We start from the raw sequence: 55,928 nt of genomic DNA, 5'->3' as shown, positions 1-55,928 counted from the left end.
CGGCGTCGGTGCGCACGGCCCGGCCCCAGGCGCGGCCCGCCTCGGTGAGGGCGGCCTTGAGGGCGTCGGGCCCGTCGGCCTCGACGAGCCGCGCGAGTTCGGGGCCCTCGCCCTGTCCTCCCTCGGCCAGGGGCTCGTCGAGGACGCCCGCGACGACGGCGGTGAAGAGGGCTTCCTTGCTGCCGAAGTGGTTGTAGACGGTCACCTTGGAGACGCCGGCCTCGGCGGCGATGGCGTCCATGCCGACGCCGAAGCCCTCGCGGAGGAAGAGATCGCGGGCGGCCCGTACGACGGCCTGCCGCTTGCGGGCGGCGCGGGCGCCGGTGGGGGCGGGCTTGGCGGGCGAGGCGGGCTGGGCGGGCGTGGCCGGCCGGCCGGGCTGGGCGTCCATGGCCTCACCCTAGCAACGGAACTGTACTCTTGAGTTCAACTGTACTGTGCCGTACAGTTCAGTTATGTCCACCCACACCGCCGTACCCTCCCCCTCCCCTGCCCACCCGGCCCCCGACCCGCGCCGCTGGAAGGCCCTCGCGCTGATCTGCGCGGCCCAGTTCATGCTGGTCCTCGACGTGACGGTCGTGAACGTCGCCCTGCCCGCGCTCGCCGCCGACCTCGGCCTCGGACGCACCACCCTGACCTGGGTCGTCACCGCGTACACCCTCTGCTTCGGCGGCCTGATGCTCCTCGGCGGACGCCTCGCCGACGCCCTCGGCGCCCGGCGCGTCCTCCTCACCGGACTGGCCCTCTTCACCGCCGCGTCCCTGGCCTGCGGCCTCGCACCGAACGCCGGCGTCCTGCTCGGCGGCCGCATCGCCCAGGGCATCGGCGCCGCGCTCCTCTCCCCGGCGGCACTCGCCCTGGTCACCACGGTGTTCCACGGCCCCGAGAGGACCAAGGCGCTCGGCGCCTGGGCGGCCGTCGGCGGCACGGGCTCGGCGGTGGGCGTCCTGCTCGGCGGCGCCCTCACCGCGGGCCCCGGGTGGCCGTGGATCTTCTACGTGAACGTCCCCGTGGGCCTGGCGGTCCTGGTAACCCTCCCGAGGTTCGTACCGAGGACGGCGACGGCGAAGCGCGGAGCGTCCGGCCTGGACATCCCGGGCGCCCTCCTCGTCACGACGGCGACGGGCGCACTCGTCTACGGCCTGGTCCGGGCGGGCGACTCCGGCTGGACGTCGCCGGCGACCCTCGTCCCCCTCCTCGGCGCCCTCGCACTCTACGGAGCCTTCGCGGCCGCCGAACGGAAGGCCCGCACCCCCCTGATGGACCCGCGGATGCTCACCCGGCGACCGGTCGTCGCGGGCTCACTCCTGATGCTGGTCGCGACGGCGCTGCTGATCTCGTTCTTCTTCCTGGGATCGATGCGGCTCCAGCACGTCCACGGCCTGGACGCCCTCCGCACCGGACTCCTCTTCCTCCCGGTGGCCCTCACCACGGCGATCGGCGCCCATCTGGGCTCCCGCCTGGTGACCACGGCCGGCCCGCGCGTCTGCGCGACGGGCGGTCTGGCGGTCGCGGCCCTGGGCTGCCTGCCGTTGATGCTCCTCAGCCCCGAGTCCGGCCCCTGGACCACCCTCCTCCCGTCCCTCGCGACGGCGGCGTTCGGTCTCGGCGCGGTCTTCGTCACCGCGACGACGACGGCCCTGGGCCTGATCGGCCCGCACGAGGCGGGCCTGGCCTCCGGCATCGTGAACACCTTCCACGAGCTGGGCGGCTCCATCGGCGTGGCGATCGTCTCCACCCTCGCCCTCACGGCCACGGCCCCCACCCCGGCCGGCCTCACGACCGCCTACACCTTCTGCACCCTCACCGCGGCGGCCGCGGCCCTGGCGTCCCCCTTCCTGATCCCCCGGGGCCGCCCCCACCTGACGGGCGGCCCGCACGGGGCGCACTGAGCCCCGCCCCCGACCGATCGCACGGGCCGCACGAGCCGATGAAGCCGAGGTCAGAGCGGTGTCAACACCATCAAGATCTCGTCGCGATCGTCCCCGGGGGCCAGCCGCAGGGCGTCGGGCCAGCGGCCGATCTCCCGCCAGCCGAGACGGCCGTAGAAGGTCTCCAGGCCGACGCCGCCGCGGGCGGCCAGACGGAGCTGTTCCAGCCCCATCCCGTCGCGGGCGATCTCCCGTACGTGACGCATGAGAGCGGCCCCGATGCCGCGGCCCCGCAGTCCTGTCCGGGTCTGGACATGGTGGACCGTCCCCCAGTGGGCGACGAGCGCGAAGGGATCGCGGCGGACGTTCAGCCACCCGGCGAGGCCGCCGTCGACCGAAGCGATCACGAGGCGGCTCGTCGCGGGATCGAGGCCCGCGACGAGGCCGTCGAGCGCGGGGGCGGCCATGCTCGCGCCGATGGGCGGGAAGGGGAATCCGGCCGCCCCACCGGCGTTGGTCACCTCGATCCAGCAGTCGACGAGCTCTTGCCGGAGCTCCGGGGAGACGCCGTCCGGAGAGCTGATCTGCCGCAGTTCGACGGCTCCGTTGTCCACGCACGGGATCCTCCCACCCGACACTGACAGCCCACGCCGGGCACGACTCCCCGTGGAACGGAGCCGTGCGGCGGCGTTCGGCCTCGGCGCGGTCCAGGCCGCGCTCTGCGTCCGGTCAGGACGGCGCGTTCACTGGGCGCCGGCAGAGTCGGCGACGGGCCGTCCGCGAGGGGTCCGTCGCTGCTCGAACTGGCCCAGGTGCGTGACGACGGAGCCGTAGAAGCGGTCGACGGCTTCGTCGATGCTGCGAATGAAGCCGGACTCCGTGCTGCCTCGGCTGCTGCCCATGCCCTTGAAGAGGGACAGCCGGAATCCGGTGATGGTCGCGGCATCCTTGGGCAACAGGTCTCCGGGCTCGGGGCGGAGCCGCTCCAGAGTGCCGCGGGGGCCGCTCCGGCCCTCGATCAGGGTTTCCACGTGCAGGTCGGCGGGTGCGTCGTCGAGTACGCGCAGGAGCCGCTTCACGACGGACAAGGGATAGGAGCCGTCCGGGGCGGGGAGGTCGATCGACGTACGAATCTTCCCGGTCCGCAGGTCGGCGGTGATGGACAGGATGCTCTGCGCGCCGTCGACACGCAGCTCGGCGGAGAGCTTCCCCTCCTCGCACAGTCGGTCGGCCAGCTCTGTGCGCCGGGACTTCGGGTCGGAGCCGCGCTTGGCCCGCTGCACCGGCAGGGCCTTCTGCCCGAGCTCGCCGCCCAGGCGCAGACAGACCTGACGGATCAGGCGCTCCCAGCTTTCCACGACTTCCACCGCGCGGGGATCGCCCTGACACAGGGTCTCGCTGTCGATTCCGTTGCGTACGGGCACCCAGGACGGCCCCATGTTCTGGAAGCCCTGACAGCCGGAGTTCTCGTGCTGGAGGTAGTGGAGCAACTCCTGCAGGAGCCAGGCGTGCGCGGCGTTGCCCACGCCCTCGTGCCGGATCAGCATCTGCGCCTGGTGGGCGACCTCTGCCCACGAGAGGTGCCAGAGCGAGACCTTGTGCTTGCGCCTCCCGTCCGTCTTGACCTCGACGAGCGGACTGCCCTCCAGGGCCACGTCGTTGGACAGGGTGATGACGGCTTCGTACCCCCGCCTCGCGGCGATGTCCATGTAGTTCTGGACCTGCTCCGCCTTCAACGGGTTGCCGTTGGTCTTGGTCTCCACGAGCGCCGTCCAGAGCTTGCCGGCCCGCTCTGTCCGGATGACCCCGTCCGGGCGCTTCGGGCTGTCGCCGTGTGGGAGCGAGACCTCGGTGAAGGTCTGCATCCGTCCGGCGGGAGCCCCGAACCCGGCGGTGAGGCGGCGACCGAACTCCGGAACCTCCGCCATGACGGAGAGCAGGACCGAAGTCGCTCGCGCTTCGCGTTCCCGGTCGCTCTTGTAGGAGGGCACGGGGAAGAGCCGGGCGGACTTCCAGGAGTCGTTCTCCGCCAGGGACTTCTTCGCGGCCTTCGGGAGCGTGACCTTCTTCTTGGCTGTCCGTGTCCCGCGGCGCCGTGCGGGTGGGGGCGTCTCGCCGTGTGGGGCAGGGACGTCGACCGCGAGATGCGCGGAGGCGGTCGTCTGCTCGGGGATCCGGACGGCAGGTGTGGCCGACGGGCCGGTCGCCGCCGTGCCGAGAGAACCCTCCCCCGGGCGGCCGACTTCTTTGGAGGCGCGGGCCTCGGCGGTGTCCTCCCCGACGCCGTCCTCCCTGCCGCCGCCCTGGATCACAGCGGCTTCCGTGCCCTCGGGTTCCTCGTCGTCACCCTCGTCGACAGCGATGCCGAAGTCGGTGGCGAGACCGGCGAGACCGGTTTCGTATCCCTGCCCCACGGCTCGGAACTTCCACTCGCCGTTCCGCCGGTAGAGCTCGCCGAAGATGAAGGCCGTCTCGATCGTGGCGTCAGGGATGGAGAAGCCGAGAAGAGCCTCGCCCGAGCGGTCCGTGACGGTCATGCGCAGGTCGTCTAGATCGCCGAAGCAGGCACCGCCGTACTGGCTGGCAGCCACGACGACCGTGGCGACGTCCGAAGGGATGGCCGTGAGATCCAGGCTGATCCGGTCCTCGCTGCCGTTCTCCGTCGGGACCTTTCCCAGGAGCTGCACGCTGCCGTCCTCGGCAGCCGGATGATTGTAGAAGTAGAAGTCCGCTTCGCTGCGGACCTTGCCGTCACCGCCGACCAGTAGCACCGAGACGTCCGCGTCGCCGTCGCCGGAAGCGCTGCTCCAACTCAGACCGACGACGACTGATCCAGTGTCGTCGCTGAGAGCGGCCAGCCCGATGTTGGCTCCCTTGGACATCTCCTGCATAAGTCCCCCCGGACCCCTCGCGATGTGATGTACGCCTCAGGGGAACCGTAGCGTCCGTAAAGGGAGGGTGGGGAGGGAATGTGAAACCTGGACGAACGGTGTGGAGCGGTTGTCCGACAGCTCCGCGCGGTGAGCATTCGGCATGCCCACCGCGCGGAGCCTGTGCGGGCCATGGGGTCGAGTTCCGGAGGCCGGTCCGTAGCCGTGTGGCCGGGCGGGCGCGCGCCCCGCGCCGTAGCCGTCAGTCCTGGCGCGGGCCGACCTCGTCGACCGGGCGGATGACCACCGGGTAGGACGGGGCGCCGGCCGGCTGCGGGCAGCGGGCCACCTGGGCGGCGATGTCCGTCACGCGCTCCAGGGAGGCGCAGTCGAGGAGCCAGTAGCCGGCGATGACCTCCTTCGTCTCCGCGTAGGGGCCGTCCGTGACGACCGGCCTGCCGTCGCCGTCGACCGTCACGAAGCGGGTCGTGGACGGGGTGCCGAGGCCCTGGGCGTCGAGCATCTCGCCGTTCGCCGTCAGCTCCTTGTTGATGGCGTTCATGTGATCGAACATCGTCTGGATGTCCGCCTTGGTCCAGGCGGGGCTGTCGTCGGTCGGCCGGCCCACCATGGCCTCGTAGTCGGCCTGCGAGCCCTCCACCATCACCAGGTACTTCATGACGTCCTCCTCGCTCTCCGCGGGTCTCGGCGGCTCCCCTTCGGTTCTCTCCGCGGGTCCACCGCCTCTCGCAGAACAGTCGGAGCCGCACGCCGGTTCTCGACACCGCGCGGGCAGCGACTCGAAAAACGGGAGAAATCACCCGACCGCACCATGATTCCGGTGTGAACGCCTTCAGCTTCTCCGCCGCCTTCATCACCTTCTTCTCCGTCGTCGGCCCCCCGAAGGACCTCCTCGCCTTCGCGGGCCTGGCGCAGGTCCATCCCGTGCGCCAGCTGCGGACGATCGCCCTCATCTCCTCGGGCGCGGCCGTCCTCGTCGGCCTGGTCATCGGCAGCACCGCCCCGTGGCTGCTCGACGTCTTCCACATCAGCACCCCCGCGCTCCAGCTCGCCGGCGGCGTCATCTTCTTCATCTACGCCGTCGGTCTCGTCCTCGGTCTCCACCTCGGCTCCGACACCGGGCAGGAGGACGCCCCCGACCTGGTCAGCGGGGTGCGTGAGCTGCTCATGCCGTATGTCGTGAGCCCGCTCGCCGTGACCGCCGTCCTCATCGAGGCGGCCGCCCGCGACTCGTACAGCTGGCGTTCCACCGTCGTCGGCGCGTACGTGGCCGTCATCGCGCTCGACCTGGTCTGCGTCCTGCTCCTCGCCCCGATCCTGCGCCGGACCCACCACGCCACGATCGAACTCCTCGGCCGACTCCTGGGCCTGCTGCTCGCCGCCGTCGGCGTCGACCTGGTCCTGGACGGCCTCGCCGACCTGGGCGTTCCGGGCGTGTACCTACGTCACTGAGCCGCCGGGACCCGAGCCGGCACCGAGCTCGCGCTCCAGCGGCGTGCGGAACCGGGGCGTCACCCGTACGTCCCCCACCCAGCCCGCCAGCCGCTCCGCCTCCGCGCCGATCGCCCGCCCGGCCTCCGCGCCGACGTCCGTCAGGAGCCGGTGGACGATCTCGCCGTCCGGGCGCTGCGCCCAGCCGCCGACGATCCGGCCGTTCCACCACACCGTCGGACCGATGTTCCCGCTGCGGTCGTACAGCGCCGCCCGGTGCTCCGGGTCCAGATACCAGTCACGCCCCTGCCAGCCCATCGGCGTCGGATCGAGCGCGGGCAGCAGGGCCGCCCAGGGCTCCGGCTCCGTGCCCTCCGGCGGTACGGGTTCGAGGTCGTCCGGCAGGACGAAACCCGTCCCCTCGTCGAGGGTCACCGGCACCGCTCCCAGTGCGGTGAGCGCCCCGCGCACCTCCGTGACCTTCCACCCCGTCCACCACTTCAGATCCGCCTCGGTCGCCGGCCCGCAGGCCCCGAGCCACCGACGGATCAGCTCCGCCCGCGCCTCGGCCGGGTCGAGCGCGGGATGGGGTGCGGCGGGCGCCCAGCGGAAGCGGCTCGACGTCCACGACCCCTGCGGCCGGCCCCGTACGATCCGCCCCTCCATGCCCAGCACCCGCAGCACCCGGCTCGCGACGGACTGCACCCCTTCCTGACGGGTGCCCTTCCCGTACACATAGGTGGATCTCAAAGCCGGTACGGCATCGCCGAGTTCGGTTCCGGTCGCCTCGCCCCGTACGGCCAGCTCGGCGAGGACGAGCCGTTCGGTCTCCGCCAGCCATGCCGCGTCGAGGGCGCTGCCGGCTTCCAGGTGCCGCAGGAGCCCGGCGCGTTCGCGGGCGGCGGCCGGGGCGGTCGTCGAGGCCTGGACGGCGGGGGCGAGGCCGGCCGGGAAGACGAAGACCGTGTGCCGCATCCCGTGCATCCGCACCAGCGACCGGTCCTCGTACAGCGCCCGCTCGACCTCCCCGACGGGCCCGGCGCCCCCGGTCGCTCCGGCGTTCCCCGCCGTTCCGACGGGCCCGGCCGTCCCGGACAGCCGCGCCGCCACCGCGAGGAACACGCTCGCCGGATCCGTCCCGTGCAGCGCCACGAGCCGGTCCGCGACCTCCTCCGCCGACCCGGCCCGGGCGCCCCCGGCCAGCAGGTGCCGCACCCCGAGCCGGGCCCTGCGCTCGGCGCCGCCGATCGTCCTGGTCTCAGCCACGCGACCTCGCCCCACCCGTACGTCCTCGTCGCGCACCCGTGCGTCCTCGTCGTCTCACACTCATGCGGCCAAGCATGGCCTCAGGCGGGCACGGACACGAGGACGTCCGACCGGAGGGAGTCCGGGCCGAGAAGGTCCGACCGGAGGGAGTCCGGGCCGAGAACGTCCGACCGGACGGAGTCCGAGCCGAGAAAGTCCGTCACCGCCGTCACGAACTCGTCCTCCTTCTCGAAGAAGACGACATGCCCGGCGTCGATCTCCACGTACGTGCTGCCGCCGATCGCCGCGTGCAGCTCCCGGCTGTTCTCCACCGGGACGGTGACGTCCTGCGCGCACCCCACGACCAGCGTCCTCGCCGTGATCCGGGGCAGCAGTGCGCGGATGTCGACCTCCAGGTCGAGCGCCACGTGCCGCAGTGTGCCGGGGGTGGGCGGCATGTTCGGGATGAGCGCCTCGACGCCCTCGCGGCCGATCGTGTTGAGGAAGCCCCGGCTGAACCCGGTCATCGTCACGCTCCGCCCGAAGCCCGCCGGGTCGAACTCCCCGAGCCGCTGCCACAGCGTGAACAGGTTCCGCAGGTACTCGTCGCCGTCGGTGTACGCCCACCCCGCGACCAGGATCAGACGGGCGACCAGGTCGGGGCGGCGGGCGGCGACGGCCGCCGAGACCGGGGAACCCATGGAGAAGCCGAGCAGGTCGACGGGGCCGGTGCCCGCGTCCTCGATCACCGCGATCACCTGGTCGGCGAGCGCGTCGACGGTCAGCGGACCGCCGTCGTCGACGGTCCGGTCGGCGCCGGACAGGTCGAGCGTGACGACCGTACGGCCGGAGGTGAAGCGAGGCGCTGTCTGTCCCCAGTTGACGACGGCGCCACCGGACCCGGTGCCGTGGACGAGGAGGAGGGCGGGCCCGGAGCCCGAGCCCTCGACGTCGTAGCGGACGCGGGCGGTGCCGACGGTGACGGTGGCCATGATCTCTGCTCCCGGTGCTGGTGGGTGGGGTGTCGTGGGCCGACACCGAGGACTCTGCCGCCCACCGGGAACACGTGGGAGAGCCCTTCCGACCCTGGGATCGGCAGTCCCTGGATACGGCCTGGAGGAGCTGCCGGACCTCCGGCAGGATGACCGTATGACGATCGACCGCCGTGAACTCGCCGACTTCCTGCGCCGCTCCCGCGACCGGGTACGCCCGCAGGACGCGGGCCTCACGGCCGGCCCCCGGCGCCGTACGCCCGGACTGCGCCGCGAGGAGGTCGCCCAGCTCGCCGGCATGTCCGCCGACTACTACATCCGCCTGGAGCAGGCCCGCGGCCCGCAGCCCTCCCCGCAGATGCTCGCCGCGCTCGCCCGTGCGCTGCGGCTCGACACCGACGGGCGGGACCACCTCCACCTCCTGGCGGGCCATCGCCCGCCGGCGGGCCCCGTGGCCGGCGACCATGTCTCACCCGGCCTGCTCCACCTCCTCGACCAGCTGGAGACGACCCCCGCGCAGGTCCTGAGCGACCTCGGCGATGTCCTCGCGCAGAACACGATGGCCCGGGTGCTGCTGGGCGGGGTGTGCACGGTCTCGGAGCACGGCCGGAACGTGGTGTGGCGCTGGTTCGCCGACCCGGACGCCCGCACGGCCTACCCCGCGGAGGAGCACGCGTACTACAGCCGGCTCCATGTCGCCGACCTGCGCGCGGCGTTCGGGCGGCGCTCCGGCGACCCGGCCGCGACCCGGCTGGTCGAGCGGCTGCGCGGGGCGAGCGAGGAGTTCGCGGAACTGTGGGACCGGCACGAGGTCGCGGTCCGCCGGCACAACCGGATGCGGGTCGCGCACCCGGTGATCGGCCCGGTGGACCTGGACTGCCAGGTGCTGCTCGCCCCGGAGGGCGAGCAGCGGCTGGTCCTGTTCACCCCGCCCCCGGGCACGGACACGGGGGAGCGGCTGGCCCTGCTGCGGGTGGTGGGCGGGGAGCAGTTCGCACCGACGTCCTGAGGGGGCGGTGGGCGGTGTGCACCGGAGCCCCGCCCCTCAGTCGGGTCAGCCGACCGAGGCGGCCCGTTCCTCCAACGGCCTTCGCCGGAGCGCCGGTTCGGTGAGGGCGGGCGGCTGCCAGACGCCGTCCGCCCGGTAGAGATTCGTCCCCGGCGGCACGATCGCGTCGATCCGGTCGAGGACCTCGTCCGTGAGGACCACGGGCGCACCCTTCAGCAGCCCTTCCAGCTGGTCCCTCGTCCGGGGCCCGATGATGACGGAGGTCACCGCCGGGTGCGCGGCGGCGAAGGCGATCGCGAGCTCGGGCAGCGAGCACCCGATCTCGTCGGCGAGCGCGACGAACTGCTCCACGGCGTCGAGCTTGGCGGCGTTGCCGGGGAGGGCCGGGTCGAAGCGGTGCGGGGTGAGGGCGGGCCGTCCGCTGGTGAGGTCGATGGGCCGCCCCTTGCGGTACTTGCCGGTGAGGAACCCGGAGGCGAGCGGGGCCCAGGTCAGTACGCCCATGCCGTACCGCTGCGCGACGGGCAGGACGGACGTCTCCACGCCCCGGGCGAGCAGTGAGTACGGCGGCTGTTCGGAGCGGAAGCGGCGCAGTCCGCGCCGCTCGGCGACGGCGTGGGCCTCGACGATCTCCTCGGCGGGGAAGGTGGAGCAGCCGAACGCCCGGATCTTCCCCTGCGACACGAGGTCGCCGAGGACGTCGAGGGTCTCCTCGATGTCCGTGCGGTGGTCGGGCCGGTGGACCTGGTAGAGGTCGATCCGGTCGGTACCGAGCCGCTTGAGGCTGTTCTCGACGGCCCGGGTGATCCAACGCCGGGAGAGGCCGCCCCGGTTGGGGCCCTCGCCGCCGAAGGGGAAGTACACCTTGGTGGCGAGCACGGTCTCGTCCCGCCGGCGGGAGTCGCGCAGTGCCTTGCCGACGATCTCCTCGGACTCGCCGGCCGAGTACATGTCGGCGGTGTCCACGAAGTTGACGCCCCGGTCGAGAGCGGCGTGGATGATCCGTACGGACTCCTCGTGGTCCCGATTGCCGACGGCGCCGAACATCATCGTGCCGAGGCAGTACGTACTGACTTCGAACCCGGTCCCGCCGAGTACCCGATAGCGCATGCGCGCACTCTAGGAACTGGAGTGCACTCCAAGGCAAGGGAAGACCGGAGACCGCAGGGGGCGCCTGCGAACACCCCTAGCGAACACCCCTAGCGGGCAACCCACGAGCCAACCTCCGTGGGAGCGCCCCCGAGGCGTCCCCGGACACCCGCTAGGAGATGTCCCGGAGAAAGCCGACGATCAGCCGGTGCAGGGTCCCGGGCCGCTCCAGGTGCACGTCGTGACCGGTGCCGGGCACGCTTGCGCCGTGCAGCCCCGCCCGCAGCCGGACCATCTCCGCGTACTCCTCGCCGCTGATGATCCCGCCCTGCTCGCCCTGCCCGAGGACCGCGAGGGCGGGGCAGGAGAGGGCGGCCCACTCGTCCCAGAAGGCGCGGGTGGCGTTCTCGGCGAGGGACCGCACCATGACCTCGGGGTCGAAGCGCGGCCAGAACCCGTCGGCACGCGCTTCGAGCCCACGCGCCCAGCCCTCCCCTACGGGGTCCTTGCCGCCGCCCAGGTACGCGGCGGCCGCCTTCCGCGACGGGAACGGCACCGGCCAGGCCCGCAGCCAGCTTCCGATCTGCTCCTGGACGGCGGGGTTCGCCCCATCGGGCCCGGCCTCCACGACGACGAGAGCACGCGGCAGCCCGGGGTGGGCGGCGGCGGTGAGGAGGGCGGTGCTGCCGCCGAGCGACTGCCCGACCAGCACGGGCCGTTCGAGACCGAGTTCGTCGGCGACGGCGACGGCGTCGGCGACGTACGCGGCCCGGGAGACGTCCCCGGGGTGCCGTTCGCTGCCGCTGTGTCCGCGCTGGTCGAGGGCGACGACCCGGTGGCCGGAGTCCCGCAGCAGCCGCGCCGTGTCGTCCCATTCGCCGGCGTGCCCGGCGAGCCCGTGGAGCAGGAGGACATCGGGCCCGGAGCCGCCCCAGTCACGACATGCCAGCCGCACTCCGCCGCGTATCACGACCCGCTCCGACCAGGAGAAAGATGTCATTCCCCCATGATCCCCCACGGGTTGAGGACCGTTCGGCGACAGCGGGCCGAGGTTCCCGGACCGTCTCGAAGCCACCGTGGCGGACGGGCCCTGGCGGCCGGCTCGGCCACGGCGGCGGCGGCGCTGACGGCGAGGGCGAACGCCCGCACGACCGACCGACGAACGCGTGGCGTGAGCGCGGAGCTACTTCCCCTCGGCAAGGGTGTGGGCCACGAGCGCGTTCGCGTGCCCGTGGCCCAGCCCGTGCTCGGCCTTCAGCCAGGAGACCAGCTCCATGTGCTTGGTGAGCGGCGAGGAACGGATGAGCTCCTGCCACTCGGAGATCGGCCGCCCGTACTTCTTCTCGATGGAGGGGAAGTAGCTGGCGGGTCCCTTGACGACGTTCTCGGTCACGGCGATCTCCTGGGCTTCGGGGTACGTGGGCAACTGCTGGTACGACCCCCACCTCACCGAGAACTCATCGGTATCCGCAAGATCAATCCCGCCGAATGTGCTCCGGATCGATATGGCGCCGCACCATGGGCACGGAGGCGAGCGCCGCCACGAGCAGCACGCCGAGCGCACAGGCGAACAACAGCGGCAACCCGTCCCAGTCCCAGTGCACCGCGCCGCCCCCGGTGATCAGATAGCTGGACTCGGCGAGCCACCCGGCGACGATCGCCGCACCCAGCCCCACCACGAGAGGCAACAACACCTGCACGACCTGCACCACCCGCAGAGTCCCGGCCCGAGCCCCCAGAAGCGCGAGCGCGGTCACCTGCCCCCGCCGCTCCATGGCCCGATCGGCCACGGACACGACGAACGCGGCCACCCCGATGACCAGCCCGAGCACCATCCCGACGACGAGCAGACTCCGGATGACGGTGAGCTGAGCGAGCGAGTCGATGACGATCCCGACGGGCTCGACGGAAGAGGTGGGGGCGACGGCCCCGATGCCGTCGAGGACGGAACGGATGGTGGCGGGGTCGGCGTCGCTGACGAGGGTGAGGGTTCCGTTCGCATCGGCGAGGGGGGACGGGACGAGTGCCGGGGGGACGAGCAGGAAGCCGGAGCCGAAGACGGAGACGTCCCAGGGGCGTACGTCGATCTGTTCCCGGGGCACGGTGAACACGACCTTCCGGCCGTCCTCCAATGCGAAGGGGTAGCGCTCTCCCGCTTTCGGGTCGTACTCGAAGTTCGTGCGGTCGTCACGCAGCTGCATGATCCTGCCGTCCACACAGCCTGTGGACCGCTCCGTGTAGGCGTGGAGCTGCGCACAGGTGGCGACCACAAGGTCGGCGCGTGGCACGTCGCTGCCGTCCAACGGATCCCAGGAGCTGTACGAAACCACCTGCGTCCGTACACCCGGCACCTCGGCCAGTGCCTTCCTCTGCGCCGGAGCAAGCTGGTTCAGGCTGATCTTGTACTCCTGCAGGGGCGCCGACCGCCGGCTGACCTGGTCCAGCTCGATGAGCACGCCCTGAGTCAGCGAGGCGCCGAACACCAACAGCACGAGCCCGGTCACCACCCTCAGCGAGGACCCGGGGTCGACCTCCGTACGCCGCATCGCCAGGGCCATCGGCAGCGACGTGGCCATCCTGGCGAGCCGCCGTGCGAGCCATGCCGTGATGGGCGCCAGCCCGAAGACGAGTCCGGCACCGGTCAACAACACGGCACCGGGCACCAGCAGTGAACTGGCGGATCCCCCGGAGGGGTCCCGCCCCATCACACTGAGCACGCAGTAGCCGACGATGACCCCGAGCCCGGGAATCAGCAGCAGCATCCCGAACTTCCTCGGGGGCGTACGCTCCCCGGTCCGCCGCACACTGATCGGCGACAGCGCGGCTCGCCGTGCACTGAACTGCCCCACCACCCACGCGAGCGCCGGGCACCCCAGCAGACACACGGAGAGAGTCTGGCCCGAAGGCCTGCCGTCGGCGGGATACCAGTGCAGCCCAGGCAGCCCGACCCGAGCCATGACCTCGTTGATCGCGAGGTACCCCACGATCCCGAGTACGGCCCCGACCGCAGCGGCGACAACGCCTTCCCCGGCGTTCACCCGCAGCGTGTCCTTCACGCTGAGCCCGACGAGCCGGAGAGCGGCGAGCCGACGGGCGCGTGACTCCCCGGAGAGCCGTGCGCAGACGGAGAGGAAGATGACGAGGGGGAGCAGAACGATGCACCCGAGGGTGAAACGCAGAATGTTGAGAGTCGAGGGGTCGACGATCTGCCGCCACGACCGGCCGGTCCCGAAGCTGCCAAGTTCTACTGGCTCGGTCAGCTCGGCCGGAGTGGTGCCGATGTAGGCGTACAGATCGTTCCTGTCCCCCAGCCCCTGGGGAGCGATCGTGCCGATCACGCGGCCGGGTACGAGACCGGCTGCTCTCGGATTGGAGGCCAGGATCTCAGCGAGCTTCGGTGAAACGATGGCCTCGCCGGCGCTGGGAAGGTTGTCGATTCCCGGGGGTACGGGAGCGGACCCCGGCGTCGTACGCGCTACGAAAACTCGATGGAGCGGTTGTGATCCGTGTGGATCTCGAAACTCTTGGAAGAGGAAGGGGCTTGTGCCTGGGCGTGGTTCGCGGGCAGCTGTGCGGCTGTCGTGGGCGGTGAGGATCGAGGGAATCGTCAGGACGGCGGCAAGGCACGCCACCCCGAGTGCCGAGCCGAGTGCCATCAACAGAAAGCGCACGCGTCCCCGACGCCCGCTGCCCCACAGCAGGCGCAAGCCGAGGACGAACGCGTTCACACCGCCACCCGCTGGGCCAAGGCCCCATCTGTCATCGTGTACTGCGTATCGGCTCTCGCGGCCACGTCCGCGTCGTGCGTGACGATGACGACGGCCGTCTTCTGCCTGCGTGCCAGCCGGAGGAACTCCTCCAACACGGCAGCCGCGTTGGCGCTGTCGAGCGCCCCGGTCGGCTCGTCGGCGAAGACCACGTCAGGCCGGTGGACCAGAGCCCGGGCCACCGCAACGCGCTGACTCTGGCCACCCGACAACTTCGATGTCCTGCGCCGCAACAGATCGCCCATCCCGAGCCGACTCAGCACCTGGCCGGCCATTGCGTGGGCATGGGGCTTGCTGATCCCGGCGAGCCGGAGGGGGAGCGCCGCGTTCTCCTCCACGGTCAGTTCGGGCAGCAGCTCCCCGTACTGGAAGACGAACCCGAGGCGGGTGCGACGCAGGGCGCTCAGCTCCCCGTCGGGGAGGGTCGAGAGCTGTACGCCGTCGAAGGTCACGGTGCCGTTGCTCGGCGGCAGAACCCCCGCGAGGCAGTACAGCAGCGACGACTTCCCCGACCCGCTACTGCCCATGATGGCGGCCACCTCGCCGCGCTTGAGCGTGAAATCTGCGCTGCTTACGGCCTGCTCGGTGCCGTAGAAGAGATCCACGCCATCGGCGCGGAGGACGATGTCCATCGTGGTGCGCTCCTTGGGAGTGGGGAGCCGCACGTCGGCGGCTCCCAGACCGATGACTAGTTCCGCGAGAACAGCCGCTCCGGTGAGCAGTAGTCAGGCCGCAAGGAGCCGCGATCGATGCACGCGTGCATCCACACTTCCTTGGTCTTCAGGACGGCACCGTCGTAGAAGACCTTGTCGACCTTGATGTGCTTCTTCTGGACACCCTTGAGGTGGCCCCACTGGTACCCCTCGACCTTGGTGCGGAGGTAGACGTTGTGGCCGTCGTTCTTGCTCTCGTCGCGCAGCTGGCCCTTCACGTGAAGGCCGCTGGGCACCTTGGTCGTGGGCTGCCACTGGTACGTACCGATGAACGCAACGCCTGGCGTCCTCATGATCAATTTGTGTGTCGAGTCCGCCATCGCCACCCCCATCCCCCCGAAGAACAGTCCCGCGGCCACCACCGCCGTAGCCAACTTCCTCATCGATAACCCCTGTTTGGTCGAGCCGACTGGTCATCACAGAAAGTATCGGCATCACTACACACCGGTGACCGCAGTAACGTCCCTCCCTCCCATCACCCCCCGATCCGGTGAACGGGCCCCCTGAGGGGTGATCATCGGTGCGCCTATGCGAAGGGGGGTGGCAGTGTCGCCAACGATGTCCGCATGCGCTCTTCCCCTCCCCGGCCCTTCGCTCGTTCCTCTTCGCTGCTCGGCCGCGCCCTCGTGCCGTTCGTCGCAGCCGTCGCTCTGCTCGGTACGGCCGGTTCCTCCGTGGCCGGTGCCGTGGAGGCCTGTGGTTCGGTCATCACGGCTCCGCTCGCCCGGCCCGTGTCCGCCGACGATCCCTGTCCCAGCGCCGACCCGGTCGTCTGTCGGATCCGCGTCCTGCCGATGGACGAGAAGGTCGAGGCGCAGCGGACCCGGATGCGGTACCACGGGCTCCTGGAGGACATGCGTCGCACGGAGGCCGCCATGCGTGAGGCGGGTGCGACGGACGAGGAGATCGCCCGGGAGATGGTCGACATGCGCAACCAGGCCAAGGAGATCACCCGTGCCGGTATGACCCCGGAGGAGGTGCGGATCCTGGAGCAGCGGAACATCGCCAAGTACGGCAACCCGCTCGGCCCCACCGCCGACCAGCTGTACGTCAAGTACGGGTCCTGGCAGCAGGTGATCGACGCGTCGATGCGGACCAGCTACGCCGTCGACCGTGAACTCAGCCTCGAGTACCGACCCTGCCCCGTGTAGTCGAGCGACAGGGAACGCAGTAGACCCCGGAGGGCCGGACCGCACATGCGGTCCGGCCCTCCGGGGTTTCCGTCACAACTGCCGCGGCTGCTGCTGCCGCCGCTGTCACTGCCCGCCGACGTCAGGAAGTGCTCGGCGTGACCCATTCGACGAGCTGGACGACGACTCCGTTGGGGTCGGTCAGCTGGAACAGGCGCTCGCCCCAGGGCTCTTCGCGCAGCGGCATCGTGATCGGTGCGCCCGCGGCCCGCAGGCGGGCTTCCTCCGCCGCGAGGTCGGTGACGGTCAGCGCCAGGATCAGGCCGGTGGCCTGCTGGTCGCGCTGCTCGGGCGGGAGGACCTCGGTGCCCCGGCCGAGCAGTACGACGTCGACGGCCGCGTCCTCGCGGGTGAGCGAGGCGAAGCCGTCGGCGGCCATGGCCACCTGGTAGCCGAGGTGGGTGGTGAGGAACTCCCGGGAGGCGTCCACGTCGGCGACGGTGAGGGAGAGGGTGGAGGCAGAGACGTTCACGGCGGCTCCTCAGCGGTTCGGCGGTTCGGTGACGGTAACTTCTACGGGGCGATTTTTATAACGGGCGTAACTTTACGGAGGCCCAGACGGATGCGTCAAGGATATTTTTACGCCGGGGGTAATATTCGCCCATGGGTACCGAGAGCATGGGACTTCGCGAGTCCAAGAAGCAGGAGACCAGGCAGCTGATCTCCGACCACGCCACCCGCCTCTTCATCGAGCAGGGCTTCGAGCAGACGACCATCGCCGAGATCGCCACGGCGGCCCGCGTCGCCAAGAAGACCGTCACCAACTACTTCCCGCGGAAGGAGGACCTGGCCCTCGACCACCACGAGGAGTTCACCGCGACGCTGGCCCGCGCGGTCGCCGGCCGGGCCGCCGGTGAGTCGCCGCTCGCCGCGCTGCGCCGTGAGTTCGCCGCCGCGGTCGAGCGGTGCGACCCCGTCGCCGGCTTCGCCGGTCCGGAGTTCGCCCGCATGGCCGCCGAAAGCCCCACCCTGACCACCCGGCTGCGCGAACTGCACGACCGGCGCGAGGAGGCCCTCGCCGCGGCGCTTGCGGAATCGGCTCCCGCCGACTCGCCGGCCATCGCCCCCCGGGCGGCCGCGGCGCTCCTCGGGGCCACTCACCGCCTGCTGTTCCGGCGCATCCAGGAGCTCACCCTCGCCGGGGAGCCCAACGACCGCATCGCGGCCACGGTCGCCCCGGAAGCCGCGTACGCCTTCGATCTCCTCGAAGCCGGCTTCGCAGCTCATCTCGCAGCCGATCTCGAAGTCGACACCGAGGCCTGATCGCCCGCGCCGACGCCGGACAACGCCGAAGGGCCCCGCTGCAAGCAGCGGGGCCCTTCAACGTATTGCCCGGTGAGAGCAATGGCGGAGGATACGAGATTCGAACTCGTGAGGGGTTGCCCCCAACACGCTTTCCAAGCGTGCGCCCTAGGCCACTAGGCGAATCCTCCGGTCGGAACATTACATGACCGAGGAGGGTGCTCGCGAACTTGATCCCGGCGGGGGTCGGCGGAGGGGTCCGGGAGGGGGAGCGGGGCCGTGGGGGCGCTGGGATCGGGTACTCTGGGCGGAGCCCCTCACGCGGTGCTATCTGACTGAACTCCCCCAGGGCCGGAAGGCAGCAAGGGTAGGTCGGCTCTGGCAGGTGCGTGGGGGGCGCTTGCGTTCCCGTACGAGGGAGTACGAGGGAGTACGACGGAGCGCGACGGAGTACGAGGGAGCCTGGAGCGGGAGATCCTTTCCCGTGGCCCCGTGGCCCCGTGGCCCCGTGGCCCCGTGGCCCCGTGGCCCCGTGGCCCCGTGGCCCCGTGGCCCCGTGGCCCCGTGGCCCCGTGGTCCCGTGGCCCCGTGGCCCCGCGCCCAGCGCCCGCCACCCCACCGGTGATTTTTCCCGGGTTGTCGGTGGGCGCCTATAACCTCGTACATGTGTCGTCTCTCGCGCTCTACCGCCGCTATCGTCCCGAGTCCTTCGCCGAGGTCATCGGGCAGGAGCATGTCACCGACCCGTTGCAGCAGGCCCTGCGGAACAACCGGGTCAATCACGCGTACCTGTTCAGCGGGCCGCGCGGGTGCGGCAAGACGACCAGTGCGCGGATTCTGGCGCGGTGTCTGAACTGTGAGCAGGGGCCGACGCCGACGCCCTGCGGGGAGTGCCAGTCCTGCCGTGACCTCGCGCGGAACGGGCCGGGGTCGATCGACGTCATCGAGATCGACGCCGCCTCGCACGGTGGTGTGGACGACGCACGTGACCTGCGGGAGAAGGCCTTCTTCGGGCCCGCCGCCAGCCGGTACAAGATCTACATCATCGACGAGGCCCACATGGTCACCTCGGCGGGCTTCAACGCCCTCCTGAAGGTGGTCGAGGAGCCGCCGGAGCATCTGAAGTTCATCTTCGCCACGACCGAGCCCGAGAAGGTCATCGGGACGATCCGTTCGCGGACCCATCACTACCCCTTCCGGCTCGTGCCCCCCGGCACCCTGCGGGAGTACCTGGGCGAGGTCTGCGGGCGCGAGGGCACCCCCGTCGAGGACGGGGTGCTGCCGCTCGTCGTGCGGGCCGGCGCCGGTTCCGTGCGTGACTCGATGTCCGTCATGGACCAGCTCCTGGCCGGCGCCGCCGACGACGGTGTGACGTACAGCATGGCCACGTCCCTGCTCGGCTACACGGACGGCTCGCTGCTCGACTCGGTCGTCGAGGCCTTCGCGGCCGGGGACGGCGCCGCCGCCTTCGAGGTCGTCGACCGGGTCATCGAGGGCGGCAACGACCCCCGCAGGTTCGTCGCCGACCTCCTTGAGCGCCTGCGCGACCTGGTGATCCTGGCCGCCGTGCCGGACGCAGCGGAGAAGGGGCTGATCGACGCCCCCGTCGATGTGATCGAGCGCATGCAGGCCCAGGCGTCGGTGTTCGGTGCCGCCGAGCTCAGCAGGGCCGCCGATCTCGTCAACACCGGACTCACTGAGATGCGCGGCGCCACCTCGCCCCGGCTCCAGCTGGAGCTGATCTGCGCGCGCGTGCTGCTGCCCGCCGCCTTCGACGACGAGCGTTCGCTCCAGGCGCGTCTCGACCGGCTGGAGCGCGGGGCGGCCGCCGCGCCCGCGCCCGTCTTCACGCCCGGACCTCCCGCGCCGGCGATGGGGTACGTCCCCGGTCCCGAGGCCCACACCCCGATGGCCCCGCCCCCGCCCGCCCCGGCCCCCGTACAGGCCCCGCCGCAGGCCGCCCCTGCGCCCGTCCATGCCCCCGCCCCCGCCCCCGTGCAGGAGCAGCAGCCCGCGCAGGCTCCCGCCGGGCCCCGGCCCGGTGCCTGGCCGGGTGCCGCCACCCCGGGCGGCGGGACGCCCGGCGCCTGGCCCGGCGCGTCCGCCCCGGCTCCGGCCGCTCCCGCTCCCGTGCAGCCTCAGGCGGCCCCGCAGGCACCTGCCCCCGCTCCGGCGGCCACGGGCGGAGGAGGCGGCGACACGGCCCAGGTACGGAACCTCTGGCCGCAGATCCTCGACGCCGTGAAGAACCGGCGCCGTTTCACCTGGATTCTGCTCAGCCAGAACGCGCAGGTCGCGGGCTTCGACGGCACGACCCTCCAGCTCGGCTTCCTCAACGCCGGGGCGCGTGACAACTTCGCGAGCAGCGGCAGCGAGGACGTGCTGAAGCAGGCCCTCGCCGAACAGTTCAACGTGAACTGGAAGATCGAGGCGATCATCGACCCGTCGGGCGGCGCCTCGCCCCCGCCGGCCGCCACCGGCTTCGGCGGATCGGGCGGGACCGGAGGCTTCGGCGGCCGTCCGCAGGCACCCGCCCCGGCCTTCCAGCAGGCCCCGCCCGCTCCCGCGCAGCAGCAGTCGCAGGCCGCTCCCGCGCCCTCCTTCCCGCAGGCGTCCGCTCCGGCGCAGGCCCCCGCGCCCGCGTACACGCCGCCCGCGCCGCAGCCCGTGGCGCCCGAGGACGACGTGCCGGAGGAGGACGATCCGGACCTCGTCGACTCCGCCCTCTCCGGGCACGACCTGATCGTGCGCGAGCTCGGAGCCACGGTTGTGGAGGAATACACGAACGAGTAGGGGCGTCTCGTTCAGTGGCCCGCACAAGGGGCATCCCGGCCAGCGGGCTACTCTGGCTGGCGTGAAGGTCCTCGTCATCGGCGGCGGCGCCCGCGAACACGCCCTGTGCCGCTCTCTCTCCCTCGATCCCGACGTCACCGCTCTGCACTGCGCGCCCGGCAACGCCGGAATCGCGGAGGTCGCCGAGCTGCACCCCGTCGACCAGCTGGACGGCGAAGCCGTCGCGCGCCTCGCCACCGAGCTCGGCGCCGGCCTGGTCGTCGTCGGCCCGGAGGCCCCGCTGGTCGCCGGTGTCGCCGACGCCGTCCGCGCGGTCGGCATCCCCGCCTTCGGCCCGTCGCGTGAAGCGGCGGAGCTGGAGGGCTCCAAGGCGTTCGCCAAGGACGTCATGGCCGGCGCCGGGGTGCCCACCGCCCGCAGCTACGTCTGCACGACCCCGGAGGAGATCGACGAGGCGCTCGACGCCTTCGGCGCTCCGTACGTGGTCAAGGACGACGGCCTCGCCGCGGGCAAGGGCGTCGTCGTGACCGACGACCTCGCCCAGGCGCGGGCCCACGCGCTCGCGTGCGACCGGGTGGTCATCGAGGAGTACCTCGACGGCCCCGAGGTCTCGCTCTTCGCGATCACCGACGGCACCACCGTCCTCCCGCTCCAGCCCGCGCAGGACTTCAAGCGCGCGCTCGACGGCGACGAGGGCCCGAACACCGGTGGCATGGGCGCGTACTCGCCGCTTCCGTGGGCCGACCCGAAGCTGGTCGAGGAGGTCCTCGCGACCGTCCTGCAGCCGACGGTCGACGAGCTGCGCCGCCGTGGCACGCCGTTCTCCGGTCTGCTGTACGCGGGTCTGGCGATCACCGGTCGCGGTGTGCGGGTCATCGAGTTCAACGCGCGCTTCGGCGACCCCGAGACCCAGGTCGTCCTGGCCCGGCTCCGGACCCCGCTGGCCGGCGTCCTGCTGAACTCCGCCAACGGCACCCTGGACGACCAGGCGCCGCTGAGCTGGAGCGACGAGGCCGCGGTCACCGTGGTCGTCGCCTCGCACAACTACCCGGAGACCCCGCGCACGGGCGACCCGATCGAGGGCCTCGGCGAGGTCGCCGAGAAGGACCACCCGCACGCGTACGTGCTCCACGCCGGGACGAAGCGGGACGGCGACGCGGTCGTCAGCGCGGGTGGCCGCGTCCTTTCGGTCACCGCGACCGGTACGGACCTGGCGCAGGCCCGCGAGCGCGCCTACGCGGCGGTCGGCCGCATCCGTCTTGACGGCTCGCAGCACCGTACGGACATCGCGCGCAAGGCCGCCGAGGCCTGATACGCAGCCGGTTTCTCGCGCGGCCGTGCGGTGGATCGTACGGCCGCGCGAAATCCATCACCTTTGCCCAAAGCCATACCTTCGAGTGACGGCTCGGCCATCCGGATGACGTCCGCCAAAGCCCCAACTAGGGTGCGGCGGAGGCGTTCCGGCACTTGGCCCACCGGCATTGCGATGTCGGTGGCGGGTGCCACAGTGGGGGAGTGAGCAACACCGCCACAGGCAGTCCCGACAAGGGCAGGAGGGGGTGATGTACGGCGTGTCCGGTACCGGTTCCGTTGTCGGCGAGGAGTGGGGAGCGCGCGCCGCGCGCTCCCGGGCCCTCGCGGTCCTCCGGGTCCGAGGCAGAGCGCTGGGCCTCGCGGTCCTTCCCGCCGCCGTGGCCGTCGTCCTGTACGCGGGCGGCGTCACCGGCCACTTCACGGGCTCCGGCTGGGACACGGCCCGCTGGGTCGTGACCGTCCTCGCGCTGCTCGTCCTCGTCGCCGCCACGGCCGTCGCCCTCGTCGTCACCCGGGCCCGCCCGGCCGCCACGCCGACGGTGGAGCTCTCCGAGACCGCCGCCCCCGATCTCTACCGGCTCGTCCGGGACCTGGCCGACCGGCTGGAGGTCCCGGCGCCCGCCGCGATAGCCCTGACCCCGGACTGCGACAGCTGGCTGGAGGACCGGACCCACCGGGCCCACCGCGCGCTGCGCACGTCCGCCGACGGCGACGGCGCTCCCGTCCTCGTCATAGGTTCGCCCTTCCTGTGGTGGATGCGCGTCGGCGAGCTGCGGGCGGTCCTCGCCCCGGTCGTCGCCGGTACGGGCCCCGCCGCACACCCCGACATAGCCGCGGCCCGCCGTTTCGTCCGGGGCCTGGACGCGGCCGTGGCCGTGCCGCAGACCCCCGGCCTCGACCCGCTGAGGCGCTTCGGCGCGCACGGTGTCGGGCGGGTCGCCCGCGTCCTGCTGCGTGCCTGCCGAGGGCATGTGGCCGAGATGGAGCGCGGAGTGGCCGCCGCCGGCTCGGAGCGCGCCCAGGCCGTGGACTACGGCGTGCGGATCGTCGCCCAGGAGCAGGTCGGCCTGGCGTACGCGGGCTGGGACCGGCTCCTGACCCGGGTCGCGCTGCCCGCCTGGCGCATGGGCCGCTGGCCCTCCCGGCTCGACGCGGGTGTGGTCTCCGCACTGACGGAGCTCTCCCGCCGCGACCGGCTCGCGGACGGTTTCTCGTCCCGGCTCGGCGAGCGTCCCGCCTGTGACCTCCTGGAGGAGCCGGGCGCGGTCGACGAGGCCACCTCGCTGCTGGCCGCCCGGCTCTTCCACGGCGGCCCCGCCGAACCGGGCCCCGACTGGTCCCCGGTGGAGTGGGGCCAGTACCCGGAGGAGGTCGTCGACCGGAAGTGGCGCACCGACGCGGCCCGGCTGCACCGGGTTCTCGACGGTCTCGGCCTGGCCGACTCCGCGGCCGGAGGCCCGGGGGCCGTCGCCGACGGCCCGACGCTGACCCGGGTGATCGCCCATCTGTCCTCGGAGCCGGAGAAGCCCGCCGACCTGGGCCCGGCGCCCGACGCGGCCCCTCACGAGGTGCCGCTCGCCCACGGCGGAGGCAGCGACAGAGTCGGCGTCGACGAGGCCGAGGACGAGGCCCACGACGAGGCCGAGGACGAAGAGCCCTTCAACCCCGCCGCCGAGGAGCTCGCGGGCGCGCTCAGCGCGCTCCTCGCGCGCGAGGAGGCCGCGCGGGAGGCGCGGGTGGCCGCCGTCGCCCGGAGTGCCGAGGCGGCGGCCCGGAGCGCCGAGAAGGACGACCGGTCCGGCGCCACGCCCCCCGTGGTCGTGAGCGGTCCCGACGGGCCCCTGCCGCTCTTCCCGCTCCAGCCGCCCCGTTCCGGCCGGGATCTGCTCGCCGACCACGTGACCGCGATGGTCTGCTGCGCTGCCGTGGACACCGCGGAGGCCGCCCCGGTCTCGACTGGCTCGACGGGCCCACCCTGCTGGTCGGCGGCGAGCGGGCGGCGGACCTCGGTCCGCGGGTGCTCGCCCTCGTCGAGGACGGCGACCCCGAGCCGCTGCGCCTCTGGCTGGCGCGCACGGGAGTGCGTCCGGAGAAGCCCGTACGCCTGGTCTGAGGCCCTCGGGGGCCCGTCGGGTTTCCCGGAGCCGGGGCTTCCACTCTCGTCAATTCACGACGAACGGTGACGGAGTGCGTGCGTTATGTGATGTGCTGGAGACCGTCACTGACAGAGGCACGAACCACGGGCCTGTCGAGAGCCCAGAACCACGGGCCCGATCCGGCGGCTCGATCCAGCGGCTCGAAGCAGGAGCCCGAGCAGGGGCCGAACCAGACCCCTGAACCAGGAGCCGAACCAGGGTCCTGAACCAGGCCCTGAACCAGGAGCCTGATCCAGAGGCACTGACCGACCGACCCGGGGGAGTCGAGGGAGGGGCGCAGCATGGGGGCGGACCAGATCAGACGGTGGGAGTCGGGCGCGCTCGCGCACGCCGTCACCGATCCCTTCGGCCAGGGCCCGCTGCCCTGGCTGCGCGGTTCCGAGAACTACTTCGACGACACCGGACAGATGGTCCCCTGGTACGCGGACGAGATCCTGGCCCGGGGCGGCACCGGCGGCCCGCGCACGGCCGACGACGTCCGGCGGCAGATCAAGGGGTTCGCGTCCGACGGCGCCGTGGCGCCGGGCGAGTCGATCGACTTCCACGTCACGGTGGACCCGCCGCAGCAGTTCTCGGTCGACATCTACCGGATCGGTCACTACGGCGGCGACGGCGCCGCGAAGATCACCACGAGCCCGCGGCTCTCCGGGATCGTCCAGCCGGCCCCGCTCACCGCCGACCGCACGGTCTCCTGCCACCACTGGTGGCAGTCCTGGCGGCTGCAGGTCCCCTCCTACTGGTCGATCGGCGCGTACGTCGCCGTCCTCACCACCGCGGACGGCTACCGCTCGCACATCCCCTTCACGGTCCGCGACAACCACCCGGCCGATCTGCTCCTCGTCCTCCCGGACGTGACCTGGCAGGCGTACAACCTCTATCCGGAGGACGGGCACACCGGCGCCAGCCTCTACCACGCCTGGGACGAGGAGGGCCGGCTGCTCGGTGAGCAGGACGCGGCCGTCACCGTCTCCTTCGACCGGCCGTACGCGGGCGCGGGCCTGCCGCTCCACGTCGGCCACGCCTACGACTTCATCCGCTGGGCCGAGCGCTACGGCTACGACCTGGCGTACGCCGAGACCCGTGACCTGCACGCGGGGAGGGTCGACCCGAGCCGCTACCGGGGCCTGGTCTTCCCCGGCCACGACGAGTACTGGTCGGCGCCGATGCGCAGGACCGTCGAACTCGCCCGGGACCAGGGCACGTCGCTGGTCTTCCTCTCCGCCAACACCATGTACTGGCAGGTGGAGCTGGGCCCTTCGCCGTCCGGGGTGCCGGACCGGCTCCTCACCTGCCGCAAGCGGCGCGGCCCCGGCCGCCCCGCGCTCTGGCGCGAGGTCGACCGGGCCGAGCAGCAGCTCCTCGGCATCCAGTACGCGGGCCGGGTGCCCGAACCGCATCCGCTGGTCGTACGGAACGCCGAGCACTGGCTCTGGGAGGCGACCGGCGCCGGTGACGGCGACGAGCTCCCGGGTCTGGTCGCGGGTGAGGCGGACCGCTACTTCCCGCGGACGGCGCTGCCCGAGCACCAGGGGCGCATCCTGCTCGCCCACTCGCCCTACCGGGACGGCGACGGGGCGCTGCGGCACCAGGAGACCTCGCTCTACCGGGCGCCCTCGGGCGCCTGGGTCTTCGCGTCCGGCACGTTCGCGTGGTCGCCGGCACTGGACCGGCCGGGCCATGTCGATGCCAGGGTCCAGCGCGCCACCGCGAACCTCCTCGACCGGATCTGTAAGAGGGACTGACCAGGGCCGACCGTGTCACTGACCGAGCCCGCCCGTCGTAAGCCCGTCCCGGTGCGAGAGAATCGAAGCGCTCCTGGATCAACCTACGCGGAGGAACCGTGTCCGGATTCGTAGAAAAGCCCGAGCCCGTTCAGGTCCCGGGCCTCACCCATCTCCACACGGGCAAGGTGCGCGACCTGTACCGGAACGAGGCCGGTGACCTCGTGATGGTGGCGAGCGACCGCATGTCCGCGTTCGACTGGGTCCTGCCCACCGAGATCCCCGACAAGGGCCGGGTCCTCACCCAGCTCTCCCTGTGGTGGTTCGACCAGCTCTCCGACCTGGTCCCCCACCACGTGCTCTCGACCGAGCTGCCGGCCGGCGCCCCCGCCGACTGGGCGGGCCGCACCACGGTCTGCAAGTCGCTGGCCATGGTCCCCGTCGAGTGCGTGGCCCGCGGCTATCTCACCGGCTCCGGCCTCCTGGAGTACGACGCGTCCCGCACGGTCTGCGGCCTCGCGCTCCCCGAGGGCCTCAGCGACGGCTCCGAGCTGCCCGCCCCGATCTTCACCCCGGCCACCAAGGCCGCGGTCGGCGACCACGACGAGAACGTCTCGTACGAGGAGGTCGCCCGCCAGGTCGGCGCCGAGACGGCCGCGCTGCTGCGCCGGACGACCCTCGACGTCTACGGCCGGGCCCGGGACATCGCCCGCGAGCGCGGGATCATCCTCGCCGACACCAAGTTCGAGTTCGGTTTCGACGGGGAGACGCTGATCCTCGCCGACGAGGTCCTCACCCCGGACTCCTCGCGCTTCTGGCCGGCCGACCAGTGGAAGCCGGGCCGCGCCCAGCCCTCGTACGACAAGCAGTTCGTCCGGAACTGGCTGATCTCCCCGGCCTCCGGCTGGGACCGCAAGAGCGAGCAGCCGCCGCCGCCCCTCCCGCAGGAGATCGTGGACGCCACGCGCGCCAAGTACCTGGAGGCGTACGAGCTGCTGACCGGCAAGTCCTGGTCCGACAGCTTCTGAGGTTCCCGGCCCCCGGCGCTGTGTCGGGGGCACGAGAAAGCCCCCGGTCGATTCGACCGGGGGCTTCTTCATGGAGCGGACGACGAGATTCGAACTCGCGACCCTCACCTTGGCAAGGTGATGCTCTACCAACTGAGCCACGTCCGCATGCGCCGTAGCGCGGAGCCAACTATACCCATCCTTTCGCCTGTGCGAGACGCACCGCCGTATGCCGGTTCTCGGCACCGAGCTTCGCGGCGGCCGAGGAGAGGTAGTTGCGGACGGTGCCGGGGGAGAGGGAGGCGCGCCGGGCGATCTCCGTCACGGGCGCCCCGTCGGCGGAGAATTCGAGCACCTCGGCCTCCCGGGCGGTCAGCGGGGAGTCTCCGGCGGCGATGGCGTCGGCCGCCAACTCCGGTTCCACATAACGGTTTCCGGCGTGCACGGTACGGATGATCTCGGCGAGCCGCTGGGCGCTGACGGTCTTCGGGACGAAGCCGCGGACGCCGGCGGAGAGGGCCCGTTTGAGGTGTCCGGGGCGGCCGTGGCCGGTCACGATCATGGTGTGGCAGCCGGGCAGTTCGTCCCGCAGGACTGTGGCGACCCTCACACCGTCCGCACCCGGCATCTGCAGATCCAGCACGGCGACGTCGGGGCGGTGGGCGCGGGCCATGGCGAGCGCCTCGGGTCCGGTCGCTGCCTCGGCGACGACGACGAGGTCGTCCTCGAGACCGAGCAGCGCGGCGAGCGCTCCACGGATCAGATGCTCGTCGTCGGCGAGCAGCACCCGCGTGGGCGCGGGGTTCGTCATGGGCGTGGCCGCAGGGCCGTCCCCGTCCGGGGCGGTGGGCGTGGTCATCGGTTCGCCCCCGTCCGGGGCACCGGGATCCGGGCCGTCACCCGGAACGTGTCGCCGTCGCCCGGACCCGCTTCGAGCGTTCCGCCGACCGCCGCGAGCCGCTCCCGCAGCCCGACGAGCCCGGTGCCGACGCGCGAACGCACGCCGCCCCCGTCTCCCCGGCCGCCCCCGTCTTCCCGCACGCCGTCCCCGTCCACCCGTACACCGTCGTTCTCCACCGTCAGCAGCACCGTGTCCTCCTCCTCCCGCACGGCGATGGCGCAGCGCCGCGCGTCCCCGTGTCGCAGTACGTTCGTCGTGGTCTCGCGGACCACCCAGCCGAGCGCCGCCTGGACCTCGGCGGGCAGGTCGAGCCCCGGGGAGTCGACGGCGCAGTCGATCCCGGCCGCGTCGAGCACGCCCCGCGCGCCCTCCAGTTCCACCCGCAGGTCGGCCTCGCGGTAGCCGCGGACGACGTCCCTGACCTCCCGCTGGGACTCCTGGGCGATGCGCTGCACCTCGGTCATCTGGTCCACGGCCTCCGGGCGTCCGCGCCGGGTGAGCTGGACGGCGAGCTCGCTCTTGAGGGCGATCACGGACAGGTTCCGGCCGAGGATGTCGTGCAGGTCCCGCCCGAAGCGCAGCCGTTCCTCGGCGACCGCGAGCCGGGCCTGTACGTCGCGTGCCTCGCGCAGTTCGAAGACGACGCCGAGCACCCAGAGCGAGAGCCGGACGGTGACCGCCAGCCAGCCGGTGATGAACGCGACGGCCACCACGCTCGCGAGGGTCTGCCCCGCGTCCCGGTCGGAGAGCGGCACGAGGGCCGCGAGGGCGCCGAGCAGGAGCGCCTGGTGCAGGGCGACGGTCCGGACCGGAAGGATCAGGCAGTGCCCGGCGAGGAAGGGGACGAGCGCCGGCCCGAGCATCCCCGGCAGCAGCCCGGTCAGATCGGCGGTGGCCGCTTCGAGGAGGACGGCCCCGGTGGTCGCGGCCGTCACCGCCGCCGCGGGCAGCACCTCGCGCGGCGGGAGGACGGTCCCGGGCTTCAGGTACGCGTCCATGGCGCGGCGCAGGAAGCGGTGGCAGAGGATCCCGTTGGCGAGGTTGAGCAGCGGGGCGACGACGACGAGGAGCAGCGGGGCCTCGTGGCGGATCGGCCGGACGAGGAGCAGCATCCCGAGGACGAACACGGAGGCCCACAGCAGCATGTACGCGGTGACCCGGGTGTAGAGGTCCACCTTGGCCAGGCCGCTCCGGCCTCTCCAGCTCTTCACGGCTGCGGGTCCCCCTCGGTCGTCACGTACCGGCTGCATCGGCATCGTTGTTCCAGGCCCCGGCTGCATCGGCACCAGTCGTCCGGGCCCCGGCTGTCTCGGCACCGGCTCGCTCAGCGCCGGGGGTCCCAGCGGAACCACCGCTGGACAGCAAACACCGAGAGCGCGATCCAGGCCACCGCGGTCGCCGCCGCCCCCAGCAGGTCCCCGGCTCCCGCACCGCCCGTCCAGCCGGCCCGTACAAGGGTCATGACCCCGGTCAGCGGCAGCAGTTCGCAGACGGACGCGAGCCCCTCGGGAAGGATCGAGAGGGGGACGAAGAGCCCGGAGCCGATGGAGGAGATCAGGACCAGGGGCAGGGCGGTGAGCTGGGCGCTCTCGGGGGTGCGGGTGACGGCGGAGGTGGCGGCGGCGAGGGTGGTGAGCAGGACGATGCCGAGGAGGGCGCCGGCGAGGAGCAGTTCGGGCCGGGCCGGTGCGGGCAGGCCGAGGACGGCGATGCCGCCGATCGTCAGGACGGTGCACTGGAGGAGGGCGAGCGTGGCGGCCGGCAGCGCGATCCCGGTGAGGATCTCGGGGTCGGTCGGTTCTCCCGTGCGCAGCCGCTTGAGGACGAGGGATTCGCGGCGGGCGACGAAGGCGGCGACGAGGTTGCTGTGGACGCCGATGAGGAGGGCCATGCCGATGGCGCCGGTGACGGCGACCTCGGCGATGCTCGTGCCGGCCTTGCCGAGGTCGGCGCTCCGGAGGGAGCTGCGGACCGCTTCCACCATGAGGAGGGGGACGAGCAGGGCGCCGAAGAGTGCCGTGCGGTTGCGGACGAGGAGGGTCAGCTCGGCCCGTCCGAGCGCGACGAGCCGCGTACGGGAGGGGATCTGGGCGAGAGAGCTCATCGAACGGCCTCCGAAGGACGCGACGGGGTCGAGGGGTCCGGCGCGGGCGGGTCCTGGCCGTCGGCCGTCCGTGCCGCGATGTCGAGGAAGGCCTCTTCGAGCGAGGCGGAGCGCGCGTCGAGCGCGTCGAGGCGTACGCCGTTGTCCCCGGCCCAGCCGAGGAGCGCGGCGAGGTCGTCCTGGAGGGATCCGGTACGGATCTCCACCCGCCCCTCGTCCTCGGCGGCCCGCAGGTGCAGCGGGAGCCGGGCGGCGGGGACGCCCTCGGGGAGGGTGAAGCGGATGCGGGCGGGCCGGGCGGCGGTGACCTCGGCCGGGGTGCCGGAGAGGACGATCCGGCCGCGGTGCATGATCGCGAGCCGGTCGGCCAGGGTCTCCGCCTCCTCCAGGTAGTGGGTGGTGAGGAGCACGGTGGTGCCTTCGTCGCGGAGGGCGCGGACGAGTTCCCAGGTGTCGCGGCGGCCCTCGGCGTCGAGTCCGGTGGTGGGTTCGTCGAGGAAGAGGACCTCGGGGCGGCCGAGGAGCGCGAGGGCGAGGTCGAGCCGGCGCCGTTCGCCGCCGGACAGCTGTTTGACCCGCACCTGTTCGCGGCCGGCGAGTCCGGTGGCGCCGAGGGCTTCGCCGGTGGGCCGGGCGCGGGTGGTGCAGCCCGCCCACATGCGTACGGTCTCGGCCACGGTGAGGTCGGAGGGGAAGCCGCCCTCCTGGAGCATCACGCCGATGCGGGGGCGGACGGCGGCCCGTTCGCGGTACGGGTCGTGGCCGAGGACCCGGGCGGTGCCGGCGGCGGGGGCGGCGAGGCCTTCGAGGAGTTCGACGGTGGAGGTCTTGCCGGCGCCGTTGGTGCCGAGGAGGGCGAAGATCTCGCCGCGCGGGACGGTGAAGGAGATGCCGCGTACGGCCTCGAAGCCGCCCGAGTATCCCCGGCGCAGGTCTTCCGCTTCGATCGCGTTGGTCATGTGTCCAGGCTTCCGGCGGCGGCGGCCGTCCGGCAGTGCGCGCTGTCACCACCCGCTTCTGACAAATGTCATGGGGCGGACGGCGGTTCGCTCGGGAGAGAGGGGACACGACGAAGGCCCCGGTTCGTGAGAACCGGAGCCTTCGATCTTGAGCGGACGACGAGATTCGAACTCGCGACCCTCACCTTGGCAAGGTGATGCTCTACCAACTGAGCCACGTCCGCATTGCTGCCGCTCGGCTTTCACCGGGCGGTGCGAGCACCACTCTACCTGATGCACCGGAGTGCTTGGTCTTGCGATGCAGAGCGGGTGACAGGAATTGCACACTGCGCCTTCCCCCTGGAAGGGGGATGTTCTGCTACTGAACTACACCCGCACGCTGCGTGAGGTGGGGCTTTGCGGCCTCGCCCCTCGGCGTGTTCCAGACTTTAGCGGATCATGGGGGGTGCAATGCAAATCGGCTCGCCGCGACCGCCCCGCCGGCCGGGGCCCGGCCCGCTCGGGACCGGGCCGTGCGCCGCTCAACTCGCGGCGCGGAAGGCTTCGTAGACCCGCTTCGGGATCCGCCCGCGGGCGGGCACCTCCATCTTGTTGGACTGCGCCCAGGCGCGGACCGCCGCCGGGTCGGGGGCGAGGGAGGTGTGGGTGTACGTCTCCACGGAGGGGCTCCGGCCGGCCGCCGCCCTGCCGGACTCCTTGCGCCCGGCGGCGAGGTACGGGGCGAGCGCCTTGCGGAGTTTCTTTGCATTGGCAGCATTCAGGTCGATCTCGTACATCTTCCCGTCGAGGCCGAACGCGACCGTTTCAGCCGCTTCTCCGCCGTCCATGTCGTCGGAGAGTGTGACCACCACACGCTGAGCCACGGATATCGGTCCTTTCCTGCGGCCGATGCCGCAGAGGTGGCGCTTGTGACGCCTCTGACGTGCGGCGATGTCGGCCGTACGGCTGTGCCGGGACAATGCTGCTTTCTTCTGGATTCCTTTCTACAGCGGCAGGTGTCGCATTGTGAAGCCCTGGCAATTGTTTCAGCGTGTCCCGGTGCAATGAGGTCCGCAATATTTCACTCGAATTTTGCGTGGGTGTGCTCGGGCGGGGGCGTGGGTGATGTTCGTCGGTGGAGCGCCGTCCCGGCCTGGCTTTTGGAGGATCCTTCAGATCTCTACCCGCGTAGAATTTGGAGACAGGTACGCTGAGGGAACCGCCCACGCAACACACCACCGGGAGTGCCAGTGGCACGCGTCGTAGTCGACGTCATGCTCAAGCCGGAGATCCTCGACCCTCAGGGGCAGGCGGTGCAGCGTGCACTGCCCCGCCTGGGATTCGCCGGAATCGCCGACGTCCGTCAGGGGAAGCGTTTCGAGCTGGAGGTGGAGGGGCCGGTCGACGATGCCGCCCTCGCCCGCATCCATGAGATGGCCGAAACCTTTCTCGCCAACACCGTGATCGAGGACTTCGTCGTGAAGGTGGAGTCGTGACCGCACGCATCGGCGTCGTCACGTTCCCCGGAACCCTCGACGACCAGGACGCGCTGCGTGCCGCCCGCCTGGCGGGCGCCGAGCCCGTCTCGCTCTGGCACCGCGACAAGGACCTGAAGCAGGTCGACGCCGTGGTCCTGGCCGGCGGCTTCTCCTACGGCGACTACCTGCGGGCCGGAGCCATCTCCCGCTTCTCGCCGGTGATGGAGACGATCATCGAGCAGGCGAAGGCGGGCATGCCCGTCCTCGGCATCTGCAACGGCTTCCAGATCCTCACCGAGGCCCATCTGCTGCCGGGCGCGATGCTGCGCAACAACCACCTCCACTTCATCTGCCGCGACCAGAAGCTGCGGGTGGAGAACGCGGAGACCGCCTGGACCTCGGACTACACCGAGGGCCAGGAGATCGAGGTCCCGCTCAAGAACATGGACGGCCGGTACGTCGCCGACGAGCACGTCCTCGACGAGCTGGAGGCCGAGGGGCGGGTGGCCTTCCGCTACCTGGACGTCAACCCCAACGGCTCGCTGCGTGACATCGCGGGCATCACCAACGCCGCGGGCAACGTGGTCGGCCTCATGCCGCACCCCGAGCACGCCGTCGAGCCGCTGATCGGCACCGGCAAGACGGACGGTCTCGGTTTCTTCACCTCGATCCTCAAGAAGCTGGTCAACGCCTGATGAGCCTCGACACCGTCAAGCACGCGAGCGAGACGCCGGACAGCGAGCAGCCCTGGAAGGAGCTCGGCCTCAAGGAGGACGAGTACGCGCGCATCCGCGAGATCCTGGGCCGCCGTCCCACCGGCGCCGAGCTCGCCATGTACTCCGTCATGTGGTCCGAGCACTGCTCCTACAAGAGCAGCAAGGTCCACCTGAAGCAGTTCGGCGAGAAGGTCCCCGAGAACGACGCCATGCTCGTCGGCATCGGTGAGAACGCGGGCGTCGTCGACGTCGGCCAGGGGTACGCGGTCACCTTCAAGGTCGAGTCGCACAACCACCCCTCGTACATCGAGCCCTACCAGGGCGCGGCCACCGGCATCGGCGGCATCGTCCGCGACATCCTCGCCATGGGCGCCCGCCCCGTCGCGGTCGTCGACCCGCTGCGCTTCGGTGCGGCCGACCACCCCGACACCAAGCGCGTGCTGCCCGGTGTCGTCGCCGGCATCGGCGGCTACGGCAACTGCCTCGGCCTGCCGAACATCGGCGGCGAGGTCGTCTTCGACGAGTGCTACCAGGGCAACCCGCTGGTCAACGCCGGCTGCATCGGCGTGATGAAGCATGAGGACATCCACCTCGCCAAGGCCTCGGGCCCCGGCAACAAGGTGATCCTGTACGGCGCCCGCACCGGCGGCGACGGCATCGGCGGTGTCTCGGTCCTCGCGTCCGAGACCTTCGACGACACCAAGCCCACCAAGCGCCCCGCCGTCCAGGTCGGCGACCCCTTCCAGGAGAAGCTCCTCATCGAGTGCACCCTGGAGATCTTCAAGGAGAAGCTGGTCGCGGGCATTCAGGACCTCGGCGGCGCCGGGCTCTCCTGTGCCACCTCCGAACTGGCCTCGGCCGGTTCCGGCGGCATGCGCGTCGAGCTCGACCGGGTCCACCTGCGTGACGCGACCCTCTCGCCCGAGGAAATCCTCATGAGCGAGTCGCAGGAGCGCATGTGCGCGATCGTCGAGCCGGAGCACGTCGACCGCTTCCTGGAGATCTGCGAGAAGTGGGACGTCATCGCGGTCGTCATCGGTGAGGTCACCGAGGGCGAGCGCCTGGAGATCTTCTGGCACGGCGAGCAGATCGTCGACGTGCCGCCGCGCTCCGTCGCCCACGAGGGCCCGACCTACCACCGGCCGTTCGCGCGCCCGGAGTGGCAGGACGCGCTCCAGGCCGACGACGCCGGCAAGCTGCCCCGGCCGCAGAACGGTGAGGAGCTGAAGGACCAGGTCCTGAAGCTGGTGTCCTCCCCGAACCAGGCGTCGAAGTCCTGGATCACGGACCAGTACGACCGGTTCGTGCAGGGCAACACGGTGCTGTCGCAGCCCGAGGACGCGGGCATGGTCCGTATCGACGAGGAGACCAACCTCGGCGTGGCCATGGCCACCGACGGCAACGGCCGGTACGCGAAGCTCGACCCGTACACGGGTGCGCAGCTCGCGCTGGCGGAGGCGTACCGCAATGTCGCCGCCTCCGGTGCCAAGCCGCTGGCGATCTCGGACTGCCTGAACTTCGGTTCGCCCGAGGACCCGGCCGTGATGTGGCAGTTCGCCGAGGCCACCCGTGGTCTCGCGGACGGCTGCCTCCAGCTGGGCACCCCGGTGACCGGCGGCAACGTCTCGCTCTACAACCAGACCGGCGAGGTCGCCATCCACCCGACGCCGGTCGTGGCCGTGCTCGGTGTGATCGACGACGTCAACCGCCGTACGCCGATCGCCTTCGCGGAAGAGGGCCAGCTCCTCTACCTGCTGGGCGACACGCGTGAGGAGTTCGGCGGCTCGGCCTGGTCCGAGGTCGTCCACCGGCACCTCGGCGGTATGCCGCCGGCCGTGGACCTCGACCGGGAGAAGCTGCTCGGCGACATCCTGATCTCGGCCTCCCGCGACGGCATGATCGACGCGGCGCACGACCTGTCCGACGGCGGTCTCGTCCAGGCGGTCGTCGAGTCCTGCCTGCGCGGCGGGAACGGCGCCCGGCTGGTCGTCCCGGAGGGCCTGGACGCGTTCACGTTCCTCTTCAGCGAGTCGGCGGGCCGTGCGGTCGTCGCCGTCCCGCGCAGCGAGGAGCTCCGCTTCACCGACATGTGCGGTGCGCGGGGTCTGCCGGCGGCGCGGATCGGTGTCGTCGACGGTGACGCGGTCGACGTCCAGGGCGAGTTCGCGCTCTCCCTGACGGAGCTGCGTGCGGCGCACGAGGCGACGATCCCGGCCCTGCTGGCCTGATACGGAGCACCGGGGAAGCCCCCGTCCGGACCGAAGGGTCCGGGCGGGGGCTTTCGCGTCTCTCCCTTGCGAGTGATTACGTAATTACGTAATCTCGATGGCATGGAGCTGGAAGAGCGGGTCGTCGCGCTGGAACGGCGTATCGCGGCCCTGGAACACGCGGCCGAAAGCACCACCGAAGCCGCGGAGCGCCCCGCGCCCCGGGCCGCCGACGCGCCCGAGGTCACCGACAGCCCCCTCTGGGCCCTCGAAGGCCTCAAGGCGCGGCTCGCGGCGGACCCGGGGGACGGGGGCGAGGACGGCGCGGTCGTCTTCACGGGGGCGGTCAGGCTGCCGACCCGGGAGCGGTACGAGTGGCAGTTCGGCGCCTTCACCGGGCAGCTCTTCGAGGAGGACTGGGCGGACGCCGCGGAGTCCTTCGCCGCGCTCGGCCATCCCGTGCGGCTCCGGCTGCTGCGGGAGATCCTCGGTGGCCGGCGCACCGCCGCCGAGCTGGCGGAGCTGGCGGAGATCGGCACGACCGGCCAGATCTACCACCACCTGCGCCAGCTGACCGGCGCGGGCTGGCTCAGGACCGTCGGACGCGGTCGCTACGAGGTCCCCGGAGCGCGGGTCGTCCCGCTCCTGGTGGTCCTCATCGCGGCCCGCCCGTAACCGTCACCACGATCCCGGGGGAATCCGGAATGTCCTCGCGCAAACTGCCGATGGTCCTCCACCGCCTGCTGTGGCTGGCGTTCGTCGTCCAGGTGGTCGCCTCGTTCGTCGTCGAGCTGCCCTACCCGTACTGGGTGGGCTGGCTGCCCGTGATCGTCGCGATGATCCTCGGCGTCGGTCTCTCCCGGACCGCCCGCCGCCGGGCCATGGCCACGCCCCGCGCCGCGGTCGAGGTGGACCCGCCGGTCACCGGCCGCTGGTCGGCGCTGAACAGCCCGGCGGACCGGACGCCCAGCCACGGCACCCACCAGCTGGGCCAGACCTACGCGATCGACGTCACCCGGGAGGACGGGGCGCGGCCCCGCCCGGGCTTCGCGTGGCTGTGGCCGGTGGTCCGGAGGACCGAGGGCTTCCCGGCCTTCGGCGCACCGCTGTACGCGGTCGCCGACGCGACCGTCGTGCACGCCGAGGACGGGCAGCGCGACCACCTCAGCCGCAACTCGCTGCTCGGTGTCCTCTATCTGCTGCTCGTCGAGGCCGGTGCGCGGAGCATCGGGGGAGCCCGCCGCATCACCGGGAACCACCTCGTCCTCGACCTCGGCGACGGCACGTACGCGATGTACGCGCATCTGAGGCGCGGCTCCCTCGCCGTCCGGCCGGGCGACCGGGTCACGGCCGGCCAGGAGCTGGCCCGGTGCGGGAACTCGGGCAACTCCACCGAGCCGCACGTGCACTTCCAGCTGATGGACGGCCCGGACCTGGACACGGCGAGCGGAGTGCCGTTCACCTGGCGCGGTGTCGGTGTGCCGAGGAACGGCGAGACGTTCGAGGTGCCGCGCGACGCCGTCTACTCGGCCTGACCCCAGAAGCTGTCGGAGACGTCGATGTCCTCGACGCACTCGTCGATGTCGGAGATCTTGCCGCCGATGATCGTGAAGACCAGTGCGCCGTTCATCTCGATGCCCAGGCCCTTGTCCTCGCGGGTGGCGAAGAACCTGTTCGCCGCCACGGCATGGCCGCGGCCGTCGACGGAGACGCTGTGCAGCTCGACCCGCATCTCGCCGCGGGTGAGTTCGAACATCTTCCGGTACATGTCGAGGACGTTGTCGCGGCCCTTGATGTGCCCGGAGATCTGGCTCTCGCCGGGGGAGTGGTGCGTGCAGTCCGTCGTCATCAGGGTGCCGACGGTCTCCATGTCCCCACGGGTCCATGCCTCGAAGCCCCGGCGGACCAGGGCGGCGTCAGGGTGCTCGGCCATGACCGATCGACCCCTCTCGTACGGGTAGGTGTGCGGGCGGCCCTCCCCTTCCAGTCTCCGACTACCCTCGCCCCCATGCCACCGGCCAAGAAGCGCACCCGCAGCTACGACTCCGCCAAGACCAGGGCCGCCGTGCTCGCCCAGTTCCGGCACGTACGGGAGGCGGTGGAGGCGCTCACGCCCGAACAGCTCGACGGCCCGACCCGGCTGGGGGAGTGGACGGTACGGGAGCTGGCGGCCCACCTCGCGTGGATGGTCGACTCGGTGCCGCAGCTCCTGGCGATGCCGGAGCGGGGGCAGGACCGGCTCGCCCTGCTCGACTGGCCGTCCGCGACGGCGGGAGCCGCCGAACGGATCGACGCGCACACCCGCGGCATCGACGCCTCCGACCTGCCGGGGCTCTACGCGCGCGTGGCCGAGGAGTACGAGCGGGCCCTGGCCGACGCCCCCGACGGCCGGCTCCTGCCGCTGAGCTTCGGCGCGATGACCCTCGCCGACTTCCTCGTCACCCGGACCGTCGAACTCGTCGTCCACACCGACGACCTGAACGCGGCGACCGGCGCCGGCATCCCCTTCGACCGGCAGGCCCTCGCCGCCTGCACCCGGCTGCTCGCCGACGCGGTCGCGGCGAAGGCCCCGGGCGGGGCGGTCGAGGTGCGGATCCCGCCGTACGCGGTGGTGCAGTGCGTGGAGGGCCCCCGGCACACCCGGGGCACCCCGCCCAACGTGGTCGAGACGGACCCGCTGACCTGGCTCAGGCTGGCGACCGGCCGGGCCGGGTGGGCGACGGAGCTGGACGAGGCCCGGGTCGCCGCGAGCGGCGAACGCGCGGATCTGCGGGACCTTCTGCCGCTGATGGGCTGAGGCGTACGGGAGCCCTCACGGAACCGTCTTCCGCCCGCGTCCGTCCCAGTCCCATGCAGACGCAGACGCCGCGCATCCTCGCATCCTCCGCCCTGGTCCTTCTTCTCGCCGCGTGCGGCACGGAGGGAGGCACGGGATCCGGTTCCGGCTCCGACACCGTCTCCCCCGATCTGCCCGTCGCGGGTACGCACTGGACGATCGGCTCCGTGACGGTCGACGGGCGAAGGTCCGCCGCCCCGGACGGTGCCCGGGTCGAGTTCGGCACGGACGGCCGCGCCCGGGGGAACGGCGGCTGCAACACGCTCTCCGCGGACGTCGCGGTCAAGGGGGACACCCTCACCGTCTCCCAGCAGACGATCACCGAGATCGGCTGTCCCGAGGACCGGCGGCGTTTCGAGGAGGAGCTGGTCAAGGCCTTCGCGGGCCCGCTCAGGGGGCAGCAGAGGGGCGAGGCCCTCACCCTGACGTCCCCGGACGGCCGCAACGGTCTGGAGCTCACCGCCGAGGCGGACCTCCCGCTGCGCGGCACCACCTGGAAGATCGACGGGCTGCTCTCCGGGGACACCGCCTCGTCCCTGCCCGCGGGCAGCGGGGACAAGGCGCGGTTCGTCCTCGGCGCGGACGGCCGGGTCACCGGCAATCTGGGCTGCAACAACTTCTCCGCGACCGCCCGGGTGGAGGGCAAGACCCTCACGATCGAGGGCCCGGCGGCGACCACCCGGATGATGTGCACGAGCCCGCAGATGCATCTGGAGACGCAGCTGTACGAGCTCCTCGACGGCCCGCTCACCTACCGGCTCGACCACCGGACGCTGACCCTCACGGACCCGTCGGGCGAGGGCCTCGGAGCCACCGCCGTCGACGCGAAGGCGGCCGGAAAGGCGTCGTCGCATCCCTAGCCGGGGTGCACTCCGTCACATCGCGGGGAGGCTCCCGCCCTGGTACGAGCGTCCGCTCGGGAGGGCCTCCGGGGTGGGAACCCTTCCCCCGCCTGCTTTGTAGCCCTCTCCAAGCCGGAGATGATCATTTCGTGCGATCGCACGAGTGGGGCCGAGCCCCAAATCCTCAATTCGGACCAGTGGTCGAGCCCGTCTACACTCGGAAACGTGCCACGTGGTGACGGTCGACTCAATCACGACTTGCTCCCCGGAGAGAAAGGCCCCCAGGACGCTTGTGGCGTCTTCGGTGTCTGGGCTCCGGGTGAAGAGGTCGCAAAGCTCACGTACTTCGGGCTCTACGCCCTCCAGCATCGGGGCCAGGAATCCGCGGGAATCGCGGTCAGCAACGGCTCCCAGATCCTCGTCTTCAAGGACATGGGCCTCGTGTCCCAGGTCTTCGACGAGACCTCTCTCGGTTCCCTCCAAGGTCATATCGCGGTCGGTCACGCCCGCTACTCGACCACCGGTGCCTCCGTGTGGGAGAACGCGCAGCCGACGTTCCGGGCGACCGCCCAGGGCTCGATCGCGCTCGGCCACAACGGCAACCTGGTGAACACGGCGCAGCTCGCCGAGATGGTCGCCGACCTGCCCAAGAAGGAAGGCCGGACGACTCGCGTCGCCGCCACCAACGACACCGACCTGGTGACCGCGCTCCTCGCGGGCCAGGTGGGCGAGGACGGTACGCCGCTCACCATCGAGCAGGCCGCCGCGAAGGTTCTCCCCGAGGTCCGGGGCGCCTTCTCCCTCGTCTTCATGGACGAGCACACGCTCTACGCGGCCCGTGACCCGCAGGGCATCCGCCCGCTGGTCCTCGGCCGTCTGGAGCGCGGCTGGGTGGTCGCCTCCGAGTCCGCCGCTCTCGACATCTGCGGCGCCAGCTACGTCCGCGAGGTCGAGCCGGGCGAGATGATCGCGATCGACGAGAACGGCATCCGTACCTCGCGATTCGCGGAAGCGAAGCCCAAGGGCTGCGTCTTCGAATATGTGTACCTGGCCCGCCCGGACACCGACATCGCCGGCCGGAACGTGTACCTCTCCCGCGTGGAGATGGGCCGCCGCCTCGCGAAGGAGGCGCCCGTCGAGGCCGACCTGGTGATAGCGACGCCGGAGTCCGGAACCCCGGCCGCGATCGGCTACGCCGAGGCCTCGGGCATCCCCTTCGGCGCGGGCCTGGTGAAGAACGCCTACGTCGGGCGCACCTTCATCCAGCCCTCCCAGACCATCCGCCAGCTCGGCATCCGGCTGAAGCTGAACCCCCTCAAGGACGTCATCAAGGGCAAGCGCCTGGTGGTCGTCGACGACTCGATCGTCCGCGGCAACACCCAGCGCGCCCTGGTCAAGATGCTCCGCGAGGCCGGCGCGGCCGAGATCCACATCCGGATCTCCTCGCCGCCGGTGAAGTGGCCCTGCTTCTTCGGCATCGACTTCGCCACCCGCGCGGAGCTGATCGCCAACGGCATGTCGATCGACGAGATCGGCAAGTCGCTGGGCGCGGACTCGCTCTCGTACATCTCCCTCGACGGGATGATCGAGGCGACCACGATCCAGAAGCCGAACCTCTGCCGTGCCTGCTTCGACGGCGAGTACCCGATGGAGCTGCCGGACCCCGAGCTGCTCGGCAAGCAGCTCCTGGAGAACGAGCTGGCCGCGGGTCCCGCGGCCACTGCGGCCTCCGACGCGCTCCGTCGCCCGTAAGCCGCTGCAACCGCAGTACGCAACCGCAGTACGAGCAGTACGACACGAAAGCTCTGAACCCATGTCTCAGACCACCGGTGCCAGCTACGCGTCCGCGGGCGTCGACATCGAAGCGGGCGACCGCGCCGTCGAGCTCATGAAGGAGTGGGTGAAGAAGACGCAGCGCCCTGAGGTCCTCGGTGGCCTCGGGGGCTTCGCCGGCCTCTTCGACGCCTCCGCCCTCAAGCGCTACGAGCGTCCGCTGCTCGCCTCCGCCACCGACGGTGTCGGCACGAAGGTCGACATCGCCCGCCAGATGGGCGTGTACGACACGATCGGCCACGACCTGGTCGCGATGGTCATGGACGACATCGTCGTCTGCGGCGCCGAGCCGCTCTTCATGACCGACTACATCTGTGTCGGCAAGGTGCACCCCGAGCGGGTCGCCGCCATCGTCAAGGGCATCGCCGAGGGCTGTGTCCTGGCCGGCTGCGCCCTGGTCGGCGGCGAGACGGCCGAGCACCCCGGCCTCCTCGGCCCGGACGACTTCGACGTCGCCGGCGCCGGCACGGGTGTCGTGGAGTACGACCGGCTCCTCGGCGCCGATCGCATCCGTACGGGGGACGCGGTCATCGCCATGGCCTCCTCGGGTCTTCACTCCAACGGGTACTCGCTCGTCCGGCACGTGGTCTTCGACCGCGCCGGGATGACCCTCGACCAGCAGGTCGATGAGCTCGGCCGGACGCTCGGCGAGGAGCTCCTGGAGCCCACGAAGATCTACTCGCTGGACTGCCTGGCCCTCACCCGGACCACGGACGTCCACGCCTACAGCCACATCACGGGCGGTGGCCTCGCGGCCAACCTGGCCCGGGTGATCCCGGACGGCCTGCACGCCACGGTCGACCGTTCGACCTGGGCGCCGGGCGCGATCTTCGACCTGGTCGGCAAGGCCGGTCAGGTGGAGCGCCTGGAGCTGGAGAAGACCCTGAACATGGGTGTCGGCATGATGGCCGTCGTGCCGGCCGACTCCGTGGACGCGGCCCTGACGACGCTGGAGGACCGCGGCGTCGAGGCCTGGGTCGCGGGCGGGATCACCGAGCGCGGCGCGCACACCACGGGCGCCGAGCTGGTCGGGGACTACGCGAAGTAGAGCGGGCAGAGCGGTACGTGGCGGGGCGCTCCTGAGGGGGCGCCCCGTTCGCGTGGCGCGGGCTGTTCGGGTCCGTAGGGGCCGTGCCGCCCCCGGTCCGCCGGGCCGCGGACAGCACAGAAACCCGGCCGGGTGATCCCGGACCGGGTTTCTGCGATGCGATTCAGAAGGTCAAGCGCGACGCGGGGACGCACTCGGACCGGACTCGTCGTCCTCGTCCTCGTCGTCCTCGTTGTAGAGATCCGCGTACTGGGCGTACGGGTCGTCTTCCTCGTCGTCGTCCTCGAACGGCTCGCCATTCGGCGGCTGATTCGAAGTCGAAGCGCCCAGCTCATTGGCCAGACGCGTCAGGTCTGTCCCGCCGCTGCTGTACTTCAGCTGGCGGGCGACCTTGGTCTGCTTGGCCTTTGCCCGGCCGCGCCCCATGGCTCGACCCCCTCGGTGACGGGGCTCGGTGGCCCCAGAGTCTTGACACGCGTTCATGATTCGGAACGGACTCTCGACAGAGAGACCGGTCCGTAGGGCTTCAACGGTACCTGTTTCCGCGGGTCTACGGTACGCCGCGCGCATCACATACCCCGGTACAGAACCATCGAGGTGCCCTCTCCTCGCTGGTCAATCGCGATTTTAACCTCTTCTCGAGGTCCGACCCGCCGAGGGGCGTGAGCGAAATCTCCCCGGCGGCGGACCGGCCCCGTGTGCGGCGCGCGCGCAGCCCCTGTGCGGCCCGTGTGCGGCCCCGGCGGGGCCACACACGGAAAAGCCGCGGATCGGACGCGGATCCGGCGTGGATCCGGCGCGGATCAGGCGCGTCGCGCGTCGGCCATCCGCTGCTCGGCGATCCGGTCGGACGCCGCGGCCGGCGGAATACCGTCGGCCTTCGCACGTGCGAAGATTTCGAGCGTGGTGTCGAAGATCTTCGTGGCCTTCTTCTTGCACCGGTCGAAGTCGAAGCCGTGCAGCTCGTCGGCGACCTGGATCACGCCACCGGCGTTGACCACGTAGTCGGGCGCGTAGAGGATCCCGCGCTCCACGAGGTCCTTCTCGATGCCCGGGTGGGCGAGCTGGTTGTTGGCCGCGCCGCAGACGATGCTCGCGGTGATGAACGGGACGGTCTCCTCGTTCAGGGCGCCGCCGAGCGCGCAGGGCGCGTAGATGTCGAGACCCTCGACGCGGATCAGCGCCTCGGTGTCGGCGACGACGGTGACCTGCGGGTGCTTGTCGGTGATCCGGCGCACCGACTCCTCGCGCACATCGGTGATCACGACCTCGGCGCCGTCCTCCAGGAGGTGCTCGACGAGGTAGTGGCCGACCTTGCCGACACCCGCGACGCCGACCTTGCGGCCGCGCAGGGTCGGGTCGCCCCACAGCGTCTGCGCGGAGGCGCGCATGCCCTGGAAGACACCGAAGGCGGTGAGGACGGAGGAGTCGCCGGCGCCGCCGTTCTCGGGGGAGCGGCCGGTGGTCCACCGGTTCTCGCGGGCGACGACGTCCATGTCGGCCACGTAGGTGCCGACGTCGCAGGCCGTGACGTACCGGCCGCCGAGGGAGGCGACGAAACGCCCGTAGGCGAGGAGGAGCTCCTCCGTCTTGATCTTCTCCGGGTCGCCGATGATGACGGCCTTGCCGCCGCCGTGGTCGAGACCGGCCATGGCGTTCTTGTACGACATGCCGCGGGCCAGGTTGAGCGCGTCGGTGATCGCCGCGGCCTCGGAGGCGTACGGGTAGAAGCGGGTGCCGCCGAGGGCGGGGCCCAGGGCGGTGGAGTGGAGGGCGATGACGGCCTTGAGGCCGGTGGCGCGGTCCTGGCAGAGCACGACTTGCTCGTGGCCACCCTGCTCCGAGTGGAACAGAGTGTGCAGTACGTCAGCAGGAACGCCGGTCACAGCGGTCACGGTGGTGACTCCCAAGTACGAAGCGGCGGTGTGGGCCCTCCCTACGGGTGGGGGAGGACCGGTTCGGCAAGAGAGTAAGTCCTACCTGGGCGTAGATCAGCGGCAGTGCTCAGGATCACCCCCTCCCGGAGTACCTCCGTGGAAGGATTTGCGACATGTCGGTCGCCTCCTCGGTCCTCATCCCCTACGCGTCCTATCTGCGGGTGTACGAGCCGCTGGCCGCGTTCCCCGAGCCGGAGCGGACCCACTGGGCCCGCTACGCCCGTCGGCCGCTGACTCCGGGCGCCCAGGAGGAGCTGCGCCGTTCGCTCGCGGACCTGCTGCCGACGCCCCCGGTCCCGGTCCCGGTCCACGAGAGCGGGGAGGCCTTCGTCGCCCATCTGGACGGGGTGGTGGTGATCTGTCCGTGGCGGACGCGGCTGCGGGGGTGGCTGGCGCTGCAGGAGCTGGACGGCCAGTTCCCCGAGCCGGTGCTCGACGCGATGCTGCCGCCGGTGGTGCGCCTGCAGGTGGCGAGCGACTACGAGCGGTGGCTGAGCAGGAACCCGGACGCGCGGCCGTGGATCCGTACGGCGGTCTGGCAGGTGCCGCTGCGCTGGTTCGCGCTCTTCGGGGACGAGGACAAGCAGTACGAGCCGGGGGCGCCGGGCGGCGAGGGGGCCGCGGAGCCGGCCCGGGCGCCGGTGCTGCGCTACCGGACGACGATGGCGCAGGCGCGCCGCCGTCTCGCGCGGGCGCTGCGGGCGCTGCGGGAGTCGATCGACGACGGTCCGATGACGGAGGGCCTGATCGAGGTGGGGCGGTGGCTGGAGGAGTTCCATCCGCGCGCCCTGGTGGAGCTGGACTTCGGCGGGCTCGTGCACGCGGTCACGGAGGAGTGGCTGGCGGAGGACCGGTCGGCGGCTCAGATGGCGGAGGGGATCGCGGCGCTGCGGGCCGGCGACGGCGAGGGGGCGAGTGGCGCGTACGGGCGGCTCGCGGAGCGCTGGCGGACGGTGAGGGAGCTGCGCTTCGCGAATTGACATCAGTCGGGCATCTTCGTCAGGTCGGTATCGACAAGACATGTCCGGCGGGTGTAAATGATCTTCAGGGATGTCCGGATACCGCATGCCCGGTTTTCGCCGACGGGGGTGTCCGGGCCTTTCGGCACCCGATGGGCGGGGACGTTGGTCCCGATCCGGGCCTTTGGCTCAAGCGTGACGGACAGCACGTAACGCACCCTTGCGCCCATCACCCACCCTCGTGCCAAAATAGGACAAGGAGTCCGGGGAGGGTTCCTTCCGTCCATCTATGGGCGGAACGCTCAGCATTGCACTCTATGGGGGGTCTGAGGACTCCTGATCGCTCTGTGACTGATCGTCACAGCAGCGTGACTGTCCGTTATGGCATGGTCCATCGACTTCCGCCGCTGATGAACACCTGCGAGGGCAATTCCATCGGTTTGGCCGACGTGGCTGGACGGATGGTGTAGTTGTAGTGCCGAGGACAAGCCGTTCGTCCTATAACCGACTCGGCCCGCTTCTGCCATTTCGGGCAAGGCGGGTCAAGGTGCAGAATTTAGAGGAAAGAACCGAGAAGGTTCGGTTCTCCCGAGGAGGCCGCTCATGACCGCTCGCACCCCTGATGCCGAGCCGCTGCTGACCCCTGCCGAGGTTGCCACGATGTTCCGTGTGGACCCGAAGACGGTGACCCGTTGGGCGAAGGCCGGGAAGCTCACGTCCATCCGCACCCTGGGTGGGCACCGCCGCTACCGCGAGGCTGAGGTCCGCGCGCTGCTGGCGGGCATTCCGCAGCAGCGCAGCGAGGCCTGAGGTCGCGCAAACACCCCGTAGTACCCCGCAGCACCCCGTAACACCGGGCCTGTCCGGATCCCCCAATCCGGTCGCCCACCCCTAGCTCTGCCGACGGATTCCTGCCCCAACAGGCCTTCGTCAACGATCGCGCTGGACTCCGCCGGGTCTGGCGCGATCTTCTTTTGTGTCCGGCGCCACTCTTCGAAGAGCGGTGCAATTGCACATATTAAATCGGGCCGGTGTAGGGAGGGTGTAAGTGAAGCGGTTTCTGAAACTGCCTCAGTGACTCCCGTCACACGGGCGAGGTCTTGCCAAAGAACGGCCTCCCACCCCGCGGAACGCTTCCAACCCGCCGTTGGTCATGGGTCGGTGGGACTTTCGTCCCCGGCCCCGCAGGCCGGCTCCACGGGCTCTGCCGGCTCCTCGGGTCCCTCGGCCGCGTCCGGCTCGGGGAGCTCCGCCGGCTCCGGAAGCTCCGGAAGCTCCATGGAGAGCCGCAGGAGGCGATGGCAGACCACACAGTGGCGTGTGAGGTGTCCGTAGCGGGACGCGGCCGCCAGATGGGCGCGCAGCAGCGCGTGCGTCTCGTGCCGTGCTGCGGATGCCGCGGCCATGCGCGACCACCTCCGGTGTGGGCCCCCGAATCCCTGATGTCCGGGGTACCGGCGGGCGCGTGGCCCCGTCAAGACACGGGAACACAACGAAAGGCCCGCATCTCGCGATGCGGGCCTTTCGGTAAAGCGAACCTGACGGGACTTGAACCCGCGACCTCCACCTTGACAGGGTGGCGAGCTAACCAACTGCTCCACAGGTCCTTGCTTGCGGCCCCTCGTGAGTGGCTGCAAGCAAGACTGTACAGCAGGTCAGCGGTCCGGTCGAACTCACCGTCGGCCGCCGCACCGCGGCGGCCCTCAGGGCGCCGCCGCGTCGATCGCCTTCACGATCCTCTTGTCCGAGACGGGGTACGCCGTACCCAGCGCGTGCGCGAAGTAGCTCACCCGCAGCTCCTCGATCATCCAGCGGATGTCGGTGACCTCGGACGGCACCGGGCGGCCCTTCGGGAGCTGTTCGAGGAGCCAGGCGTACTCGTCCTGCATCTCCTGGACCTTCTCCATCCGGGTGGTGTCCCGCTGGACCCCGGTCGGCATCTGCTGGAGCCGCCGGTCCACCGCCACCAGATAGCGCATCAGGTCCGGGAGCCGCTTCAGCCCCGTACGGGTGACGAAGCCGGCCGGCATCAGCCACGCCAGCTGCGCCCGCACGTCCGCCAGGTTGTTGATCAGGGCCAGGCTGCCCGTGGACTTCAGCCGGCGCTCGCACGCCTGCCAGGCCGCCAGGATCTGCTGGACCTGGCCCACCGTCCGCACCGTCGTGTCCACCAGGTCCGCCCGGACCTTGTCGAACAGCTTCCGGAAGGACTCCTCGTCCCAGGCCGGGCCGCCGTGGTCCGTGATCAGCCGGTCGGCCGCGGCGGTCGCGCAGTCGTCGAAGAGGGCCTGGATCGACCCGTGCGGGTTCGAGGACAGGGCCAGCTTCTGCTGGTTGGTCAGCTTGTCCGAGGCGAACTTCGCCGGGTTCACCGGGATGTTCAGCATGATCAGCTTCCGGGTGCCCCGCCACATCGCCTGCGCCTGCTCGGCCTCCGTGTCGAAGAGCCGTACGGCGACGGTCGCGCCCTCGTCCACGAGCGCCGGGTACGCCTTGAGCGGCTGGCCGGCCCGCTTGGTCTCGAAGACCCTCGTGAGGGTCCCGATCGTCCAGTCCGTGAGCCCCGAGCGCTCCAGGGACGGCCCGGAGCCGTCCGGGCCCCCGGTGGCCGCCGCGGCGGCCTGGGAGAGGGCCTTGCGGGCCTTGGGGCGCAGCTGCAGCCGCAGCGTCTCCAGGTCCTTGTCCTCGGCGAGCTTCCTGCGCCGCTCGTCGACGATCCGGAAGGTGACCTTGAGGTGCTCGGGCACCTTCGCCCAGTCGAAGTCCTCGGCCGTGACCGGTACCCCGACCATCCGCTGGAGTTCGCGGGCCAGCGCCCCCGCCAGCGGCTCCTGCACCGGCACGACGACGTCCAGGAAGCGGGACGCGAAGTTCGGCGCGGGGACGTAGTGGCGGCGGATCGGCTTCGGCAGGGAGCGGATCAGCTCCGTGACGACCTCGGTGCGCAGCCCCGGGATCTGCCACTCGAAGCCCTCGTCCGTCACCTGGTTCAGCACCTGGAGCGGGACGTGGACGGTCACGCCGTCGGCGTCCGCGCCGGGCTCGAACTGGTACGTCACCCGGAACTTCAGCGGGCCCTGCCGCCAGGAGTCCGGGTAGTCGTCCTTGGTGACCCCGGCGGCCTTCTCGTTGATGAGCATCTCGCGCTCGAAGTCGAGGAACTCCGGTTCCTCGTGGCGCTTGTGCTTCCACCAGGAGTCGAAGTGGGCTCCGGACACGACGTGTTCGGGGACGCGCTTGTCGTAGAAGTCGAAGAGCGTCTCGTCGTCCACGAGGATGTCCCGGCGCCGCGCCCGGTGCTCCAGCTCCTCGACCTCGGTGAGGAGCTTGCGGTTGTCCGCGAAGAACTTGTGGTGGGTGCGCCAGTCGCCCTCGACGAGCGCGTTCCTGATGAACAGGTCGCGGGAGATCTCGGGGTCGATGCGGCCGTAGTTCACCTTGCGGTCGGCGATGATCGGGACGCCGTACAGGGTCACCTTCTCGAAGGCCATCACGGCCGCCTGGTCCTTCTCCCAGTGCGGCTCGCTGTACGTCTTCTTCACCAGGTGCTGGGCGAGCGGCTCGATCCACTCGGGCTCCACGCGCGCGTTGACCCGGGCCCAGAGGCGCGAGGTCTCCACCAGCTCGGCGGACATGACGAACCGCGGGGGCTTCTTGAAGAGCGCGGAGCCGGGGAAGATCGCGAACTTGGCGCTGCGGGCGCCGAGGTAGTCGTTCTTCGCGCCCTCCTTCACGTCCTTCATGCCGATGTGCGACAGCAGACCGGCGAGCAGGGACACGTGGACGGACTGCTCGGGAGCGTCCTCCTCGTTCACATGGATGCCCAGCTGCTTCGCGACCGTCCGCAGCTGCGCGTAGATGTCCTGCCACTCGCGGATGCGCAGGAAGTTCAGGTACTCCTGCTTGCACATCCGGCGGAACGAGGAGGAGCCCCGCTCCTTCTGCTGCTCACGGACGTACCGCCACATGTTCAGGAAGGCGAGGAAGTCGCTCGTCTCGTCCTTGAACCGGGCGTGCTGCTGATCGGCCTGCGTCTGCTTCTCGGCGGGCCGCTCGCGCGGGTCCTGGATGGAGAGCGCGGCGGCGATCACCATCACCTCCCGTACGCAGCCGTTCTTGTCGGCCTCCAGGACCATCCGGGCGAGCCGGGGGTCGACGGGCAGCTGGGAGAGCTTCCTGCCCTGCGGGGTGAGCCGCTTCTTCGGATCCTTCTCCGCGGGGTCGATCGCGCCCAGCTCCTGGAGGAGCTGCACGCCGTCCCGGATGTTCCGGTGGTCCGGCGGGTCGATGAAGGGGAACTTCTCGATCTCGCCGAGGCCGGCCGCGGTCATCTGGAGGATGACGGAGGCCAGGTTCGTCCGGAGGATCTCGGCGTCCGTGAACTCCGGGCGGGTGAGGAAGTCGTCCTCGGAGTAGAGGCGGATGCAGATGCCGTCGGACGTACGGCCGCAGCGGCCCTTGCGCTGGTTGGCGCTGGCCTGGCTGACCGGCTCGATCGGCAGCCGCTGCACCTTGGTGCGGTGCGAGTAGCGGGAGATGCGGGCGGTGCCCGGATCGATGACGTACTTGATGCCGGGGACGGTCAGCGAGGTCTCGGCGACGTTGGTGGCGAGGACGATCCGGCGGCCGGAGTGCGCCTGGAAGACCCGGTGCTGCTCGGCGTGCGAGAGGCGCGCGTAGAGCGGGAGGACCTCGGTGTTGCGGAGCTGCCGTTTGAGCAGGGCGTCCGCGGTGTCCCGGATCTCGCGCTCGCCGGAGAGGAAGACCAGGACGTCGCCGGGGCCCTCGGCCTGGAGTTCGTCGACGGCGTCGCAGATCGCGGTGATCTGGTCGCGGTCCGAATCCTCGGAGTCCTCTTCGAGGAGGGGCCGGTAGCGGACCTCGACCGGGTACGTACGGCCGGAGACCTCGACGATCGGCGCCTCGCCGAAGTGGCGGGAGAAGCGCTCGGGGTCGATGGTCGCGGAGGTGATGACGACCTTGAGGTCGGGGCGCCTGGGAAGCAGCTGGGCCAGATAGCCGAGCAGGAAGTCGATGTTGAGGGACCGCTCGTGGGCCTCGTCGATGATGATCGTGTCGTAGGCGCGCAGCTCGCGGTCCGTCTGGATCTCGGCGAGCAGGATGCCGTCCGTCATCAGCTTCACGAAGGTCGCGTCGGGGTTCACCTGGTCGGTGAAGCGGACCTTCCAGCCGACGGCCTCGCCCAGCGGGGTCCGCAGCTCCTCGGCGACCCGCTCGGCGACCGTGCGGGCGGCGATCCGGCGGGGCTGGGTGTGCCCGATCATGCCCCGGACGCCCCGGCCGAGCTCCAGACAGATCTTCGGGATCTGGGTGGTCTTCCCGGATCCCGTCTCACCGGCGACGATCACGACCTGGTGGTCGCGTATCGCCTCCAGGATCTCGTCCTTCTTCTGCGAGACGGGCAGCTGTTCGGGGTACGAGACCGCGGGCACGCGGGAGGCGCGCCCGTCGACGCGTTCCTTGGCCTTGGCCGCCTCGACGGCGATCTCGTCCAGGACGGCCGCGCGGGCCTCGGGCTTGCGGATGCGGCGGGCGCCTTCGAGACGGCGGCCGAGCCGGTGCGAGTCCCGCAGCGAGACCTCGGCCAGGACGGACTGGAGGGCGGCGAAGGAAGTAGACATACGGAATCCAGGATCGCACCTGCGGCCGAGAAGCGGCGAACCGATTTACGAGTGGCTCGCCCAAGGGGCCGGTACGAGGGGTGCGTACTATTTCGGACACGTCGACCGGCCCGGAGAGGTTTCGCATGTTCTGCACCGCCCGCGTGCCGATGGCGTTCGCCGCCCTCGCGGCTCTGGTGCTCGGCCTCCTGGTGTGCGGGGCGACGACGGACACGCCCGCGGGGACGGCCCCGGTCGTCCTGGGCGCCGCCGTGCCGGGCTGCGATCCGGGCCACCCCGCCGACGAAGGGGCCGCGGGGCCCGTCGTACCGCCGCGTGCGCACGGTTTCGCCGAGCTGCTGCCCTCGCTCGCCGCCGACCGGACCCCCTGCGGGACCCGGGCGCCGGATCCGGGCGCCCGGGGCGCGGCGCCGGGGCGGGAGCTCCCCGCGCGCGTACCGCTGTCTCCCGTGGAGCTGTCGGTCCTGAGGGTGTAGACGGACGGCCGCCCTCCGCCGTCCCTCCCGCCTTCCTTCTCCTCAGGAGCAGTTCCGCATGCCCAAGTCCAAGCCGCTCGCGATCGTCTCCGGGGTGGCGGTCGCCGCCGCCCTGCTCGGCGTCGTCTCGTACACCGCCACCAAGCCCGCGGACCCCGGCGCTTCCGGCTCCTCGTCCGTCGCCGAGGTCTCCGCCGATCCGTCCGCCGGCGTCTACGCCGAACTGGAGGCGTACGCCCGCCGCGACGCCTCCGACAAGCTCGCCCTGGGCCGGGCCGACGCGCCCGTCGTGCTCATCGAGTACGCCGACTTCAAGTGCGGCTACTGCGGGAAGTTCGCCCGGGACACCGAGCCGGTCCTGGTGAGGAAGTACGTGGAGAACGGCACCCTGCGCATCGAATGGCGCAACTTCCCGATCTTCGGCGAGGAGTCCGAGGCGGTCGCCCGCGCCTCCTGGGCCGCCGGGCGGCAGGGAAGGTTCTGGCAGTTCCACAAGGCCGCCTACGCCGAGGGCGCCAAGGAGAAGGGCTTCGGCAAGGACCGGCTCGCCGCCCTCGCCGAGGAGGCGGGCGTCCCCGACGCGGCCCGGTTCGCGAAGGACACCGACGGGGCGGCGGCCCGCGAGGCCGTCCGCGCGGACCAGGAGCAGGGGTACTCCCTCGGCGCCACCTCCACCCCGTCCTTCCTGGTCAACGGCCGGCCGATCGCCGGAGCCCAGCCTCTGGAGACCTTCACGGAGACGATCGTGGCGGCGGCGAAGGCGGCCGCAGCCAAGGGGAAGGGGAAGGCCGGGGGGAAGGCCGAGGAGAAGGGGAAGCCCGAGGAGAAGGCGCCGGAGGCGGACCGGGGCACCACGAAGCCGGACGCCGGGCAGTGACCTCCGGCATCGGCTACTTCGCCGCCTTCCTCGGCGGGCTGCTCGCCCTGCTCAGCCCGTGCAGCGCCCTGCTCCTGCCCGCCTTCTTCGCGTACTCGATCGAGACCCGCGCGAAGCTCGTGGCCAGGACCGGCATCCTCTACGCGGGCCTGGCGACCACCCTGGTCCCGCTCGGCGCCGCCGGCTCCTTCGCCGGCCGCCTCTTCTACGGCCACCGGGACCTCCTGGTCACCGTCGGCGGCTGGCTGATCATCGGGCTCGGTGTGCTCCAGATCCTCGGGCTGGGCTTCGCCTCCCGGCGCATCGCCGAGGCGAGCGGCCGGATCCGGCCCACCTCCGCCCTCTCCGTCTACGCCCTCGGTCTGGTCTACGGCCTCGCGGGCTTCTGCGCGGGCCCGATCCTCGGCAGCGTCCTGACGGTGGCGGCGCTGAGCGGCAGCCCGGCGTACGGGGGACTGCTCCTCGCCGTGTACGCGCTCGGCATGGCGGTCCCGCTGTTCGTCCTCGCGCTGCTCTGGGAGCGGTACGACCTGGGCAGGCGGTCCTGGCTGCGCGGCCGGCCGCTCAAGGCCGGGCGGCTCACCGTCCATTCGACCTCGCTGCTCTCGGGCCTCTTCTTCGTGGCCCTCGGCACGCTCTTCCTGGTCTTCGACGGGACGACGGCGCTGCCGGGCCTGCTGTCGGTGGACGACTCGTTCGCCGTGGAGCAGCGGGTGGCCTCGCTGGGCCGGGCGGTCCCGGACTGGGCGCTGCTCGTCGCGGTGGTGGCCGCGGTGGCGCTGGTGCTCGCCCTGCGGGGCAGGCGGGGGAGCCGCTCGCGGGAGCGCGAGGAGGTGTGACGGTACGGGGGAGGGGCGCCGGCCTCTCCCCCGTACGGCCGCTTTCCTCGCGGCCCCTTCCGGTTCCGGGAACGACGAAGGCCCCGTTCTTTCGAACGGGGCCTTCTGTTTGTGGCTGGGGCCGGGGTCGAACCGGCGACCTATCGCTTTTCAGGCGATCGCTCGTACCAACTGAGCTACCCAGCCACGAAGCCGTTTCCGGCTTCAGCGACTCTGACGGGACTTGAACCCGCGACCTCCACCTTGACAGGGTGGCGAGCTAACCAACTGCTCCACAGAGCCAAGCTTGTGCGCGATCACTAGTCTCGCACACGGTAATGCGTACCCCCAACGGGATTCGAACCCGTGCTACCGCCTTGAAAGGGCGGCGTCCTGGGCCACTAGACGATGAGGGCCAGAGGCTCACCTGCGCACTTCCCAGTGCGTCGGGGACGTGAGAAGCATATGGGATGCCGGGCGCTATCGCCAAAACGGTTTCCGGCGGGGGGACAATGGGCGCGTGCTGGAGATGACGCGCGAGGAGTTCGAAGAGCTGGTCGCCGAGGCCCTGGACCGGATTCCGCCGGAACTGACGCGGCTGATGGACAACGTCGCGGTGTTCGTGGAGGACGAGCCGTCCCCGGACGATCCCGAGCTGCTCGGGCTCTACGAGGGGACGCCGCTGACCGAGCGCGGCGAGTGGTACGCCGGCGTGCTGCCGGACCGGATCACGATCTACCGGGGGCCGACGCTGCGGATGTGCGAGTCGCGCGAGGACGTGGTCGCGGAGACCGAGATCACCGTGGTGCACGAGATCGCCCACCACTTCGGCATCGACGACGAGCGGCTGCACGCGCTGGGCTACGGCTGAGCGGACCGCCGGACCGCCGGACCGCCGGACCGCCGGACCGCCGGACCGCCGGACCGGACCCCGGGACGACCCCGGCCGACGTCCGGGCCCGTTCGGGCGTGTCCCTTGCGGCGCCGGGGGAGTTGGGCAGTGCAACGCGTTCCGTTCCTGCCTGTTGTGTCCTGGAGGTGCCCCCGTGCGCCATTTGCCCACCCCGGTGAGATGGGCCGCCACCGCGCTGGCCGTCGCGGCCTGTGCCGGTCTGAGCGGCTGTATGAGTGTGAGCGACGAGGGGGCGAAGCCGACGCCCGGCGCGTCCGGCGGGAAGCGGGGCGTGGTGACCGATCCGGACGGCGGCGGCGCCGGGCTCCCCGGCGGTGGCGGCGGCGCCTGGAACGGCCGGCCGGGCGGCGGCGGACCGGACGTCACGGGATCGGGCACGGAGTCCCCGGTGCCGAGCGGCTCTCCCTCGGGGACGGTGAAGCCCTCCGCGGGTGCCGTGCTGCCGGTGGAGGGCCCGGGCGGCTCCGGAGGCCCGTCCAAGACGCAGCCGACGGACGGCGGCCACGGAGGATCCGGCGGTGACGCGGGCGGCTCCGCCGGGAACAACGGCGGGAACGGGGGCGGCGGAAGCGGCGGCGGGGCCAACGGCGGCGGGTCCGGCGGCCCCGGGGGCGGCGGGGCGACCCCGACGCCGGAGCCGACCGTCCCGAGCCCCGAGCCGACCCCGGAGCCGACCGTGCCGACCCCCGAGCCGACTCCGGAACCGACCTCGAACCCGACCGATCCGCCGGCGCCCGGGGCCGACACCCAGATGGGTGCCATGCGTGCGGCGGACGGGCCGGGCGCACCCCCGGAGCCGGTGGCATCTCCGCAGGTCGGACCGGTGTGAGGGAGTCCGATTTGCCATAGGTGGGGGAGGGTGCGTATGGTGGTAGATCGTTTGATCCCATTGCCCGGCGCCGACACAGAAGAGCGCCGTGTGGCGCGTACTCTCCCTAGCCGTGGCTGACCGCATTGAGGCGGTCGTTTGCGAAATCACGGAGTTGACGGGCGCGTGCCGAGACTCCGGAAGGTTTCGCATTTCGCATGTCCATTTTCAGTTCTGACCACGCCGTCATGCCCGAGAACGACGAGATCGTCGAGGCCGTAGAGGCCACCGAGATCGTCGAGACGGCCGTCATCGACGCCGCCGACATCCTCGACGCCGACATCGACGCCGACGACTTCGTCGACGCTCTCGACACCGACTCGGACGACTCCGCCGAGGAGCCCGCCGAGCCCACCATCACCTTCGGCGACCTCGGTCTGCCGGACGGCGTCGTCCGCAAGCTCGCGCAGAACGGCGTCACCACCCCCTTCCCGATCCAGGCCGCGACCATCCCGGACGCCCTGGCCGGCAAGGACATCCTCGGCCGTGGCCGTACCGGCTCCGGCAAGACCCTCTCCTTCGGTCTGCCGCTCCTGGCCGGTCTCGCCGGTGGCCACACCGACAAGAAGAAGCCCCGCGGCATCATCCTCACGCCGACCCGTGAGCTCGCGATGCAGGTCGCGGACGCCCTCCAGCCCTACGGCGACGTGCTCGGCCTCAAGATGAAGGTCGTCTGCGGCGGTACCTCCATGGGCAACCAGATCTACGCCCTGGAGCGCGGTGTCGACGTCCTCGTCGCCACCCCGGGCCGTCTCCGCGACATCATCAACCGCGGCGCCTGCTCCCTCGAGAACGTGAAGATCGCGGTCCTCGACGAGGCCGACCAGATGGCCGACCTGGGCTTCCTGCCCGAGGTCACCGAGCTGCTCGACCAGATCCCCGGCGGCGGCCAGCGCATGCTCTTCTCCGCCACCATGGAGAACGAGATCGGCACCCTGGTCAAGCGCTACCTGACCGACCCCGTCACGCACGAGGTCGACAGCGCCCAGGGCAACGTCACGACCATGACCCACCACGTCCTCGTCGTGAAGCCGAAGGACAAGGCGCCGGTCACCGCCGCCATCGCCGCCCGCAAGGGCCGCACCATCATCTTCGTCCGCACCCAGCTCGGCGCGGACCGCATCGCCGAGCAGCTCCAGGACTCGGGCGTCAAGGCCGACGCCCTGCACGGCGGCATGACGCAGGGCGCCCGTACCCGCGTCCTCGAGGACTTCAAGAAGGGCTACGTCAACGCGCTCGTCGCGACCGACGTCGCCGCCCGAGGCATCCACGTCGACGGCATCGACCTCGTGCTCAACGTGGACCCGGCCGGCGACCACAAGGACTACCTGCACCGCTCGGGCCGTACCGCCCGTGCCGGCCGCTCCGGTGTCGTGGTCTCCCTGGCCCTGCCGCACCAGCGCCGCCAGATCTTCCGTCTGATGGAGGACGCGGGCGTCGACGCCTCGCGCCACATCGTCGGCGGCGCCGGCGCGTTCGACCCCGAGGTCGCCGAGATCACCGGCGCCCGTTCGCTCACCGAGGTCCAGGCCGACTCGGCGAACAACTCGGCCAAGCAGGCCGAGCGCGAGGTCGTCGACCTGACCAAGCAGCTGGAGCGCCTGCAGCGCCGCGCCGTCGAGCTCCGCGAGGAGGCCGACCGCCTGGTGGCCCGCGCCGCCCGTGAGCGTGGCGAGGACCCGGAGGCCGCTGTGGCCGAGGTGGCCGAGGCCGCCGAGGCGGAGATCGCCGCCGCCGCCGCGGAGGCCGAGCGTGCCGCCGCTCGCGCCGAGGAGCAGCGTCGCGAGGAGCGTCCGGCCCGCGACGAGCGGGGCAACTACGAGCGCCGTGACAACCGTGGTGGCGACCGCGGTGGCTTCAACCGTGACGACCGCGGCGGTGACCGTGGTGGTTTCCGCGGCGGTGACCGTGGTGGCGACCGTGGTGGCTTCCGCCGCGACAACGACCGTCCGTCCGGTGGCTTCCGTCGCGACGACCGCCCCTCGGGTGGCTTCAACCGTGACGACCGCGGTGGCGACCGTGGTGGCTTCCGCCGCGACAACGACCGTCCGTCCGGTGGCTTCCGTCGCGACGACCGCCCCTCGGGTGGCTTCAACCGTGACGA

The 55,928-nt window shown here is 71.4% G+C and carries 51 protein-coding genes, 8 tRNA genes and 1 other RNA gene (1 of these 60 running past the window's edge); 28 read left to right on the top strand and 32 right to left on the bottom strand.

The features are described 5' to 3' along the window. Window positions 1-391, bottom strand: partial view of a TetR/AcrR family transcriptional regulator gene (locus tag ACH4MY_RS05200; protein WP_397997760.1) — the 5' portion only. Its footprint begins 338 nt before the window's first position; 391 of the gene's 729 nt are visible here — the first part of the coding sequence; it begins with the start codon at window positions 389-391; the stop codon falls past the left edge of the window. Window positions 392-455: 64 nt separating this feature from the next. Here ACH4MY_RS05200 and ACH4MY_RS05195 point away from each other — a divergent pair, with 64 nt between their 5' ends. Beyond that, window positions 456-1,892, top strand: a complete 1,437-nt coding sequence (locus tag ACH4MY_RS05195; RefSeq protein ID WP_397997758.1) for a DHA2 family efflux MFS transporter permease subunit — start codon at window positions 456-458, stop codon at window positions 1,890-1,892. A 50-nt stretch (window positions 1,893-1,942) separates the two neighbouring features. Here ACH4MY_RS05195 and ACH4MY_RS05190 read toward each other — a convergent pair whose 3' ends face one another. From ACH4MY_RS05190 to ACH4MY_RS05180, 3 genes are all read right to left on the bottom strand, one after another. Continuing rightward, window positions 1,943-2,485 (bottom strand): GNAT family N-acetyltransferase, encoded by a 543-nt coding sequence (locus tag ACH4MY_RS05190; protein WP_397997755.1) that lies wholly within the window; start codon window positions 2,483-2,485, stop codon window positions 1,943-1,945. A gap of 129 nt (window positions 2,486-2,614) precedes the next feature. After that, window positions 2,615-4,762: a TerD family protein gene (locus ACH4MY_RS05185; protein ID WP_397997751.1), complete on the bottom strand. Its 2,148-nt coding sequence runs from the start codon at window positions 4,760-4,762 to the stop codon at window positions 2,615-2,617. A 241-nt stretch (window positions 4,763-5,003) separates the two neighbouring features. Then, the gene (locus ACH4MY_RS05180; protein WP_397997748.1) at window positions 5,004-5,420 is read right to left on the bottom strand and encodes a YciI family protein; all 417 of its coding nucleotides are present in this window, start codon (window positions 5,418-5,420) and stop codon (window positions 5,004-5,006) included. A gap of 164 nt (window positions 5,421-5,584) precedes the next feature. Here ACH4MY_RS05180 and ACH4MY_RS05175 point away from each other — a divergent pair, with 164 nt between their 5' ends. Next, entirely contained in the window at window positions 5,585-6,214 is a 630-nt protein-coding gene (locus ACH4MY_RS05175) for a MarC family protein (RefSeq protein ID WP_397997745.1), read from the top strand. Here ACH4MY_RS05175 and ACH4MY_RS05170 read toward each other — a convergent pair. Both ACH4MY_RS05170 and ACH4MY_RS05165 read right to left on the bottom strand, forming a co-directional pair. Next, window positions 6,203-7,459, bottom strand: a complete 1,257-nt coding sequence (locus ACH4MY_RS05170; RefSeq protein ID WP_397997742.1) for a winged helix DNA-binding domain-containing protein — start codon at window positions 7,457-7,459, stop codon at window positions 6,203-6,205. The genes ACH4MY_RS05175 and ACH4MY_RS05170 overlap by 12 nt on opposite strands. A gap of 80 nt (window positions 7,460-7,539) precedes the next feature. Next, on the bottom strand, window positions 7,540-8,430 hold the full coding sequence (locus tag ACH4MY_RS05165; RefSeq protein ID WP_397997739.1) for an alpha/beta fold hydrolase: 891 nt from the start codon (window positions 8,428-8,430) through the stop codon (window positions 7,540-7,542). 157 nt (window positions 8,431-8,587) lie between these two features. Here ACH4MY_RS05165 and ACH4MY_RS05160 point away from each other — a divergent pair, with 157 nt between their 5' ends. After that, window positions 8,588-9,439 carry a helix-turn-helix transcriptional regulator gene (locus ACH4MY_RS05160; protein ID WP_397997736.1) on the top strand — a complete coding sequence of 284 codons (852 nt, stop codon included), beginning with the start codon at window positions 8,588-8,590 and terminating at the stop codon, window positions 9,437-9,439. Window positions 9,440-9,484: 45 nt separating this feature from the next. Here ACH4MY_RS05160 and ACH4MY_RS05155 read toward each other — a convergent pair whose 3' ends face one another. The 6 genes from ACH4MY_RS05155 to ACH4MY_RS05130 form a co-directional block, all read right to left on the bottom strand. Then, on the bottom strand, window positions 9,485-10,549 hold the full coding sequence (locus tag ACH4MY_RS05155) for an aldo/keto reductase (protein WP_397997733.1): 1,065 nt from the start codon (window positions 10,547-10,549) through the stop codon (window positions 9,485-9,487). Between the two features lie 151 nt (window positions 10,550-10,700). Further along, complete coding sequence (locus tag ACH4MY_RS05150) at window positions 10,701-11,528, bottom strand: alpha/beta fold hydrolase (protein ID WP_397997730.1); 828 nt, start codon at window positions 11,526-11,528, stop codon at window positions 10,701-10,703. Window positions 11,529-11,711: 183 nt separating this feature from the next. After that, a complete protein-coding gene (locus tag ACH4MY_RS05145) occupies window positions 11,712-11,921 on the bottom strand; it encodes a DUF4287 domain-containing protein (RefSeq protein WP_397997727.1) in 210 nt (69 codons plus the stop codon). A gap of 82 nt (window positions 11,922-12,003) precedes the next feature. Beyond that, window positions 12,004-14,256, bottom strand: coding sequence for an FtsX-like permease family protein (locus ACH4MY_RS05140; RefSeq protein WP_397997724.1), 2,253 nt, complete (start codon window positions 14,254-14,256; stop codon window positions 12,004-12,006). After that, window positions 14,253-14,927, bottom strand: a complete 675-nt coding sequence (locus ACH4MY_RS05135; protein ID WP_397997721.1) for an ABC transporter ATP-binding protein — start codon at window positions 14,925-14,927, stop codon at window positions 14,253-14,255. Before ACH4MY_RS05135 ends, ACH4MY_RS05140 begins: the two co-directional genes overlap by 4 nt. Window positions 14,928-14,983: 56 nt before the next feature. Further along, window positions 14,984-15,301, bottom strand: coding sequence for a hypothetical protein (locus ACH4MY_RS05130; RefSeq protein WP_397997718.1), 318 nt, complete (start codon window positions 15,299-15,301; stop codon window positions 14,984-14,986). A gap of 273 nt (window positions 15,302-15,574) precedes the next feature. Here ACH4MY_RS05130 and ACH4MY_RS05125 point away from each other — a divergent pair, with 273 nt between their 5' ends. Then, the gene (locus tag ACH4MY_RS05125; RefSeq protein ID WP_397997715.1) at window positions 15,575-16,159 is read left to right on the top strand and encodes a hypothetical protein; all 585 of its coding nucleotides are present in this window, start codon (window positions 15,575-15,577) and stop codon (window positions 16,157-16,159) included. Window positions 16,160-16,280: 121 nt separating this feature from the next. On the opposite strand, the gene ACH4MY_RS05120 is transcribed toward ACH4MY_RS05125, so the two are convergent. Next, window positions 16,281-16,670: a VOC family protein gene (locus ACH4MY_RS05120; protein ID WP_397997712.1), complete on the bottom strand. Its 390-nt coding sequence runs from the start codon at window positions 16,668-16,670 to the stop codon at window positions 16,281-16,283. 131 nt (window positions 16,671-16,801) lie between these two features. Between ACH4MY_RS05120 and ACH4MY_RS05115 the strand changes: the two genes are divergently transcribed. Next, on the top strand, window positions 16,802-17,461 hold the full coding sequence (locus ACH4MY_RS05115) for a TetR/AcrR family transcriptional regulator (protein ID WP_397997710.1): 660 nt from the start codon (window positions 16,802-16,804) through the stop codon (window positions 17,459-17,461). A gap of 82 nt (window positions 17,462-17,543) precedes the next feature. Here ACH4MY_RS05115 and ACH4MY_RS05110 read toward each other — a convergent pair. Beyond that, window positions 17,544-17,631: transfer RNA gene (locus ACH4MY_RS05110), tRNA-Ser, on the bottom strand. A gap of 117 nt (window positions 17,632-17,748) precedes the next feature. Here ACH4MY_RS05110 and ffs point away from each other — a divergent pair. The 6 genes from ffs to ACH4MY_RS05080 all read left to right on the top strand — a co-directional run bounded on the left by ffs (window position 17,749) and on the right by ACH4MY_RS05080 (window position 26,452). Continuing rightward, window positions 17,749-17,847: signal recognition particle sRNA small type (gene ffs / locus ACH4MY_RS05105), an RNA gene on the top strand. Window positions 17,848-18,106: 259 nt separating this feature from the next. Beyond that, entirely contained in the window at window positions 18,107-20,233 is a 2,127-nt protein-coding gene (locus ACH4MY_RS05100) for a DNA polymerase III subunit gamma and tau (protein ID WP_397997707.1), read from the top strand. Window positions 20,234-20,294: 61 nt separating this feature from the next. Further along, on the top strand, window positions 20,295-21,545 hold the full coding sequence (gene purD / locus ACH4MY_RS05095; protein WP_397997704.1) for a phosphoribosylamine--glycine ligase: 1,251 nt from the start codon (window positions 20,295-20,297) through the stop codon (window positions 21,543-21,545). A 250-nt stretch (window positions 21,546-21,795) separates the two neighbouring features. Beyond that, window positions 21,796-23,730 (top strand): hypothetical protein, encoded by a 1,935-nt coding sequence (locus tag ACH4MY_RS05090; protein WP_397997701.1) that lies wholly within the window; start codon window positions 21,796-21,798, stop codon window positions 23,728-23,730. A 254-nt stretch (window positions 23,731-23,984) separates the two neighbouring features. Beyond that, on the top strand, window positions 23,985-25,445 hold the full coding sequence (locus ACH4MY_RS05085; protein WP_397997698.1) for a N,N-dimethylformamidase beta subunit family domain-containing protein: 1,461 nt from the start codon (window positions 23,985-23,987) through the stop codon (window positions 25,443-25,445). A 98-nt stretch (window positions 25,446-25,543) separates the two neighbouring features. Beyond that, window positions 25,544-26,452: a phosphoribosylaminoimidazolesuccinocarboxamide synthase gene (locus ACH4MY_RS05080; protein ID WP_397997695.1), complete on the top strand. Its 909-nt coding sequence runs from the start codon at window positions 25,544-25,546 to the stop codon at window positions 26,450-26,452. 71 nt (window positions 26,453-26,523) lie between these two features. On the opposite strand, the gene ACH4MY_RS05075 is transcribed toward ACH4MY_RS05080, so the two are convergent. The 8 genes from ACH4MY_RS05075 to ACH4MY_RS05040 form a co-directional block, all read right to left on the bottom strand. After that, a tRNA-Gly gene (locus tag ACH4MY_RS05075) sits at window positions 26,524-26,599 on the bottom strand. 22 nt (window positions 26,600-26,621) lie between these two features. Continuing rightward, window positions 26,622-27,242, bottom strand: a complete 621-nt coding sequence (locus tag ACH4MY_RS05070) for a response regulator (protein WP_397999339.1) — start codon at window positions 27,240-27,242, stop codon at window positions 26,622-26,624. A gap of 44 nt (window positions 27,243-27,286) precedes the next feature. Then, window positions 27,287-28,543, bottom strand: a complete 1,257-nt coding sequence (locus ACH4MY_RS05065; protein ID WP_397997692.1) for a sensor histidine kinase — start codon at window positions 28,541-28,543, stop codon at window positions 27,287-27,289. Between the two features lie 113 nt (window positions 28,544-28,656). Continuing rightward, complete coding sequence (locus ACH4MY_RS05060) at window positions 28,657-29,436, bottom strand: ABC transporter permease (RefSeq protein ID WP_397997690.1); 780 nt, start codon at window positions 29,434-29,436, stop codon at window positions 28,657-28,659. Beyond that, window positions 29,433-30,395, bottom strand: coding sequence for an ABC transporter ATP-binding protein (locus tag ACH4MY_RS05055; RefSeq protein ID WP_397997687.1), 963 nt, complete (start codon window positions 30,393-30,395; stop codon window positions 29,433-29,435). The genes ACH4MY_RS05060 and ACH4MY_RS05055 overlap by 4 nt, the downstream gene beginning before the upstream one ends. 151 nt (window positions 30,396-30,546) lie before the next feature. Then, a tRNA-Gly gene (locus tag ACH4MY_RS05050) sits at window positions 30,547-30,619 on the bottom strand. 80 nt (window positions 30,620-30,699) lie between these two features. After that, window positions 30,700-30,771, bottom strand: a tRNA-Gly gene (locus tag ACH4MY_RS05045). A gap of 145 nt (window positions 30,772-30,916) precedes the next feature. Then, window positions 30,917-31,258 carry an Lsr2 family protein gene (locus tag ACH4MY_RS05040; RefSeq protein ID WP_397997684.1) on the bottom strand — a complete coding sequence of 114 codons (342 nt, stop codon included), beginning with the start codon at window positions 31,256-31,258 and terminating at the stop codon, window positions 30,917-30,919. A 366-nt stretch (window positions 31,259-31,624) separates the two neighbouring features. On the opposite strand from ACH4MY_RS05040, the gene purS reads away from it, so the two are divergent. The 5 genes from purS to ACH4MY_RS05015 all read left to right on the top strand — a co-directional run bounded on the left by purS (window position 31,625) and on the right by ACH4MY_RS05015 (window position 36,310). Continuing rightward, window positions 31,625-31,870: a phosphoribosylformylglycinamidine synthase subunit PurS gene (gene purS / locus ACH4MY_RS05035; RefSeq protein WP_015035032.1), complete on the top strand. Its 246-nt coding sequence runs from the start codon at window positions 31,625-31,627 to the stop codon at window positions 31,868-31,870. Next, entirely contained in the window at window positions 31,867-32,547 is a 681-nt protein-coding gene (gene purQ, locus ACH4MY_RS05030) for a phosphoribosylformylglycinamidine synthase subunit PurQ (protein ID WP_397997681.1), read from the top strand. Before purS ends, purQ begins: the two co-directional genes overlap by 4 nt. After that, entirely contained in the window at window positions 32,547-34,796 is a 2,250-nt protein-coding gene (gene purL / locus ACH4MY_RS05025; protein ID WP_397997678.1) for a phosphoribosylformylglycinamidine synthase subunit PurL, read from the top strand. The genes purQ and purL overlap by 1 nt, the downstream gene beginning before the upstream one ends. A gap of 102 nt (window positions 34,797-34,898) precedes the next feature. Continuing rightward, window positions 34,899-35,450 (top strand): ArsR/SmtB family transcription factor, encoded by a 552-nt coding sequence (locus ACH4MY_RS05020; protein WP_397997676.1) that lies wholly within the window; start codon window positions 34,899-34,901, stop codon window positions 35,448-35,450. A gap of 29 nt (window positions 35,451-35,479) precedes the next feature. Then, a complete protein-coding gene (locus ACH4MY_RS05015; protein ID WP_397997673.1) occupies window positions 35,480-36,310 on the top strand; it encodes a M23 family metallopeptidase in 831 nt (276 codons plus the stop codon). Here ACH4MY_RS05015 and ACH4MY_RS05010 read toward each other — a convergent pair. Then, a complete protein-coding gene (locus ACH4MY_RS05010; RefSeq protein ID WP_397997671.1) occupies window positions 36,298-36,708 on the bottom strand; it encodes a nuclear transport factor 2 family protein in 411 nt (136 codons plus the stop codon). The two genes, ACH4MY_RS05015 and ACH4MY_RS05010, sit on opposite strands and share 13 nt — an antisense overlap. A gap of 75 nt (window positions 36,709-36,783) precedes the next feature. On the opposite strand from ACH4MY_RS05010, the gene ACH4MY_RS05005 reads away from it, so the two are divergent. The 4 genes from ACH4MY_RS05005 to purM all read left to right on the top strand — a co-directional run bounded on the left by ACH4MY_RS05005 (window position 36,784) and on the right by purM (window position 41,334). Further along, window positions 36,784-37,572 carry a sterol carrier family protein gene (locus ACH4MY_RS05005; protein WP_397997668.1) on the top strand — a complete coding sequence of 263 codons (789 nt, stop codon included), beginning with the start codon at window positions 36,784-36,786 and terminating at the stop codon, window positions 37,570-37,572. A gap of 53 nt (window positions 37,573-37,625) precedes the next feature. Next, a complete protein-coding gene (locus tag ACH4MY_RS05000; RefSeq protein WP_397997666.1) occupies window positions 37,626-38,471 on the top strand; it encodes an META domain-containing protein in 846 nt (281 codons plus the stop codon). Window positions 38,472-38,678: 207 nt separating this feature from the next. Then, complete coding sequence (purF, locus tag ACH4MY_RS04995; RefSeq protein ID WP_189834799.1) at window positions 38,679-40,205, top strand: amidophosphoribosyltransferase; 1,527 nt, start codon at window positions 38,679-38,681, stop codon at window positions 40,203-40,205. A gap of 61 nt (window positions 40,206-40,266) precedes the next feature. Beyond that, on the top strand, window positions 40,267-41,334 hold the full coding sequence (gene purM / locus ACH4MY_RS04990) for a phosphoribosylformylglycinamidine cyclo-ligase (RefSeq protein ID WP_397997662.1): 1,068 nt from the start codon (window positions 40,267-40,269) through the stop codon (window positions 41,332-41,334). Window positions 41,335-41,505: 171 nt separating this feature from the next. On the opposite strand, the gene ACH4MY_RS04985 is transcribed toward purM, so the two are convergent. Together ACH4MY_RS04985 and ACH4MY_RS04980 are read right to left on the bottom strand one after the other, a co-directional pair. Further along, the gene (locus ACH4MY_RS04985; RefSeq protein WP_030318267.1) at window positions 41,506-41,760 is read right to left on the bottom strand and encodes a DUF3073 domain-containing protein; all 255 of its coding nucleotides are present in this window, start codon (window positions 41,758-41,760) and stop codon (window positions 41,506-41,508) included. 377 nt (window positions 41,761-42,137) lie between these two features. After that, window positions 42,138-43,229: a Leu/Phe/Val dehydrogenase gene (locus ACH4MY_RS04980; RefSeq protein ID WP_397997659.1), complete on the bottom strand. Its 1,092-nt coding sequence runs from the start codon at window positions 43,227-43,229 to the stop codon at window positions 42,138-42,140. A gap of 155 nt (window positions 43,230-43,384) precedes the next feature. On the opposite strand from ACH4MY_RS04980, the gene ACH4MY_RS04975 reads away from it, so the two are divergent. Continuing rightward, window positions 43,385-44,251, top strand: a complete 867-nt coding sequence (locus ACH4MY_RS04975) for a hypothetical protein (RefSeq protein WP_397997657.1) — start codon at window positions 43,385-43,387, stop codon at window positions 44,249-44,251. Window positions 44,252-44,253: 2 nt separating this feature from the next. Here the strand turns inward: ACH4MY_RS04975 and ACH4MY_RS04970 are convergent, their stop codons facing one another. Continuing rightward, window positions 44,254-44,439 (bottom strand): hypothetical protein, encoded by a 186-nt coding sequence (locus ACH4MY_RS04970; protein ID WP_397997654.1) that lies wholly within the window; start codon window positions 44,437-44,439, stop codon window positions 44,254-44,256. Between the two features lie 394 nt (window positions 44,440-44,833). On the opposite strand from ACH4MY_RS04970, the gene bldC reads away from it, so the two are divergent. Then, on the top strand, window positions 44,834-45,040 hold the full coding sequence (gene bldC, locus ACH4MY_RS04965; RefSeq protein ID WP_003949541.1) for a developmental transcriptional regulator BldC: 207 nt from the start codon (window positions 44,834-44,836) through the stop codon (window positions 45,038-45,040). Window positions 45,041-45,381: 341 nt separating this feature from the next. Here bldC and ACH4MY_RS04960 read toward each other — a convergent pair whose 3' ends face one another. The 3 genes from ACH4MY_RS04960 to hrpA all read right to left on the bottom strand — a co-directional run bounded on the left by ACH4MY_RS04960 (window position 45,382) and on the right by hrpA (window position 49,872). Beyond that, window positions 45,382-45,636, bottom strand: coding sequence for a DUF6274 family protein (locus tag ACH4MY_RS04960; protein WP_397997651.1), 255 nt, complete (start codon window positions 45,634-45,636; stop codon window positions 45,382-45,384). Window positions 45,637-45,763: 127 nt separating this feature from the next. Next, a tRNA-Asp gene (locus ACH4MY_RS04955) sits at window positions 45,764-45,837 on the bottom strand. A gap of 96 nt (window positions 45,838-45,933) precedes the next feature. After that, complete coding sequence (hrpA, locus tag ACH4MY_RS04950) at window positions 45,934-49,872, bottom strand: ATP-dependent RNA helicase HrpA (protein ID WP_397997648.1); 3,939 nt, start codon at window positions 49,870-49,872, stop codon at window positions 45,934-45,936. Window positions 49,873-49,997: 125 nt separating this feature from the next. Here hrpA and ACH4MY_RS04945 point away from each other — a divergent pair, with 125 nt between their 5' ends. Genes ACH4MY_RS04945 through ACH4MY_RS04935 form a run of 3 tightly spaced genes read left to right on the top strand, consistent with a single transcriptional unit; the run spans window position 49,998 to window position 52,064 of the window. Beyond that, window positions 49,998-50,348, top strand: a complete 351-nt coding sequence (locus tag ACH4MY_RS04945; RefSeq protein ID WP_397997645.1) for a hypothetical protein — start codon at window positions 49,998-50,000, stop codon at window positions 50,346-50,348. A gap of 58 nt (window positions 50,349-50,406) precedes the next feature. Then, window positions 50,407-51,225: a DsbA family protein gene (locus ACH4MY_RS04940; RefSeq protein WP_397997642.1), complete on the top strand. Its 819-nt coding sequence runs from the start codon at window positions 50,407-50,409 to the stop codon at window positions 51,223-51,225. After that, window positions 51,222-52,064: a cytochrome c biogenesis CcdA family protein gene (locus ACH4MY_RS04935; RefSeq protein ID WP_397997639.1), complete on the top strand. Its 843-nt coding sequence runs from the start codon at window positions 51,222-51,224 to the stop codon at window positions 52,062-52,064. Before ACH4MY_RS04940 ends, ACH4MY_RS04935 begins: the two co-directional genes overlap by 4 nt. A 112-nt stretch (window positions 52,065-52,176) precedes the next feature. Here the strand turns inward: ACH4MY_RS04935 and ACH4MY_RS04930 are convergent. The 3 genes from ACH4MY_RS04930 to ACH4MY_RS04920 all read right to left on the bottom strand — a co-directional run bounded on the left by ACH4MY_RS04930 (window position 52,177) and on the right by ACH4MY_RS04920 (window position 52,459). Continuing rightward, a tRNA-Phe gene (locus ACH4MY_RS04930) sits at window positions 52,177-52,250 on the bottom strand. A gap of 22 nt (window positions 52,251-52,272) precedes the next feature. Then, a tRNA-Asp gene (locus ACH4MY_RS04925) sits at window positions 52,273-52,346 on the bottom strand. Between the two features lie 40 nt (window positions 52,347-52,386). Continuing rightward, window positions 52,387-52,459, bottom strand: a tRNA-Glu gene (locus tag ACH4MY_RS04920). Window positions 52,460-52,563: 104 nt separating this feature from the next. On the opposite strand from ACH4MY_RS04920, the gene ACH4MY_RS04915 reads away from it, so the two are divergent. The 3 genes from ACH4MY_RS04915 to ACH4MY_RS04905 form a co-directional block, all read left to right on the top strand. Continuing rightward, the gene (locus ACH4MY_RS04915) at window positions 52,564-52,914 is read left to right on the top strand and encodes a metallopeptidase family protein (protein ID WP_030496497.1); all 351 of its coding nucleotides are present in this window, start codon (window positions 52,564-52,566) and stop codon (window positions 52,912-52,914) included. Between the two features lie 175 nt (window positions 52,915-53,089). Next, window positions 53,090-53,785, top strand: coding sequence for a hypothetical protein (locus tag ACH4MY_RS04910; protein WP_397997636.1), 696 nt, complete (start codon window positions 53,090-53,092; stop codon window positions 53,783-53,785). Window positions 53,786-53,982: 197 nt separating this feature from the next. Further along, window positions 53,983-55,928, top strand: a 1,946-nt coding sequence (locus ACH4MY_RS04905; RefSeq protein ID WP_397997633.1) for a DEAD/DEAH box helicase, incomplete at its 3' end; no start/stop codon positions are given.

This window comes from Streptomyces sp. NPDC017246 (assembly GCF_044331325.1).
Lineage (GTDB): Bacteria > Actinomycetota > Actinomycetes > Streptomycetales > Streptomycetaceae > Streptomyces.
This window is presented reverse-complemented; position numbering and strand designations above follow the sequence as displayed.

Coding starts and splice junctions, on each gene's coding strand:
- ACH4MY_RS05195 (WP_397997758.1), top strand. CDS start 456: ATGTCCACCCACACCGCCGTACCCTCCCCCTCCCCTGCCCACCCGGCC.
- ACH4MY_RS05150 (WP_397997730.1), bottom strand. CDS start 11,528: ATGACATCTTTCTCCTGGTCGGAGCGGGTCGTGATACGCGGCGGAGTG.
- ACH4MY_RS05000 (WP_397997666.1), top strand. CDS start 37,626: ATGCAGACGCAGACGCCGCGCATCCTCGCATCCTCCGCCCTGGTCCTT.
- ACH4MY_RS05155 (WP_397997733.1), bottom strand. CDS start 10,549: ATGCGCTATCGGGTACTCGGCGGGACCGGGTTCGAAGTCAGTACGTAC.
- bldC (WP_003949541.1), top strand. CDS start 44,834: ATGACCGCTCGCACCCCTGATGCCGAGCCGCTGCTGACCCCTGCCGAG.
- ACH4MY_RS05060 (WP_397997690.1), bottom strand. CDS start 29,436: ATGAGCTCTCTCGCCCAGATCCCCTCCCGTACGCGGCTCGTCGCGCTC.
- hrpA (WP_397997648.1), bottom strand. CDS start 49,872: ATGTCTACTTCCTTCGCCGCCCTCCAGTCCGTCCTGGCCGAGGTCTCG.
- ACH4MY_RS04960 (WP_397997651.1), bottom strand. CDS start 45,636: ATGGCCGCGGCATCCGCAGCACGGCACGAGACGCACGCGCTGCTGCGC.
- ACH4MY_RS05180 (WP_397997748.1), bottom strand. CDS start 5,420: ATGAAGTACCTGGTGATGGTGGAGGGCTCGCAGGCCGACTACGAGGCC.
- ACH4MY_RS05070 (WP_397999339.1), bottom strand. CDS start 27,242: ATGACGAACCCCGCGCCCACGCGGGTGCTGCTCGCCGACGACGAGCAT.
- ACH4MY_RS05165 (WP_397997739.1), bottom strand. CDS start 8,430: ATGGCCACCGTCACCGTCGGCACCGCCCGCGTCCGCTACGACGTCGAG.
- ACH4MY_RS04945 (WP_397997645.1), top strand. CDS start 49,998: ATGTTCTGCACCGCCCGCGTGCCGATGGCGTTCGCCGCCCTCGCGGCT.
- ACH4MY_RS05130 (WP_397997718.1), bottom strand. CDS start 15,301: ATGAGGACGCCAGGCGTTGCGTTCATCGGTACGTACCAGTGGCAGCCC.
- ACH4MY_RS05020 (WP_397997676.1), top strand. CDS start 34,899: ATGGAGCTGGAAGAGCGGGTCGTCGCGCTGGAACGGCGTATCGCGGCC.
- ACH4MY_RS05160 (WP_397997736.1), top strand. CDS start 8,588: ATGACGATCGACCGCCGTGAACTCGCCGACTTCCTGCGCCGCTCCCGC.
- ACH4MY_RS05005 (WP_397997668.1), top strand. CDS start 36,784: ATGCCACCGGCCAAGAAGCGCACCCGCAGCTACGACTCCGCCAAGACC.
- ACH4MY_RS05115 (WP_397997710.1), top strand. CDS start 16,802: ATGGGTACCGAGAGCATGGGACTTCGCGAGTCCAAGAAGCAGGAGACC.
- ACH4MY_RS04940 (WP_397997642.1), top strand. CDS start 50,407: ATGCCCAAGTCCAAGCCGCTCGCGATCGTCTCCGGGGTGGCGGTCGCC.
- purM (WP_397997662.1), top strand. CDS start 40,267: ATGTCTCAGACCACCGGTGCCAGCTACGCGTCCGCGGGCGTCGACATC.
- ACH4MY_RS05055 (WP_397997687.1), bottom strand. CDS start 30,395: ATGACCAACGCGATCGAAGCGGAAGACCTGCGCCGGGGATACTCGGGC.
- ACH4MY_RS05010 (WP_397997671.1), bottom strand. CDS start 36,708: ATGGCCGAGCACCCTGACGCCGCCCTGGTCCGCCGGGGCTTCGAGGCA.
- ACH4MY_RS04975 (WP_397997657.1), top strand. CDS start 43,385: ATGTCGGTCGCCTCCTCGGTCCTCATCCCCTACGCGTCCTATCTGCGG.
- ACH4MY_RS05015 (WP_397997673.1), top strand. CDS start 35,480: ATGTCCTCGCGCAAACTGCCGATGGTCCTCCACCGCCTGCTGTGGCTG.
- ACH4MY_RS05090 (WP_397997701.1), top strand. CDS start 21,796: ATGTACGGCGTGTCCGGTACCGGTTCCGTTGTCGGCGAGGAGTGGGGA.
- ACH4MY_RS05125 (WP_397997715.1), top strand. CDS start 15,575: ATGCGCTCTTCCCCTCCCCGGCCCTTCGCTCGTTCCTCTTCGCTGCTC.
- ACH4MY_RS05085 (WP_397997698.1), top strand. CDS start 23,985: ATGGGGGCGGACCAGATCAGACGGTGGGAGTCGGGCGCGCTCGCGCAC.
- ACH4MY_RS04985 (WP_030318267.1), bottom strand. CDS start 41,760: ATGGGGCGCGGCCGGGCAAAGGCCAAGCAGACCAAGGTCGCCCGCCAG.
- ACH4MY_RS05185 (WP_397997751.1), bottom strand. CDS start 4,762: ATGCAGGAGATGTCCAAGGGAGCCAACATCGGGCTGGCCGCTCTCAGC.
- purL (WP_397997678.1), top strand. CDS start 32,547: ATGAGCCTCGACACCGTCAAGCACGCGAGCGAGACGCCGGACAGCGAG.
- ACH4MY_RS05135 (WP_397997721.1), bottom strand. CDS start 14,927: ATGGACATCGTCCTCCGCGCCGATGGCGTGGATCTCTTCTACGGCACC.